Origin of the sequence: Paenibacillus sp. ACRSA (assembly GCF_022346845.1) — a bacterium.
Classification (GTDB): domain Bacteria; phylum Bacillota; class Bacilli; order Paenibacillales; family Paenibacillaceae; genus Paenibacillus.
On record NZ_JAKRNP010000006.1, the window covers coordinates 57,672 to 115,342 of the forward strand.

Here is a 57,671-nt window from a genome sequence, read left to right on the forward strand (position 1 = left end):
CAAATCTACGATGAATTCTTCCGCTCTTGATTCAATCGGCTCCGCCCATTCTGCGCTGGTCAACCAAGCCATCGGCATGGACACATAACCTTCGCGCAGTCCAGATATCAGATGAATCAATTGGCTAGGGGAAGCCTGCTTGGACAGCATTCCGCTTGCCCCGAGATTCATAAGATGACGGAATAACTTCACGTTATCCTCATCCGTGAGAATAACGATATGACTGTGCGCTGATACCGTTTTTATTTCGGAAATAAATTGATCTGCTTGACCTTCGGGAAGTCGATAATCCATCAGAACCAGATCAGGCTGATTGGCTTTCACCAATTCAAGTCCTTCTGTTCCTGTCGAAGTCATGCCACGTACCAGCAGATCCTGTTGCTCTTCCAAAATTAATTTCGTTCCCAGCATGCTGGTGGGGTGGATATCTACGATGACCACCTGCCATACTTTTTTCATTGTTGTTCCCCCTGGTTATGTATTGGACAAATTTGCTTTTCTATCCTTCGACTTCACTCTTCACCATCGCCTGCGACAGTCCACGTATAGAAGAAGCATGCGCTGCGCAATGTCGAAATTTGAAGAAAAATAAGTGATAAGGCTCTGATCAAGCCCTACATACGTTCTATATTGTGATAAAATCCCAATTTTTCCGTCAATTACGACCACAATATAGTATAATTCTCCTGTATTCCTAGCTAAAAAGGTCGAAAAACTTGCCCAAAGTTCCTACTTATTGCATCTATAAGAAATTGTATCCTAGGACTTCCTTCCGATGCAATCTCTTTTTATCCTATTACTGAAAGAATTTCATTTTTGCGTAATCAATAGGGGCGTGATAGAATGAGGATTGGAATTTTTTTAGTACCTATAAATAACCAGGAGTGATGATATGAAACCTTCTGCTCAACCTTCTGACACCCATCACACCCGGAGCACCAAAAGCAAGGCCGGTTCTTCAATTAAACTGTTTCTGGTCATGTGGATTGTGCTCATTGCACTCGGAGTAATCGGAACCTACTATTATAGTAACCATCTCCAGCGGCAGATGATTGATCAGCTTCAGACACATAATCAACAGCAGATTAACGCATTGAAATCAGAATATGAAAAGCAGCTAACAACGATATCGAAGGAAGTTTCTGACTTACAGGGACAAGTGCAATCCTTCAATGAATTGCTGAATTTCACCAAGGACAATGCAAGCGACAAAACGGACAACAGCAATAAATTGTATACCCAACTGAGCGAAGTCAAAAAACAACTGGAGACCCTCCAGAAAAAGATGGATCTGCTCAAATGATTACACCCGTCAAACAGGTTAATCGTTTTTTTATGCTTGCACTTGCTCCATTTGTTGGACTTATGCTCTGTCTGCTGTTGTTTCGTCCTTCGCTTGAGCCCGCTAATCTAGCGGAACTTGCGCCGCCGGAAGAGACGATTACGCCTCAAACCCAAGCTATTCGTCAGGATCTCTCGGGGGCTGAAGAAGCTGCCGTTCAAACATCTTCTTCTATTAAAAAGACAACGCAATTATACAAACAAACAACAAGTACAATGTCAGCTCTTGTACAAAAGGCAACGTCACAAGCCACTCGCCCAGAAACAATCTACAATCAACGGATCTCGTCTAAACTGGGCGTACCATTTGAACGGATCAACAGTGACCGTCTTACGATCGAGATGTACCGAGTTAATCCGGGCACCTATAAGGGCTATGCGATGAAGATCAAGCTTAAAGACCCTACAGCGATGCAGATGGCTCTCAATAGTGAAGCCGGAAAATCAGAGACAACCATGCAGGCTGTCAGACGCTCCGGAGCCATTGCCGGAATTAATGCGGGCGGCTTTGCTGATAGCGGGGGCAAACGTTATCCTCTAAGTACAACCGTCATGGACGGAAAGTATGTGAATGGATTTCAGGCTAGTTTTAAAGATTTATTTTTTGTAGGACTGAATGATGCAGGTAAGCTCGTCGGTGGCAAGTTTTTTGACAAAGGCTCCCTAGATCGCCTAAAGCCTCAGTTTGGAGCTACGTTTGTACCTGTATTGCTTCAAAATGGTCGTAAAACACCTATCCCTGCCAAGTGGAAGGTATCCCCTAAGCGGGCTCCACGTACTGTCATCGGCAATTACAAGGATGATCAGATACTGATTATCGTAGTGGATGGTTATAACGAGAAAGGCAGCTCCGGGGCAACCTTAGAAGAGCTACAAGGTCGTCTGTACAAGCTTGGCGTCGTTGACGCATATAATCTAGACGGTGGCGGATCTTCGTCACTGGTTCTGAACAATCGGGTGGTCAACAATCCATCAGATGGAAATCTTAGACCTGTACCTACTCACTTTTTATTTTATAAATAGATCTGGATAGGCATTCCTTTTCTTGCCATATTGGTTATAATAGAAGAAATTGAGATTTGTGCAGGAGGTGGCAAGTATATGTCGTTCTCATTGACATTCTGGATTATCGCAATCGTACTCGCTCTGTATATGGCAGGCATCCTGACTGCATCCTACAACAATGACAAAACAAAAGGTCTCTAATGGCCAAGCCTCTTCGCGAAGAGGCTTTTTTTCTTTGCCTATAACGAAGCCAAATCTAAATTTGCCCTTGATTCGATACAAGCGATACAACAAGAGACAAGGATTATAAAGAATGTAGTCATTCTTATAATTCTTGTCTCTTAGATCTTGCGTTCTAAACGTTATATACTCGCTACCTTTGGAGTACATCATCAATAGTACGCCGCCGAATTGTCGCCTACGGTTATAACAGGTGTATATTCAGCCTGATTGCGAACAGAGCCTCCTCCTACGAGTTTCACGTAGATCCGTTCATGCTCTACTGGTTCTCCAGCCATAAGTTTAATTAATTGCTCTGCTGCCAATGAACCCCATTTTCGTTTGGAATAATCAATGGTAACGAGCCTCGGACTAACATAACTGCTGAGTTCAATATTATCAAATCCAATGACGTGGATATCTTGTCCAACCTGCAGCTCACTGCTGGCAAGTCGATTACATAGCCCAATCGCCATCTCATCGTTCAAGCAGAACACGCCAACGGGGCTCGTATATTCTTGGATAATCTGATTCGCAGCCATTTCTCCGCTACTTTTCTCGAAGTCCCCCGTAATCACCATCCATTCCACATTGGGTTCACGCTCTGTAACCTGTCTCACCGCCTTCATACGCTGTACAGAGTCGAACGAGCCTTCCGGACCTGTCACTACATATATCTTGGTAAGGCCTTGTTCAATAAGGTGCTCCATCGCAAGCGTTGCTCCAGCCTTATTATCTAGCAGAACCTGATTGATGTTCGAATGATCTAACTCCCGATCCAGTACAACGATTTTGTGTCCACGATCAGCGTACTGCAGCAATTCCTCACTAGCAAAGGTGTGATCTAGAATGATGGCTCCGTCGATCATTCGTTCTGGAAGCATCCGATGAGACTGTCTACCACTGCATACTATTAAGTCATATCCTTGTGTGTTACAGACCGCCTTCATGCCAGTAAGCAAGTCTCCATAGACATCTCCGCTAAAATCGGTCAGAAATACACCTACAATTTTGGACTCCCTTTTCTTCAACGTCCGTGCAGCAGCATTCGGAACGTAGTTCAGCTCTTTGGCGATGGCCAAAATTTTGGAGCTCGTTTCATCTGTCACTTTGTTGCTGCCATTCAGTGCATACGACACGGTGGAGATCGAAACCCCCGCCTTCTTGGCGATATCCTTAATACTGACCACATTCTTCGCTCCTCTGTTATATGGATCAGGCTCCCCAGATCAGAGAACCCGACGTCTTCTATACTCTTTGAATGTTCAAAATGGAATTTTGTTGAAACGAGACCATTCCGTAGCCTCGTTTCAACATCTAACCGACTACACTAATTTGAAGTTACTCTCCTGAGTATCACGGCTATTCGGTCCCACATAGACGTGGAATGTGCCTTTGTCACTACGATAACTCAGATCTGAGTGGTGATAGCGAAGCTGTGCCTCGCATAGCGTAAATGTTGCAGTGCCTGTCTCACCTGGAGCCAGCTCCAGCTTGACGTAATCTTTTAATTCACGCATTGGTCGTACCACTTCACCCGTTACATCCCTCACATATAACTGAACTGTCTCCACGCCTGTACGTTCTCCAGTGTTCGTTACCTTCACCTTGATGGTCAGGGGAAGCTCACTGATCAGCTCTTGGCCTGAAATATCAAGCGAACCATACTCGAAAGTTGTATAAGATAGACCGTAACCAAACGGCAGCAACGGATCATTCGGGCTATCGATATATTTGGAAACATAGCGCTCCTCCGTCTTCTGAGGATTCAATGGCCGGCCTGTATTAAAATGATTGTAATAGACAGGAACTTGGCCTACCGATTGAGGGAAGGACATCGTCAATCGAGCAGACGGATTCACCACACCTGTCAGCACATCAGCGATGGCTGCCCCACCTTCACTGCCCGGGAACCACGCTTCAAGTACAGCATCCGATTCTTCCCATACGCCATGTAGATCAAGTGGGCGACCATTGAAGATGACAGTGGCCAACGGTTTACCTGTGGATCTCAAATGCTTGATAAGCTCTAATTGTGCTGCTGGCAAACAAATATCAGTGCGTGATCCACCCTCACCACTCATTTCTGAATCTTCACCCAGCGCAAGTACAATCAGATCTGCTTTGCTTGCAACTTCTAGCGCTTCTGCAATCTGCTCCGATGTGATCGTATGCACACCACTGCCTTGGGCAAGGTGGACGTGATCTGTGCCAAGACGTTCCTGCAATGCTGTTCCCAGCTTAACTGCATCCGCTTTTACCCCTTCACATGACCACCATCCTAGAATATCTTCACTTTCGGCAAATGGGCCTATAAGGGCAATATGGGCTTGTGGATTCAATGGAAGGATGTCATTCGCATTTTTCAGCAGCACTGCCGACTTGGTAGCCAGCTCATAGGACACCTGACGGTGTTCCTTCGAGAACACGATCTCGCGCTCTCGTTCTGGATTGGCTCCTCGGAACGGATTATCGAACAAGCCTAATTTTTCTTTGAGCTGCAATATACGAAGTACCGCTTCATCAATAAGTTTCTCGCTCACTTCACCACTCGCAATCAACGCAGGCAGATGATGAACATAGCAAGGTGTCATCATTTCGATGTCCACACCAGCACGAATCGCACGATATGCAGCTTCACGATCATCCTCCGCTGCCCCGTGGGCAATCATCTCACGAATGGAAGCCCAATCCGAGATAAGCACCCCTTCGAATCCCCATTCCTCACGCAAAATGTCACGCATCAACTTCTCATTGCCACTAGCGGGAATACCGTCCACTGTGTTGAATGATGCCATCACCATCTCTACACCCGCGTCAAGCGCAGCTTTATAAGCCGGTAAATAATACTCACGCAGATTGCGTTCCGACATATCCACTGTGTTGTAATCACGACCACCCTCTGCCGCACCATATGCAGCAAAGTGTTTGACACAGGCCGCGAGCCGGTCTGTCTCCTCCTGTAGATTGTCCCCTTGATATCCACGAACAAAGGCTGCAGCGAACAAGCTGTTCAGATAAGGGTCTTCTCCTGTCGTTTCCATAACACGACCCCAGCGCGGGTCACGAACCAAATCCACCATAGGGGCAAATGTAACATGTAAACCAGATACTGCGGATTCACGCGCTGCAATCTCAGCAGATTTCTCCGCTAACTGGGTATCCCATGAACAACCAATCGCCAGCGGGATGGGGAAAATCGTTTTGAAACCATGCACCACATCTGCCATGAACAGAAGTGGAATACCGAGTCGGCTTTTTTCCATATAAGCTTGCTGCACATCAATAATCGCCTGAGCTCCGGACAACCCCAGAATGGAGCCACTGGCCTCCACAGACTGTTGGGTGATTCCCATCTCTTCCATCGGGCCAGTAATCTGCCCCTGCGTATCCGTCCCTTCATAAAAGTTAGACGTTAATTGGAGCAGCTGGGCTGTCTTTTCCGTAAGCGTCATCTGTCCCACCAGATCGATCAATTGCTCATTATTCATCATGTATTCCTCCACACCTCATTGAATTGAAGAACCCGGCTGCATATTTAACTACGCACCGGGTTCGGGTAAATGAGACAGGTTACTTCCACCATGTCTCAACTACTTCCTGAATCTTCACTTAAAAATTCTCGTTCAGCTCATCCAGGTAAGGTTGAACCAGAGACATTTTACTGTTCACCCATTCTTTCCAGTTAGCCTCCAGATCTCCACTTTTGAGAATCAGGTTTGCATATTCGTTCTGGTAATCGAATGAAGCCTGACTTTTTGCTTTGGAGTCGTATAGGTTAACATCCCAGTCATAGGTTGCGAGCGATTGACCCTCTGTTCCGAGTTTTGCTTTTTCCTCGAACAATTTCACAGCACGATCGCGGTAATCTTTTTTGATCGCAGGGTTGACTACACTGAAATCGTCACCGAGCAGGTACAATCCTTCGAAACGAGCTGGGTATTTATCTTCCAGAACCGTTCCTTCTGGCAGCAAGCTCACCAATTCATTGTTCTCATCGTATTTCCAATCGGTTCCTTCAAAGCCCATGTTGATGAGCAATTGTCCCTCTTTAGTTGCGGAATAGTCAATCAGATCCATGATGCGTTCAAATTTCTCGTCGCTAATCTCCGGATTGAAGATCAATGCGGACCAGAAGTTGGCTTGCTCTAGGTTACGGTATTTACCGTCGTCACCAAGAACGATTGCCGTGTGAACCATCTCATCACTATCTACACCTAGATTTTTACGAATATCCGAATCTAGACCTTGTCTGTATGAAGCAAGTCCACCCAGACTTGTTACTGCTGCTGTACCTGTTACTTTAAAGTTGTTCTGACCTTCATTGTTTTTCCATGTGTAGAATTCAGGGTTAAGCAAACCATCTTTATATGCTTTTTGCATCAATTTCAGCCCTGTGAGTGTTTCAGGCTCTGCTGGTCCCCAGTGGAACTGACCGTCTTCACCTTTGAAGAATGGAGAATCTGTGATCGCATGCACACTGTTTGGCATAATGATGTTTGTCATCGCATCAGCGGCGTTATAGGACAGGGGTACAAGTTTGTTCCCCACTTTACCTGGATCTTTCTCTTTTACAAGTGCAGCATATTCATTCAATTCAGTTGTGGTATATGCATCCTTCAATTCGAAACCAACCGCTTCTGCCCAGTCCTTACGGAGAGCAATGACGCCGATTTGGTTCGTAAGTGGATCAGCAGGTTTGTTCTCATAATAAATCGGTCTAGGCAAGAGATACGTTCCACCTGTCAGTTCCTCCAACTTATCACCCAGCCCTGTCAAGTTATACGCTGCGGCAACATTCGGCCAGCGCTCTTTCCAATCATCCGGGAACTTGTAGAACAAGCCTTGATCAATGTTATTCAGCGCATCCCCGTGAACGTAGTTCCATACCGATACATCCGGCAAGTCACCCGAGTTGATCCACAGACGAAGCTTCTCGCCCCATGAATCCCAATCGATATAGTTGTAATCCCATGTTACATTGAATTTGTCTGTCCAGAACTTATGGAAGTCATTATCCAAATTTCCGTTTTTAATTTCCGTCAGGTTCGCTACAGAGATGGTCAGGTTATCTGTGTAATTGCCATCTGCGTCCTTTTCGTTACTACCTTCCGAGCCACCATTAGAACAAGCTGTCACCACCAGCATCAATAAACAAAGTGTGATAACAAAGATCGATCTAACTGACAACTTTTTGTTCGTGTTCATGCTCTTACCCCCATGTTTGTAGTTGAATTTCTAAACCTACTCGTGTTCAAAAAGGACGTTCCATGCCGATGATGCCAACAGGCATCTTGCGTAATCAAAAGCGTTTTTTTCGAACTACCATTATACGTATAATCAGGTTTTGATTGCCCCTGTTAATACCCCTTTAGCAAAGTGCTTTTGCAGCATTGGGAAGAAACACATAATCGGAACCATCGTTACGAATACGGCTGCCATCTTCATACCCATAGAGAAGTTACTTACTTGGGTTGCATCGACACTAGATGCATTGGATGCATTGGTCTGAGACGTGACAATGATCGTCCTGAGCACGTTCTGCAATGGTAACTGATCGGCTTTTCGCAAGAAGATCATCGCATCGTACCAACTGTTCCAGTAAGCTACCCCATAGAAAAGTGTGATGGTAGCTATGATCGGTGTCGCCAGTGGAAGAACGACAGAGAACAGGATTCTCCATTCACCCGCTCCATCCAATCTCGCAGACTCCATCAGTGACTCTGGCAAGGTATAGAAATAGTTCATCATCAGAATCATGTTGAAGGCACTGAAGCTTCCCGCGAGGATCACTGACCACAATGTACCTGTAAGGTGCAACGATTTCATGATGAGATACAGTGGTACAATTCCACCATTAAAGATCATAGTGAACAGTACTAGGAAAAACAGAAACTTTTTAAATGGAAAATTGTTACGGCTTAAGCCGTAAGCCATACTTGTTGTAAGGAACAAGCTGAGCGGCAATCCAATTACCAACAAAATAAGTGTGTTTTTGTACCCTGAAATGATACTTCCATCAGCGAATAATGCTCGGTACGAATCCAGTGTGAACTCTTTCGGGAACATCAGAAATGGATTTTCAGCATATTCCTTTTGTGTTGCAAATGAAATCATGATCACGTTCCAGAACGGAATTAGAATCATCAAGGCAAGCACAAGTAGAATGGCAAATATGATGTAATCGAGAAAGGTCATTTTTTCAGTGCCAATTCTCGGCTTCTTGTTCGCTTTCTTACTCATTCGTTACTCCTCCTCTCTTATCGGAACAATCCGTCTCCGCCAAGCCATTTCGCAAATCGGTCAGCGAGAAGCAACAAAATCATGTTCACGATGGAACGGAATAGGCTGACTGCTGTCGAGAATGAGAAATCGGTTGAAGACTGGAACGTGATTCGATAGATATATACATCGAGCACTTCTGATACATTTTTAGTTGCAGCGTTAGCTAAGTTGAAGATCTGGTCGAAACCGGAAGACATGAGTCCACCAACCGACAGAATAAACATAACCGTGATTGTTGGAAGAATGTTAGGCAGCGTGATACGGAACATCTGCTGCATACGCGAAGCTCCGTCAATCTGTGCTGATTCATACTGATCCTGGTCAATACCGGATATAGCCGCTAGGAAGATAATTGCGCCCCACCCGCTTGATTTCCAGATATCAGTCAATAACAGCATGGGTACGAAGTTCGATTCGGAACCTAAGAAGTTAATCGTTGGCAATCCGAGTAATCCAAGCGCACTATTTACCAGTCCGTCATAAGCCAACACGTTGATAACTACCCCGGATACAATGATCCAAGACAGGAAGTGTGGGAAGGTAAGGACGGTTTGGAACCATTTCTTCCCTCTGCGCATTCGCAATTCATTCAGCAACAATGCCAGAATGATCGGGAACGGGAACTGGATGATCAATTTCAAAATATTGATGTACAGCGTTCGCCATACGGCATCGATAAAGGTTGGGTCACGGAAAACATATTTAAAATTCTCAAATCCGCTCCATGGACTGCCCCAGATTCCCAAGTTTGCCTTGTAGTCTTTGAATGCCAGAGATAGACCTCCCATCGGCATGTAGGCAAATAGGATCAACCAGACAAGTCCCGGTATCAGTAGGGTATATGTCATTCGGTGCTTCCAGATTTCACTCCAGAGCGAATTGCCTTTCACGTGTCCCTTCAGCTTTTTGCTGGGTCCTTCGGCTGCAGGTTTCATTTGCATCTCCTCACTCTACTTTGGTCTTGTCGTTATACAGAAAATCAAACATCGTTCTTAGGTGCTGTTCCCAAAATCTCCATTCATGAGTGCCTGGTGTCTCCACATACCGAAATTCAAAAGCGGTATCCTGCATATATTGGGCAAATGCTCGATTCATCTCGACAAATGGATCATGATCACCGCAGCAACTCAGAATATCGGGTAAAGTTCCACCCAGCTGCAGCAAGTTGGCTGACAAGGTGTACAGATCCTGATTAGGCTTCACTACCAACTGTTCACCAAAAACCGCTTTCATTTCTTTGATCATGCCTGGAGGCATCATCGGATCTTGTAAACGTTTCTGAATATCTGTCACACCCGATAAGGAAACGACTTTGCGATATCGTTCTGGATAAGTCAGTGCACATTTCAGCGCACCATATCCACCCATAGATAAACCGGCAACATACGTCTTCGCTGGATCGGAATTCAGATTAAGCTGACGCTTGCATAAGTCAGGCAACTCCTGAGTGATGTAGTGGAAGTAATTCAGGCCGTATTCCATATCCGTGTAATAGCTTCGATTCGCTTCTGGCATAATGATGGTACAGCCATACTGCTGAGCGTACATTTCGATTGTGGTCAGACGCTGCCATGTACTTGCATTATCGCCTGCTCCATGCAGCAGATATAGCGTACCGCCTGAAGTCTCTCCAGAGTCACTGGACACAACATGTATGCTCGTATTCATGCATAACGTGGGTGATCCCGTTTCGATCGTTATATGCGCCATTTGTAACCCCTTTCATTATCGACTGCCGCCTTCACTCTACTCTTTTGCGCTGTTTGCCTGCAGCATGTCGTAGATTCCCCTGTTGTTTGCTGGGTTATCGAAACGATTCTCTCGAATCGTTTCAAATTCAATCAACTTTAATATATATGGACTTGGAAAAGCCATAATTCACTTGGAAGCGATTTCTTCGAATCGTTTCGAATAAATCATAATCCCGATCAGTAAATCCTGTCAATAACCTTTTTACATTTTTCGCGCTTTTTTTGTTAAAAAATAAGTTCCACAGCCAATAAATTGCGCCAAAAGGCACTTTTTCTGATGGGTAACTGCTTATGCGTAACCGTTTGCTCATCATTCATTGACATCAAACCCGGAATGTACTAACATAAACCCTAATTTTGCATTTGATTAAGGAAACGTTTCACCAACCTAGTTCACTAGGGTTTCATCCTGCGGAAGGTGGTTTATAAATGACTAACAAGCTAAATGGATTTGTTCATAAAATCATGAATGAACGTCTTAACGTGTTATCCGCTCGCGTATTACATAAAGGAGATCTCATTGCACAATGGGATCTCAATCAAGACACTCGACGATTACAACATTCCATTAGTAAATCCTTCACATGCATGGCTGTTGGTCTTGCGATCGAAGAAGGCTTACTTCACCTAAATTCAACACTTGGCGATTATTTCACATACGATAGTCCCACCTCCATCACCGAGACGATGTTTCCGCCACAGCAGTTAATGTTGGTGGATCTACTTCGTATGTCTTCTGGACATGACAATCCTCCACTACACGTAGAAGAACGCGCCTCTTTGGAAGAGAAGGATTGGGTCAAATATTACATGTCGCTACCCTTGGATCGAATGCCAGGGAAACAATTTACCTACAGTAGTGGGGATACCTTCATGATCTCGGCTCTGTTTCAAGCAGCAACTGGCCAAACCGTGAAAGACTATCTAACCCCACGCTTATTTGAACCACTGGGTATACATGATGTCGATTGGGAAACCTCTCCACTTGGCGTTACTTTGGGTTGTGCGGGTCTTTGGATTAGCAATGAGGAGTTAAGTCGATTCGGACAATTGCTTCTTCAAGAGGGCAACTGGAAGGGGCAGCAGCTTATACCTGCTGAGTGGATTCAATGTGCTACACGTAGACAGATGATCACATCTGGAGACGCTGATTGGGGTAAGGGTTACGGGTTTCAATTCTGGATGTGTTCGCATGATGCATACCGTGCTGACGGTGCTCACGGTCAACTGTGTATCATGTTGCCTACACAGCAAGCTGTCATCGCAATCAACAGTGAAGAAGATCAAATGCAGAAGATTCTTGATGCCGTATGGACTGAGATTCTCCCCATCCTAACTTAAGTAATGCTCAGGATCTCAGCTACATATATTTGGCTTCTCTCTCTCATATCCATCTGTTAGTCTGTCTAGCCTTCAAAAAGAAAAAACGCCATGGAGCGCTTCTCCATGACGTAATCTTATTACCCGTGCTGTGGAAGCTGGGTCATTTCATCTAAACATTGTGCGCATATGTAACGCTCTTTGAACTCATTGACTTCTTCCATTGATCCACAGAAAATACATTTCGGACGATATCTCTCCAAAATAATATGATCCCCTTGAACTAGGATCTCTACAGGATCTCCTTCATTCATTTGATACCTTTTACGCAAAGATTTAGGCAATACGATCCTACCCAATTGGTCAACTTTGCGAACGACTCCAGCTGGCTTCATAGCTACGGCACACCTCTCCTATCTCACTCTAAATTTCTAGGTACATTTGTACTAAGTTTATAGATTCGCCAACATTTTGTCGAATCCTGCTGGAAATAAACATTTTTTGTCCTTTTTTTTGAAAAATGTTTTTTTTGACCATTCGTAACCTAATTAGCAGGACGGAACCCGATCAATCTAGACCCGGGAATTCCAGTTGACGCAATGCCTCATATGCGATAATCGCTGCGGAGTTTGAGAGATTCAACGACCGTACGTCACCTGTCATTGGCATTCTCATGCACGTTTCTGGGTTAGCTGCAATAAGTTCCGGCGGAAGTCCTTTGGTTTCTTTACCAAAAACGAGGAAATCCCCATCACGGAATTCAAAATCGCTATACCGATTCTTCGCCTTCGTCGTTGCGTAGAAAAATCGTCCTTCAGGGTATTTCTCTTGAACTTCAGCAAAAGAATCATGATATTCGATGTGTACAGCATGCCAGTAATCCAAGCCTGCACGTTTCAGTGTAGCGTCATCCGTACGAAACCCCAGTGGGTGAACCAGATGTAGGTGGATGCCGGTAGCCGCGCATGTGCGGGATATATTGCCCGTATTCGCAGGAATCTCGGGCTCAACCAGAACAATGTGTAAAGCCATATAGGTTCGATCTCCTTTTTCATTCATGTTTAACGACAATCCCTTAATCTTAAAGAAAAGCCCTCCACACGTCAATGTGGAAGGCTCTGGAAAGGCACAGTTGCAACGTTTTAAGAGGTTATTCAACAAGTCCGCTTTTAATTACGAAGGATGACGACCTTTTTGAACACGCAATTTATTGCGCAATCTCTTGTTGATCCTGTGACTCTCTCCTCTTTACCCGTTCGTTTGTTGGAAGTGGTTCATAAAGTCCGTGAGTGCTTTCACACTCTCATATGGAGCTGCATTGTAGATAGATGCTCGCAGACCACCTACGCTACGGTGTCCTTTCAGACCTACAAATCCTTCTTGCTCAGAAGCCTTAATAAATTGTTTCTCCAGCTCCTCTGTCGCTAGACGGAATGTAACGTTCATCAAGGAACGGTCATTAACATCAACGCAACCACGATAGAAGTCACCGGAAGAATCAATTGTATTATAGAGCAATTCGGCTTTCTTCTTATTCTTTTGCTCGACACCTGCCAGGCCGCCCTGCTCTTCAATCCATCTCAATACTTCATTCACCATATATACCGAGAAAGAAGGAGGTGTGTTGTAGAGGGAGTTATTCTCCACATGTGTACTGTAACGGAACATCGTAGGGATTGTTTTAGGTGACTCACTCACTAGCTCTTCACGAGCAATGACAACCGTAATCCCCGATGGGCCCAAGTTCTTCTGCGCACCAGCGTAGATCATCCCGAATTGATTCAAGTCAAATGGTTTACAGAAGATATCACTGGACATATCTGCAATCAGAGGCACAGAGCCTGTATCTGGGAAGACCTTGAACTGTGTCCCTTCAATCGTTTCATTGGATGTTAAATGCACATATGCACTGTTTTCTGGCAGGCTTAGATTCGATACATCTGGAAGCTTCATGAATTTGTCTGCTTCGGAAGAAGCGATCACTTGAGCCTCACCAATTAATTTAGCCTCAGACAGTGCTTTTTTAGCCCAGCTGCCTGTATTCACATAACTGGCTGTCTGACCCGCACCGAGCAAGTTCATAGGCAACATGGCGAATTGCGTACTTGCACCGCCCTGTAGAAATAGCACCTTGTAGCCTTTCGGGCTGCCAAGCAAAGATAATAAACGATCTTGAGCTTCGTTATGTACCGATTCGTACACAGCTCCACGGTGGGACATCTCCATAATCGACATACCTGTATTACGAAAATCAACAAATTCCGCCTGAGCACGCTCCAAAACCTCAAGTGGCAGTGCCGCTGGTCCTGCATTAAAATTATACGCTCTCTTTGTCAAAATATCCCCCGCCCTTTCCATCCATAGCTTACATAAGAAGTAAATATTATCGCTATGATATCAGTATTCCCTATATGCTTCAAGTGAAATAAGCACTGAAAACATAATCTAAGCTATCAAATTCCTTTATCACCCTGCAAAGTTAAAGCACTACAACATTTCGATTCGAGGAAAAGCCTCCGAGAACGAATCCCGGAGGCTTTTTCTGAATGAGGAACAGTCCGTTCCGACTGGATTAGCAGTCGAAGTAGAGGCTGTACTCGTGCGGATGAATGCGAATCGCTACCGCTTTAGCTTCATCACGTTTGAGGTTGATATAGTTATCAATGAATTCTTTAGTGAATACGCCGCCTTCAGTCAAGAATTCGTTATCAGCTGCCAGTGCATCAAGCGCTTCTTCCAAAGAAGCTGGCACGCTGCGGATGTTTTCTTTATCTGCATCGGACAGATCATAGATATTTTTGTCCAGTGGACCATATCCAAGCTCTGTTGGGTTGATTTTACGTTTGATTCCGTCCAGACCCGCCATCAACATTGCGGAGAATGCCAGGTAAGGGTTAGCTGTGGAGTCAGGTGTACGGAACTCGATACGACAACCTTTAGGTGTCACTGCTGCAACTGGGATACGAACTGCTGCAGAACGGTTACCTTTGGAGTAAACCAAGTTAACTGGTGCTTCATAACCAGGTACGAGACGTTTAAATGAGTTCGTACTAGGGTTAGTCAAAGCGATCAGCGCTGGAGCATGGTACAGAATGCCTCCGATGTAGTGCAGAGCCATTTCACTCAAGTTAGCATATCCCGCTTTGTCATAGAACAATGGGGAATCGCCATCGAAGATGGATTGGTGTACGTGCATACCGCTACCGTTGTCACCAAACAATGGTTTTGGCATGAATGTAGCTACTTTGCCATATTGACGTGCAGTGTTGTGCACGATGTATTTGTATACAAGCAGGTTATCTGCTGTTTTCTTCAACGTATCAAAGCGGAAGTTGATTTCGGCTTGACCTGCTGTCGCCACTTCATGGTGATGACGCTCGATCGACAAACCTGCTTCTTCCAGGAGACGACACATTTCACTACGAATATCTTGTTGAGTATCAACTGGAGCTACTGGAACATATCCGCCTTTAGTGCGAACTTTGAAGCCCAAGTTACCGCCTTCTTCTTTGCGGTTTGTGTTCCAAGATGCTTCTTCGGAATCAACATAGTAAGAAGAACTGTTCGTACCGCTCTCGTAACGTACATCGTCGAAGATGAAGAACTCAGACTCAGGTGCGAAGAATGCTGCTGTACCAACGCCACTTTCTTTCAGGAAAGCTTCTGCTTTAACAGCGATGCTGCGTGGGTCACGCTCATAACGCTCACCATCAGGTGTGAAGATATCACACATAACATTCAATGTAGGGTGTGCTGTGAACGGATCGACATATGTCGCTTCAGGGTCTGGCATCATAACCATATCGGACTCTTCAATTCCACGGAAACCTTGGATAGAAGAACCGTCAAAAGCTACTCCATTTACGAATGTGTCTGCATCAACAGCCGAAGCTGGCAACGAGATGTGATGTGCACGACCAGCTAAATCTACAAAACGAAAATCTACCCACTCGATGTTGTTCTCTTGAATTGATTTCAATACGTTTTCAACCGACATGTATTCGTCCTCCCAAATATTCCGAACAATAAACAACCCCACTAATGAAAATGTCCATATTCGAATTTTTTTCTGTCGTCATTATAAAATCTCAAACATGACATCGTCAATACTTATGTAAGGTATTTTTTGCGAAGATGTTAGATATACTCACATTTTATAAATACACTAACTTCATATAACAACTTGTACAAGTTATATTTAATCGATTTAATGCGGTAAAGCAGGCGTATTTACACCTAAATTGTGGAAAAAACTTCACATCATAAATGTTTCTTATCACTATTGATTAATAAATCCATTCAATGCCCAAAAGAATGAAAAACCGGACATCCTTAAGCTGCATTCATGTTGAATGAACGGCCTGAAGATGTCCGGAATTATTGCACATATAGCTTACATATAAATTATACGCCGACTCTAGCTGGGAAGAACTCTGCTGGTTGTTTAGCTGTGTTGAATGTTTTACCTACGATCGGTGCCAACTTCTCAAGATCCTGCAATAGGTTGGCAAATTGATCAGGGAACAACGACTGTACACCGTCTCCTGTCATGGAGTTATCCGGATCCGTATGCATCTCAATGATCAGACCATTTGCGCCCGCTGCAACGGAAGCCTTCGTCATTGGCTCAACGAGCTCACGACGTCCAGTACCGTGACTTGGGTCTGAAATGACCGGCAGATGGCTCAGAGACTGCAATACAGGGATTGCTGACAGGTCGAGCGTGTTACGAGTGTATGATTCGAAAGTACGGATCCCACGCTCACAGAGCATTACATTGGGGTTACCGCCTGCTAGAATGTATTCTGCCGCATTTAATAGCTCATCATAAGTCGCACTGAATCCACGTTTCAACAGTACAGGTTTACCGCACTCGCCCAATTTACGCAACAGATCAAAATTCTGCATATTACGTGTACCTACTTGCAGAATATCAGCGTACTCTGCACAGATATCTACATATTCCGGTGTCATGACTTCTGTGATGGTTAACAGGTCATGCTTCTTACCTGCTTCAGCCATCATGATCAAACCTTCCACGCCTGTACCTTGGAAGCTGTATGGACCTGTACGTGGTTTAAACGCACCGCCACGAAGCACCTGTCCTCCTGCTGCTTTCACCAGACCAGCGATCTCATCGATCTGTGCAGCGGATTCAACCGCACATGGTCCACCCATGACAACAAGTTCCTTACCGCCAATGTCAACGCCCTTAATTGAGATCACTGTATCTTCTGGGTGGAAGTCACGACTTGCCAATTTGTAAGACTTCGAGATTTTGACTACATTCTCTACACCCTTCATTTGACGAAGATGCTCCTGCATTTTAGGTTCTACTTTGCCGATCAAGCCGATGATTGTACGATCTTCTCCCCGTGAAATATGAACTTGAAGACCTTCCTTTTCAATTACGGCTACAATATCCTGAATCTGTTCCTCCGGAGTAGCTTTGCCTGCAATAACGATCATAATATATTCCCATCCTTCCTTGTATGTGAGGTTGTTCAATATGTTCGTTTCTGATTACGAACAATAAAAGCACTAAATAAAGTGCATCTGATTATTAACTATTCTCTATCACGCTTAAACGCTTGTTCGCTTTTAAGCTTTTAATCACTAAAGTAAATATACCATAGTCAGCCTTCTTCGTCAAGGACCTCATACGTTTGCACATCATCCAAAAAAAAGAATCTTGCGAGCTAGGTTCCAAAGGCAATGGAAGACTAGCGCAAGATTCATTCTGGTTTTAGGTCGTACGTGTTTTCTCACGCACAGGTGGTAACAGTTTACTCATATTCACAGTACGTTTAATTTCCCACGTCTCTGGTTGATCATGCTCATACTGCTCCAGATAAGTAATAACTTCCTTCGTGATCGGTGTCGGCGTTGAAGCGCCCGAGGTAACCGCTACTTTGTTCACGCCCTTCAGCCACTCCTGCTGAATCTCAGCTACGTCAGACACACGGTAAGCTGTTACACCCGCGATTTCTTCGGATACCTGAGCTAGTCGGTTTGAGTTATTACTCCGCGGATCACCAACAACGATAACGAGATCCGATTGTCCTGCTTGTTCAGCTACAGCTTCCTGACGAACCTGTGTTGCGAGACATATTTCATTGTGGATTTCGGCACCTGGAAACTTCTCCAGAAGACGACTCATAATATGTTTGATGTCCCACTGGCTCATTGTAGTCTGATTGGTAATCAGAATCTTGCCATTTGGTACATTCAACTGATCGATCTCTTCTTCCTTTTCAATCAGATGAACCTGATCTGGAGCAACACCAATGGCGCCTTCAGGTTCTGGATGGTTCTTTTTGCCGATATAGATAATCTGATACCCTTCAGCCGTCTTCTCACGAATAAGGTCATGAGTTTTCGTAACATCTGGACAAGTTGCATCCACTGTAGTCAAGCCTTTATCACGTGCCAGCTTACGGACTTCTGGAGATACACCATGGGCTGTAAAAATAACAGTGCCACTCTCCACCTGACTCAAAATTTCCATCCGATTAGGTCCATCCAGTGTAACGATGCCTTCATCTTCAAAAGAATCTGTCACATGTTTGTTGTGAACAATCATTCCCAATATATATATAGGCCGGGGTAGATCTAGATTACGTGCAGCCTGACGTGCCAAAACCATGGCATCCACAACTCCGTAACAATATCCCCTTGGCGAAATTCGCAGTACTTCCACTTTGGTTGCCACCCGCTTTCTTTCTTCGGCAAGCTTGCCGATGTAATTGCAGTCCACTCTATTATACCTTTATTCGATAGGGGGAGCAAAGACAACAGGCAACCAGATAATAAATGTGGTACCTTCTCCACGTTTAGTGACGACTTCTACCGAGCCATGATGCTCTTCAATGATCCACTTGGCAATTGATAGCCCCAAGCCGATTCCTGGTGTCGCTCCGCGTGATTCATCTGCACGATAGAAACGGTCAAAGATAAACGGTACCTCGTCTCGCTCCATTCCAATGCCTGTATCACTAATACGCAGCCCTACCTGACCTTTGTACAATATAGCGTCAAGTGTGACTGACCCTTCCGGAGTGTATTTAAACGCATTCTCAATAAAAATAAACAGCATTTGCTGCAAATAATCTTTGCTGCCATTGACATAGATCCCGTTGAGGATCGATAGATCGCCCTGACGCCATTCGGATTGACGATCTAGGAATTGGGATCTGCGAGCCACTTCCTGCACTAGAATCTGCAATGGAATTGGATTCAGCTCAATCTTCTGACCGGTATCCGCTCTCGCCAGTGACAACATGTCACTAATCAGCCGGCTCATCCGTTTCCCCTCATCTGCCATATCCTCAATCGCCTCAAGCGACATCTCTTTAACCGTTTCTTCATCAAGATTCGGACGATCCGTACTTTCCTGATCCCACAGCTTCTTGAGGAAATCTACGTTACCACGTATTGTCGTAAGTGGCGTACGTAGCTCATGCGATGCATCAGATACGAAACGCCGTTGAGCTGTATTGGTCTCTTCCAAGCCCCGGAAGGATAGTTCTGTCCGTTCAAGCATGTTATTCACTGTTTCAATGAGCCGGCCAATCTCATCCTTCGGCCCTGTGTATTGAATACGGACACTTAGGTCATTTCCTGACTGAATCTGATTCGCAGCATCAATTACATTAACCAGCGGCCGCATGGATTTACGAGCCAAAATAAGCCCCGATGTAATGGCAAGAGCCATAGCCACAAGCCAGCCAAAGATCAATATATTACGCAGTGCTTCCAGAAGTCGCTCCTGGGAAGTAACATTGGCTCCCACTTGCAGAAGTCCCCTAATTTCATTCGTTCCTTGAAGGGACAACGGCTGTTGATTCACGAGAAAGGGAGTGCCATGCACATATATTTTGGATATGCCTCGCTGTTCCCGTATGTCCTTCAGCTCCACAACAGGAAAATCAATGCCAGCCTTCTCCATATTTCCTGAGATCTTGATCGATCTGCTCTGATAATCCACCAGTTGAATATAGATCTGTGCTTCTTGAAGCTGACTTTCTGTAAATGGATCTAGGTCGAGCGATTGAGAAAGCGGATTAACACCAATTTGTTCTGTAATGCGTTCGCTCTTAACCTTTAGTTGCTGTTCCACTTCCTGATAAGAGTTAAAATAGACAAAAGCATAAATCACGACGGCCCAGAAGATAAGCACGGCTGCCAAAATACCCGAATACCATGCGGTTAATCTTAACCGAATGGACATATCAGGAATCACCTCTTAGGATATAACCCGCTCCCCGAATGGTCTGGATCAAGCGTTTGCCTCCATACTCTTCAGTTTTTTGTCTTAACATCGCGATATATACTTCTAGAACATTAGATTCTCCGCTGTAATCATAGCCCCAGATTTTGTCCATAATGAGATCACGGGATAACACTCTTTTTGGATTTTGCATAAATAAATTCAGAAGTTCAAACTCCTTGGCAGTAAGTTCTAACCGTTGTCCATCACGCAACACTTCACGGGAATCATTATCGAGAATGATGTCCTCGTACACAAGTCGGTTGTCCTGTTTATCGACAATGTCCGCTTTACGGCGTAGCAGTGCACGAACACGAGCAAGCAGCTCTTCAAGGGCAAACGGTTTAACCAAATAATCATCCGCTCCCGTATCCAGTCCTGTTACCCGGCTCTGTACTTCGTCTTTGGCCGTTAGCATGAGAACTGGCACTTTACTGCCCGCTTCTCGTAATCTCCGGCACACCTCAAATCCGTCAATCTGGGGCATCATGACATCTAGAACGACAATATCCGGTTCCTTATCCATCAGTTTACTGAGACCCTCAGCTCCATTGGAAGCCGTCTGTACTTCATAACCTTCAAATGCCAGCCCCCGACGAAGCATGGACACGATTTTTTCATCATCATCAACAATCAGAATAGTTGAGCGCATGGTCTTTCTCCTTTATCCTACATTTTATTCCTATTGTAACAGGCAGAAGCACAATCTGCATCTTGAGGCAAAAAAAGCGAAAGGGCCCTCAAACCCTTCCGCTTATCTGTTTTTGCAACAACCGTCTTTCAACGATTAAGGTTGCGTTTGTTGTTGTTCATTTGAAGTTTGTGAAGTATCGTAATCGTTTTTGTTACCGATCTTAATCTTGATATCCATTTTCTTACCGTCACGAACGACGTTCAACGTTACTTCACTACCAATTTCCTGTTTCTTGATGAAATCGATCAAGTCTTGGCTTGTATTGTACGGCGTACCATTGGCACCTGTAATGATGTCATATGCCCGCAGGTCTGCTTGATAAGCCGGAGATTGATAGATCGTGCTTGCTACTACAGAACCTTCAGTAATGTCAGTTCCCATTTGTTTAGCAACTTCAGGTGTGAGTGCCATCAGAGATGCACCGATGAACGGTACTGGCTCTTTTGGAACTTCTTTGTTTTCTTTCAGGTATTTCACTGCTTCCGAAATTACACTCGAAGGAATAGCAAATCCAATTCCTTGCGCATCTGCACTCACGGCAACGTTCATACCGATTACTTCACCATTAAGGTTGAGCAATGGACCACCGGAGTTACCAGGGTTGATCGACGCATCTGTTTGCAGCAAGTGACTGTATTCACGTGTTTTGCCTGTTTCTTCGTCTGGAATGCTAATTGTACGTTCTTTCGCACTCAGAACACCTGCAGTAACAGTGTGCTCGAATCCTTCAGGGTTACCAATCGCCACAAGCCATTCACCGACCTGTGTGCTGTTGGAATCACCTAATGGAGCTACAGGGAAATCAGCATCGCCACTGTTTTTCTCAATTTTCAGTACAGCTAGGTCAAGATCAAAGCTACTTCCCAGCAGTTTAGCTTCATAAGGCTTACTATTGTTCTCTAAAGTTACCTGAATAACATCTGCACCTTGGACTACGTGCTGGTTCGTGAGGATATAGCCTTCTTTGTCAAAAATAAATCCAGAACCAATGCCCAGTGGGACAAGTTGATTGCTACTTTGCTGTTGCTGTTGTTGCTGCTGCTGCTGATTTTGGTCTTGGTTACCATTGGTTCCACCATTACCGAAGAAATATTGATATAGTGGGTCACTCATCGTAGAACCGCCTTGGTAACCACCACTACGAGTTGATTGCTTCGCCAATGTCTCAATCTTGACTACAGCCGGGCTAGTGTTCGTCACAACGGATGACACATCCGTTTTACCTGTAGGCAAGAGCGATGCCGTTACATTGTTGCCTCCACCCGTGTTTGTAGAAGACTCTTTGCTTGCGCTCTCGCTTTGGGCACTTGTCATTGATGCTTGCGGTGTGAACATGTTCGTTGTGTCCGCCACGTACATTAGAACAGTAATAACTAACATCCCTGCAATGAAGGAGAACATAAGGGATCTGACGGACGAGCGTGGGCGACGATTGTTATAGTTCCAATTCCCACCTTTGCCGTCGTTACCGCCATTTCCACCACCGTTTCCTGCCTTACCTCGACTAGCCTCTTCGGAAGATCCTTGACTGTAATATGAAGGTACCGGCTTCACAGGATCAGGTCTTGTAATCTGCACGTCACCTTCTGCACGCTGGTTCGTATCCCCTTGATGACTTGCTGTATCTTCCTGATTCACGGACTGAAAAGGTCCATAAGAATAATAATATGAGGAATCGTCCGATCCGGAAGAATTACGGTTCTCCGTTTGCTTTGTTTCATTTTCCTCGTCTTGACGGCTTGATCTATAATTACGTTCGTCCATGCCTCTCTACCTCCCAATCTCTTCTTCGTAAGAGATAATCTTTAACTGTCCTTATTTTGTACTTTAAACCTTAACTGTACCTTAAAAACAATTAAAAAGGAGATAAAAGCCTATCATAATAAGTTCATGTTCAAAAAGTACGATTTTCAGTACCGAAAAGATGGGATGAAACTAGAAATGGAGTAGCGGAGCGTAGGAGGGCTACGTGAGCAACTACATGTTTCCGAAGGAAACAAGCTGCGTAAGCATCCACTTATTTCGGTTGAATTCCATATTTGATGCTGATGATGCCATCAGGCATCCTTCGTAATCAAAAGCGGACTTTTTGAACAACCTCTATAAGTTCATTTTTCCCGTCCGACCAGCATTTTAATCCTTCGTCTTAACCCATCCTTGACGATGAGCATAGATTGCCAGTTGTGTTCGATCATCCATTTCACATTTCATCAATAGGTTACTGACATGTGTTTTGACGGTTTTGATACTAATATGTAATTCTTCGCCGATGTCCTTATTTGTCTTACCTTCTGCAATTAGCAGCAACACTTCTTTTTCTCGTTCGGTGAGACCGGACTCACTCTCCCGGGCGGTACGCTGTCTAATTCCACGCGTTAACGCCTGTGAAACATCTCCTGTCATGACTGGCATTCCACGGTAGGCACCTTGCAGGGCATAGATCAATTCCTCGGCAGATACAGTCTTCAACACATAACTCACAGCACCCGCTTCAATGGCCTGTACAACCAGATCATCTTCGAGAAAACTCGTCAACATTACAATTTTCATAGCCGGGAATTCCTTCATGATGGCCTGCGTTGCTTCTGCACCATTCATTACGGGCATCATCAGATCCATCAAGATTAGATCAGGCATCCCACTCTCATCCAGCTTACGCAAATGGTGCAGTGCCGCTTCCCCGTTACCCGCCTCTCCAATCACATGAAATGTCGGCTCCAGCATAAGATACGTCTTCAACCCCATGCGAACCATATCATGATCATCCACAATCATTACCTTCACTTTTCCGCTCATTCGGTCTCCCCCTCTGATTCATTCGGAAATTTCGGGATGAACACCCGTACCGTTGTTCCCGCTCCCGGCTTCGATATAATCTGTACCTGTCCTCCAAGCTTCTCTGCCCGCTCACGCATCGTGGATAACCCATAAGACCCCGGACGGTCGGCTTGTTGCAAGAAACCTTGCCCATCGTCACTAATGCTCATGCTGATCTGATGTTCACTTTCTCGGATCGACAAACTAACAAGCCCTGCTTCGGCATGCTTCACCACATTCGCAACAGCCTCCTGAATAACAAGAAATAGCTGGTGCTCAATGGCATCCGAAATTCCGCCATCCAGTTCCAGCTCTTTCACACCCTTGAGGCCATTCTGCCTGCAGTAATCAGGAAACCAGCTATCCAGTGCAGCAGATAGATCACGTCCCTCCAGCTCGACTGGTCGAAGTTGTGCAATAAGCCCTCGCATCTGCCGCTGTGCAATATGGGACATCTGAATGAGTTGATCCAGCACGTTACGTCCCTGTTCCGGATTTATCTCCAACAGACGCGGTAGTGATGAAGCCGACATATGCATCGCGAATAACTGCTGACTTACTGTATCATGTAGGTCTCTTGCCATTCGTTTGCGCTCTTCGATAACAGCTCGCTCTGAGGCCTGTTCCTTCTCAATGACTTCCTGCTCACCGAGGCGCTGAAGCAACCTCATTTTTTTCTCAATAGAATCCATCATCACATTGAATTCTTGGTATACCCGACCAAACGAAGCATCGTCTGCTTCAGGCATACGAACTGTCAGATTACCTTTAGATACTTTCAGCATGTTGAGATCCAACAGATCAATTTTGCGTTGTAGCCGCAGAGCGGCAATATATCCAGTAACAATGGTGGCTAACACAACTACACCAACATAGGTCCAAGCACGTTGACGGCTCTCACCGGAGAGCACTTCTCCATATAATAAGTAGAAGCCGCCAAGTGTAATCAGACCGGTTAGCGCAAAATACATCATCAGTTCCCATTTATTCGCTTTGAGAATCGTTCGAATCATGTGTTAACCCACCTTATTAACTTTGACATCACCAATAAATACGCTCACAATGATCCGCACCTTTTTGCCTGCTTCACGATAATGTGCAGTTTCAGCCTGAGCACTGCTCATGAAACCACCACGTTTCTGGTTGAGCAATGACATATCACCAATGAAGGAATTGGTTGTCACGGTTATACCAAGATCCATATCCTCGGGCACGAATACTTTGACATCCCCTATAAAGTTCGAGATCACAATCTTGGTCTCCCCATACGGGATCTGTGCTTTTGTCAAATCAATCACCGTGTCCCCGATAAATGCGGAGATGTTCATTGGCTTCAGCGTAAATACTTCTTGCCCCATGTCCAGATCGCCAATGAAGGCAGACTTATTAATCGTATCGCCATAGCCGTCGTAGTTCCCATAATCGTTGGAGTGCTGACCATATGGATCACTCGAATCGAATTTCCCATATTTTTTGTTCGCTGAACCATGTGTGCTGTGCTTTTTATATTGTTGATGCTCATAAGAATTTGAATGTTCTTGATCTGTATGGTAAGAACCATATGGATCATGCTTCTGTTCTTGCTTTGGTTTGCCAAATGTTTTCTCAAATTGTTCATCAAATGTAGACTGCATCTCTAGATCTTCTGGTGATAATGGCTGATAAGGCTGTTCAGGTGGTGGAGGTGACTGCATTTTGTCATGATGCTTTCGATCACGTCGCCGTGGCCCAACCAATACAAACAATCCTCCGCCGATCAGCATCACAGGAATCAAATAGCGGATAAACTCTCCCATTGAGTAGTCGATCCATCCCAGGTTGCGTGCCAAAAAGTAACCCCCAATCAACAATACGATAACAGGACCGATGAAAGCGTAGCCCCCATTGCGCCGGATTTCAGAAATTCCTTTGGCTCCCCACCAGATTAAAAACAACGGCCAGTAAGTTCTAAAAATGTATCCTATATCAATGTCATATCCCAATTGTCTGAACAAGATCATTGCACCAATAGCTATGAGGGGTATGCCCACCCACCAGCGGTCCCGCGTAGATCGTTTCATCGCTCATGTCTCCTTCGTCTGTATTCTGTATCCAGTGTACCTCAGACGAGGCTCTGATAACAGCGGCGGCAGATGGAACTCATCTCAGTCTCTAGACCGAGTCCACAGGATATTTATGGTTTTTTTATGTCGTTTCCCATATGTACTTGAAGTATATACACATAATAAAACACCTTGGAGAACATTCTCCAAGGTGTTTGTGTGCAGCTTACTTTTGTGTTTTGCCTGTGTTTTCTACGCCGAACTCAGCGTTATATTTTTCATCAGGTGTTTGAAAATTGTCCTTCACTTTGTTTTGCTCGGATTGTTTAATTTTGCTCGCTACGTTCTCTTGACCAAACTCCGCATTGTACTTCTCGTTTGGCGTTTTGTAACCTTGGGATTTCTTAGCCACAACAATCACCTCTCTCTTCATATTTACGTCTCATTGCTGAGTCGTGGGGTTCGTCCCCAGAGAGTATTATGTGAAGAGAGCCCCCCGCTTATTCATCGATTGAAACTTCCAAAATCATACCGCTTTATCAAGCCATGAATCAGGTACCGATTTATACACATCGATCGCTTGCGACAGCTCGTCCAACATTTGTTCCGTACATTTTCCGCCGCCCTGCTTGATTACCTGAACTTCTACATCCTTTTTGCCCCACTCCTTGTATACCTGCTTCGTTGTAGGGAAATAAAGATCAATTTTGTTGCCCTTAATGGCTGATCCTGTATCTGCCACAATCCCATAGCCATAACCAGGAATATAAAGGATAGAACCTAAAGGAAACAATTTGGGATCGGCAGCGATAGTGGAGACTGTCTCCTTATCTCGCCTTACCTTCACACCAGAATATGTAATCCCATATTGAGGGTGCTTAGGCCCTTTTCCCGTCGACTCAATTCCAGCGGTATAACCCGTTGCCGTTACCTTTTGTGTGCCAAGCACTTGCTCTGAACGAGGAGCCAAAACAGGCATGGACGGGTCCAGAACAACTTGTTTGCCAGGCATCACAGGTTTAGGGATGACAATCGGCTGCGGAGACCACAATAAACCCATGTAGACCATTGTAGTTAACTGAGCTTGATCACTATATTTCTCAGGCAACTTGATTTCTTGCTTTTCTACATGTACTACGTTTGGACTACTGCTGTAACGATTTTCAACATGCCTCACTTCATTTTCCTCTTCGAATGTATACGCCTCTGCCTGATTTATACCTAAGACTAATCCGGCGGCTATCACACACCATGAGATCAGTAATCTTAACCTGCACTGTTGTAATATAAATTGCTTTTTCATTATAAAACCTCCCCTCACTGCAAAGGTTTTCCAAAAAGCAAACACGTTATACAGGTATCTGGCAAAATAAAAAAAGTCTGGTACAGCAGACGAATCCACTGTACCAGACGGTGATAACCATATTTTTTTAGAACATTACACGAGACGTGTCGTAATTTCTTCCTTAAGCTGAGCTATAATTTCGTCGAGTGGCTTCATGCCGAGGTCGCCTTCTCCACGCTTACGCACAGAGACACTACCCGCATTACGCTCATTTTCCCCAACGACAAACATGTAAGGAAGTTTCTCAAGCTGAGCTTCACGGATTTTGTATCCCAACTTCTCATTCCGCAAGTCTGCTTCTGCCGAGATCCCCGCACGTTTCAGCTTCTCTTCAACCTCACGCGCATAATCTTCGAAGTTGCCCGATACCGGAATTACTTTTGCTTGCACTGGAGAGAGCCACAGCGGGAATGCTCCAGCAAAGTTCTCGAGCAAGAACGCTGTAAAGCGCTCCATTGTGCTGATTACGCCGCGGTGAATAACGACTGGACGATGCTTCTGTCCGTCATCTCCAACATATTCAAGCTCAAAGCGCTCTGGCAACAGGAAGTCCAGTTGTACGGTAGAGAGCGTTTCTTCTTTGCCCAGTGCCGTTTTGATCTGAACATCCAGCTTCGGACCATAGAATGCTGCTTCGCCTTCAGCCTCGTAGAATGGTAAATCCAGTTCTTCCACAACTTCACGCAACATACGTTGGGACATTTCCCACATTTCATCATTTTGGAAGTACTTCTCTGTATCTTGTGGATCACGATATGACAAACGGAAGCGGTATTCATGAATACCAAAGTCTTTATACACGGTTTGAATCAACTCGATTACACGAGCGAACTCTTCTTTAATTTGATCTGGACGTGCAAAGATGTGAGAGTCATTCAATGTCATCGCGCGTACACGGTGAAGCCCTGTAAGTGCTCCTGACATTTCATAACGATGCATCATACCAAGCTCAGCAATCCGGATCGGAAGATCACGGTAGCTATGCATACTGGACTTGTACACCATCATATGGTGAGGACAGTTCATTGGACGAAGAACCAGTTCCTCATTGTCCATAACCATTTTGGGGAACATATCCTCTTGGTAGTGCTCCCAGTGACCAGACGTTTTATACAACTCCACATTACCAAGAACTGGTGTGTATACGTGCTGGTATCCCAGACTTTCTTCCAAATCTACAATATAACGTTCCAATGTACGACGCAATTTGGCACCGTTAGGCAACCAGATTGGCAGACCTTGTCCCACCAATTGAGAGAATGTGAACATTTCCAGCTCTTTACCCAATTTGCGGTGGTCACGTTTGCGAGCTTCTTCAAGCAAGTGCAGATGTTCATCTAACTGTGCTTTCTTCACAAACGCAGTACCGTAGATCCGTTGCAACATTTTGTTTTTGCTGTCTCCGCGCCAGTATGCACCAGCAACATTCATCAGCTTAAACACTTTAATTTTGCTTGTAGACGGTACGTGTGGTCCACGGCACAAGTCAAAAAATTCACCTTGCTCGTAGATCGTAATTACGCTATCTTCGGGTAGAGCACGAATCAATTCAAGTTTGTAAGGATCGCCCACTTCTTCAAACGTTTTGATTGCATCAGCGCGGCTAACTTCCTTACGAACAATCGGCAAATTCTCATTAACGATCCGTTCCATTTCCTTCTCAATCTTCTGCAAGTCTTCAGGATTGAGTGGTTGTTCCAGATCCATATCATAATAGAAGCCATCTTCAATAACAGGACCTACACCCAGATGAACCTCTTTGTTACCGTATAGACGCTTCACTGCTTGGGCCATCAAGTGAGCTGTACTATGACGCATCACTTCCAGACCTTCCGGAGAATCCAACGTTACGATCTCTACCAGCGCACCTTCATGAAGCGTTGTGGACAAGTCCACCACGATGCCATCCAATTTACCTGCTACAGCATTTTTGCGCAGGCCACTACTAATCGAAGCCGCTACATCTTCAATCGTGCTTCCCTCGGCGTACTCACGTACGGAACCATCAGGGAGTTTAATGTTAACTGCCATTTGTCTCATTCCTCCTGTAAATGTAACCTTTGTCCATTCAATAATGGACTGATTATCTATTGCGATCTTTCGCACGAAGGCAAAAAACGCAAAAAACACCCGTCCCGGTAAAGGGACGAGTGTAATATACTCGTGGTTCCACCCTAATTCAGCTGACTTATCCGATCTGGATATACAGCCCTCATTGGCATGACGATAACGGGCATGACCCGGCAGATCCTTACTCACGGCTAAGTTCCATTTGATCGTTCCATTGGCTCTCTACATTCCGCTTTCAAAACCGCAACTACAAAGGGGTAAACCAAACGTGGAATCTGGAGGAAATTTCAGCCAAAGTTCCCTCTCTCTGCACCGACCATTCGAGTGGCTCATATCTTTGTCAACGCTTTTAGTTCATTAATCATTATAAGTAACTCGACCCATAATTCGTGGATCAACAGTTATTATAATTGCCGAGATCGCTTGCGTCAAGACCAGTCAATAAACCCGCACGCAGTACCTCGCATTCCGGGCAATGATGGCATAACTGCACCTTGTCCTCAAAGATCTGACGAATGGTAGTAATAATGGGCATATCCACTGTGCTGGTATGCAGCATCACTTTCTCAGGCGAGATCGATATAAGCGTACTCACGATCATATCTTCTATATCCATCTCCAGTTCCAGTCCAGGCATCTCCACCACAACCTGCTCATCTTTTTGCACAGGCAACAGATTAAGCGCAGCATCATATACTTGGAATTCATGCTTTCCTTTATGAACGAGATGAATTAGAGGCACTTTCGCTTCCTGAAAGAAAACAAAATATTTAAGCAATCCCATAAATTCTTCGTACTGTCGATCCATCCAAAACTCATCTAGAGCATACTCCACCAGCTCATGTAGCTCTTGTTTGTATTGCTTCATTCGAAAGTTCACAATGCCATCTAGATGAAAAAAATGAACATCCTCCAAATCCCTCTTCAATCCACTTGCGAGTGTTGAGCGTCGACGATCACGGAGCCCTGGCTGATCCAGATCACCATTGATCAAAAGCGGCATACAAATTCGGTTTACCTTCTCTACTTCGTGCTCATCCATGACGGAGCATGCTTTGGAGATCATGTCTTCCACCATATGTCGTTCGCGGGTAAGCATAATAAAATCAGCCAAGCCATTAGCAAATAATTCACTAATTTGTGGTAGCCATTGCTGGAAGTCATTGTGATTCTCATTGCCTCTGCATACCCAGACTGCCCTTCCATCATTATGTTTGAAGGTGAGCCTGAAGCCTCTTTTACTTATATGTAAACCTTTGGTTTTTTCCTTGATACAGTGATGAAATTGATCCGCTTCCTCTTGCCCGGATACATCTGTCCACACGGTAAACAGTTCCACAAGAATCACTCCTTTCCGTCCTGTTCAAAGTATATGGCAAGGTGTATGGGGATATACGAAGCGGATTGATGGAAAGCATGTCATGATTTCTCAGTATATTTCAGCATTTTGCCACATTCACTCTTAATCGTTCTAAAGTACAAGATCTAGCGGCTTTTTTCCTAGTTTTATACTACATGTTGCTGATCATATGGAGTCTTTATTCACAAAAAATTGCATTGTATTTTCGAAAGTGGTTTGGAGATCAGCCAAAAATGTGTTATTATTTTTATAACAGTATGTTTCACGGAAAAGGGGGGAAGCCAGAATGAGAACACAACCAAGAATTGTTCGCAGCGTTTTGATTATCATTTTGTGCGTATTCCAAGCCCTGTGTTTCCCTATTCCGATGCAGACAGAATCCGCTGTCGGTGTATCTGTTGATTCGAACTCTAACAAGGAAATAATGGTTCAGATTCCAGAGTCTCAACAGAAGCCCGTCATCCGTAGATACCCACAAGTGATGGCTAAACTCCTTGCGGTAATGCATAAGAAACCTGTCTTTCTTGTGCTTGCATTACTATTGATTCTGCGGATTCCAACACCACGTCTGCCCTTTAAACCGTTGATTTGTCTGTTTAAGCGCAGATTAATTCTGCTACCTATTAAATACACCAGTATGTATGTTTCCCCCACTCCTATAGCACCAAAATACGTGTACACTCTTCGCTAGTCGTTGCAGCGTATTTAAGGTTGCTTTGCATAGAGGCTCCTCTTCGTTTATTTAAAAGACGGAATACTTGTGCATAACTCATTACCCTTTTAGCTAAGTTAGATAATAATACCCTATTGGCTTGGATGCCAATCTTTGTAGCACTCTTTTGTCATACCCATATTTAAGAATTGAATTCAAAACATTACGGCTGTGTGTCAGGAGTTCCTGGCTCTGTTTACCCGCATATTTAATGTTTCTTTCCAATCGTTAGATCATTCTATTTACGGGAAATAAGCCTTTCTTCTGTGGCCAGCCCTCATTTTAAGGAGGCAACTATCCATGGATGTACGCGAAACGGATCTACCAGGTATCGGTAAGAAATTCCAGATTGAAACGAGTAGTGGCGATAAAATTGTAATTATTATTCACGATGATGGACGTCGTGAAATGTATCACTTTGAGTATGATGATCCAGACCAAAGCATCTCCATGATTACACTGGATGATTATGAAGCAAGACAGATTGCTGCTATTGTCGGCGGCTTGACCTATAAGCCAAAACAGCTTGAGAATATTGAAGTTACTTTTGATGACCTGATCATTGAATGGTACAAAATTGAGGCTTCCTACGGATGTATCGGTAAATCCATCGGTGAACTAGATGTACGTCAAAACTCTGGAGCAACGGTTATTGCCGTTGTTGAGAAAAACCACAAAAAACATATTAGCCCCGGTCCGGAGGTCGTGATCACTGCAGAATCGACGGTTGTCGCTGTCGGCGAACGTAACCAGCAGAAACTGTTCAAATCCCTCCTCCTGAGCGGGAGGGGGTGAGTGAATGGACCATTTGATATTCGAAGTGGGTCTGGCGCTGGTGCTCATTGCAGCAGCCGGACTCCTATCTGCTAAACTACGTTTTTCCGTTGTTCCTTTTTATATTTTGATCGGTATGGCTGTTGGTCCACATGCTATGAAAATCTGGCATCTAGACTTCCGATTCATCGAGAGTCAGCCTTTTATCGACTTCATGGGTCGGATCGGTATTCTATTCCTACTCTTCTATCTCGGACTTGAATTTTCGGTAGGACGGTTGGTGAAATCGGGTCGCTCTATTGCAGTAGGTGGCTCGATCTACATCGGTATTAACTTTACGCTGGGATTAATATTCGGTTTTGTTTCCGGTTTCCCAGTTGCAGAAGCATTGGTTATTGCGGGTATCACCACCATTTCATCAAGTGCCATTGTAGCCAAGGTACTCGTCGATCTGAAACGTACAGCTAATCCGGAGACTGAAATGATACTGGGAATCATCATGTTTGAAGATGTGTTTCTCGCCGTGTACATCTCGATCTTGTCCGGATTGGTACTCAGTGATTCATCCTCCGTCGGAGGCGTCATTATGTCCGCGCTTATTGCCCTTGGGTTCATGTTAATTGTGATTATTCTTGGACGCAAAGCAACACCACTGCTTAACAAGGTGCTCAAAATCCGCTCCAACGAACTCTTCTCTCTAGTCGTATTTGGAGCATTGTTCCTTGTAGCTGGATTTTCCGAAACGATCCATGTCGCTGAAGCCATTGGAGCCTTGTTAGTCGGACTCGTTCTGGCTGAAACGGAACACGCTAAACGGATTGAGCACTTGATTCTGCCGTTCCGTGACTTCTTTGGAGCCATTTTCTTCTTCAGCTTCGGGCTCTCCATTGATCCGTTGTCTCTGGGTGGCGATGCCGTGTGGCTAGCTCTGATTGCAGTAGCTCTTACATTGTTTGGTAATTTCCTTGCAGGCATGCTGGCTGGACGTAGCGCAGGGTTATCTCCAAAAGCATCGGCTAATATTGGATTAACCATTGTGTCACGTGGTGAATTTTCCATTATCTTGGCCAACATGGGTAAAGCCGGGGGACTGATGGCAATGATTCAACCGTTTGCTGCGTTGTATGTACTCATTCTGGCAATCCTTGGACCATTGTTGACCAAAGAGTCCAAACATGTGTTTAGAATTTTGGATAAAATATTTAAGTTCAAGGACACACGCAAGAAAAAAGAAGAACCTAAAGTTTTGCAAAAAGAAGGATGACATGTCTATGTGGAATAGACATTATATAGCAACTCGCGGCTCTACGCCGATCTTTCTGTGATTCACCCAGGGAGAAGGGCTCGGAACCGCACAAAGGAGGATGACGTATGAAAGCACCTCTGATATCGGCTAATCCGGCGCCACACACCGCCAAGACCAGAATCTCATCAAGTCGTCGCCTGTTAAACCTTTTACTTGTGATAGCAGGTGGTATTCTGGCCTCCGTGGGACTTGAATTGTTCCTTCACCCCAATAAGATTATTATTGGAGGCATTACGGGCATTTCATCGTTATTTGCCCATTGGACTGAGATGAGAATTGGATTATTCCTCTTCTTATTCAACGTTCCATTTATATTTATTTCCTACAAGATCGTGCAGAAAAAGTTTGTACTCGTTACTGTGTTGGGTCTGGTTGTCTTTTCGATCGGTGCCATCGTGCTTCATCCCATGCCACCACTAGTAGAACATCCACTTGCCGCAGCGATGTTCGGCGGGTTATGTCTGGGAATAGGAATTGGACTAGTGGTGCGTTATGGCGGGACACTGGATACGCTGGAAATCGGTGATCCGTCTTCTCGACCACCCGAACGTTTATTTAGCGGGAAACGGATGCTTATCGAAAAAATAATCATGCTGTTTAACTTGCTGATTCTAACGGCTGCAGGTGTTGTATTTGGTTGGGATCAGGCCATGTACTCTGTCATTGCATATCTAATTGCTTATGAAATGGTGTATGTCGCTTTTCGCGGATTCTCTGCGAAACGCAAGGTGTATATCTTAACCGCGCAGAGGGATCAAGTCACGCAGGCTTTGCGGAAACGATTACGCCGCGAACCTGTAACACCTAACCCATCAAGTCATTCTCTCCAATCCGCTGCAAGCGATGGATGGGTTCAACACTTTCCAGGCACACTCTATTACGAGGTTCACTTTCTTGAACTGATCTGGCTCAAATCAATCGTGCGACACATTGATCCACATGCGGGTCTTGTCACGAATCCAGAGAAGTGATCTTGACTTCTATACACGGTCATTACGATATAGCGAAATACACCAAAGACTCTCTCTACCTTCTGGATACTTGTTATCCTGAGGATCTGAGAGAGTTTTTGGTATTTATGTTGTTAGAGACTGATTGACCTCTATAAGTCAACGATCGCTTTAACGACCTTAGACTCTGGAAGTAGCCACTGCTCGATAGCCGAAGGTAACAGATCAAAAGACGTTCGATGCGTAATGTAGGCATCCAAATTCAGTCTTTTCGCTTGCAAAACTTGCATGACCTGTTCAAAGTCCTCTCGCGTCGCGTTCCGACTTCCCAGTATACTCATCTCCCGTTTATGAAACTCCGGGTCATGGAAGGTAATATCCGCTTTGACCAAACCTACATATATTAGCTGCCCACCATGAGCAACATAACGAATGGCTTCATTCATCGAATTGACGTTACCTGTTGCATCGAAGACCGCGGTAGCGTAATCTCCTTCCGTAACTTCTCTGACTTGTTCCACTGCTTGTCCTGTTGCTTGTACCAAGATGTCTGCCCCTGCCAAAGAGCGGCTAAGTTCCAATCGTTCCTGATTTCGATCCACGGCAATAACTCTAGCTCCCGCTTGTTTGGCGAATGCCATTACCCCAAGACCAATCGGTCCTGCACCGATGACAACAACCTGTTCTCCTGGCCGTATTCTAGCTCTTCTTACGGCATGAGCTCCAATACTCAGGGGTTCCACCATCGCAGTTTCATCCAACGTCAGCCCTTCCGCTCGCAATAGATGAGATACAGGTACCGCTATTCTTTCTCGCATGCCGCCATCTACATGTACACCCATCACCTGCATGGAGACACAGCAATTGGTTTTACCTGAACGACACGCGATACATCGTCCACAGTGCAAATATGGAATAATACTAACCGTATCCCCGATTTGTAAACCTGCTTCATTCTGCCCGATATCCTCTATGACACCTGCCAACTCATGTCCTAACACACGAGGATATGTAAAAAATGGCTGATTGCCCTTATACGCATGAAGGTCTGTACCACAGATACCAATGCGTTTAATTGAAACGATCGCCTCATGCTCGGTTCTTTCAGGCTCAGGTATGTCCTGTAAGGTTAGATGTTCAACTTCTTCACATACGACAGCTCTCATCTCTACTCCCCCTTAGATGCTTCCTACATGATTTTAATTATATTCTGAAAGACCACTTGGCCAGGTCTCATTATGAATTGGTGCAAGTATACGGAGCACTGCTGAGAGCAATTCCTGATCTAACTCCTCATCTAGCCAGTCAGCATTATTGCGGATATTCTCAACACTCGCACTACTCACCAAAGTGGTTGGGATCTGCTCATTGGCGGTTGCATACTGCACAGCAAGCTTCGCGATGTTACTGCCTTGCTCGGCACAGAATTGCGCAGCCTCCAGGCAAACCTGCTTCACTCTTTTAGTCGCAGGGTGCCAAGCTGGCGCACCTCTAGTACTTAATAAACCCATGGCGAGTGGCGAAGCATTCACAAGACCAACATTGTTTTTTTCCAGTAGCGGCAGCAGAGATAATAACGATGTATCATTTAAGGTGTAATGACAATACGAGATGATCGCATCGGCTTCGATCTGTGGCAATACTTTCTCGAACAAGGTTAACGGCAGTCCACATATGCCCGCGAATCGAATGACTCCTTGCTCTTTGAGGTCTAACAAGGTTGGAAAGGCTTCTTCAATAATGATATCAGCTGGTACAAACTCAATATCATGAAGAAACAACATATCAATATAGTCTGTGTGAAGCCTTGTTAAACTCTGCTGCACACTTTCCTGAATGCGCTTACGTGAAAAATCAAACTCATGCTCACCATATCGCCCCACCTTCGTTGATAACGTATAGGATTGACGTGGCACAGTACGAATCGCATGACCTAACACGGTCTCGGCTTTCGTTAATCCATAATAAGGAGACACATCGATGTAGTTCATTCCTGCATCTAGTGCAGCATGTACAGTACGAATACCTTCGTTAGGATCAATATTACGAAATACCGAACCCAATGAAGATGCACCGAAGCTTAGTACGGGGACGTGTAGTCCTGTCCTTCCAAGTATTCTTTGCTTCATCATCCTACCCCTTTCCTATATATCATTTGAGAACATCTGAGGTCATGTAAAATTCATTGCTTTTTCATTGTACCAGTTCAATAAGAATATAAAATACCTTCATATGTGGATTATATACTGTTTCATGATCTGATTAGGCTCTCCATTTCTCTAAATAGAAGATATTAGTTGATAATACAAATAGCCGCGAAGTCCTTCTACATGAAGGAACATCGCGGCATTATGGCTTCGTTAAGAATCAATAAGCTTATGTTGAATTAATTACTAGTTCTGCATAACGAAGTCTTGCTCAAGGGTATTCTCTTCCTCATCAAACATACGCAGAATTTCGTATCTGGTATTGCGTTGGGCTGGAATGTAACCTGCTTCACGAATCAGTTGAAGAATTGAACCAATGTTTACTTTGTAGGTTGCACCTGCCGCAGATACGACGTTCTCCTCGATCATTGTGCTACCGAAGTCATTACAACCAAACTCAAGAGATTTCTTACCAATCTCAGGTCCCATTGTAACCCATGAAGATTGAATGTTTTTGATGTTATCCAATACCAGACGGCTGATTGCCACCGTTTTTAGATACTCTTGAGGTGTCTGACGCTCTAATTTGAGGTTGGTATTATCCGGCTGGAATGTCCATGGAATAAATGCCAAGAACCCTTCAGAGTCATATTTATTAGCGATACATTCATCCTGAGCTTCACGAACACGCATCAGATGCAATGCACGCTCTTCCATGGATTCACCAAGACCAATGACCATCGTTGCTGTCGTGTTCATCCCAATCCGGTGAGCCGTTTGCATAACGTCCATCCAATCGCGCCATGAGCCTTTTAGACGGCTGATTTTGCGACGTGTACGGTCGTCTAGAATCTCAGCACCACCACCTGGGAGGGAATCCAATCCTGCTTCGTGAATCGCACGTACAACCTCTTCCAGTGTAAGACCATCCGAAACTTCAACCATTTTCATAATTTCAGCCGGAGAGAAGGAGTGCATTGTGATATTCGGGAAACGCGCTTTAATCTCTCTGAGGATGTCTGTGTAATAGCTGAATGGCAAATTCGGGTTCGTACCGCCCTGCATAAGAATTTCGGTACCGTTAACGTCTTCCGTTTCCTGAATCTTCTGGAAGATCAGCTCATCAGGCAATACGTAACCTTCATCAGAACCAGGTCTGCGATAGAAAGCACAAAAACGGCAGTATACATCACACACGTTTGTGTAGTTGATGTTACGCCCAATTACAAATGTTCTGTATGGTTCAGGGTGCATGCGTTTCATAATAACATTAGCTGCCGCCCCAATTTTGTCCACTTCGTCCGATTCAAATAGTTGAATCGTATCTTCTAAATCTAAACGCTCGCCCCGAAGGGCTTTATCTAAGATACGGTCTACCGTACTCATTATAAAAAAGCCTCCCTCATGAAGTGAAAATATGATAACGATCATCCTAGCTTGTGGATTAGATACACAAGTTCCGGTGAAAACATCGTATTTCTGTACTCCAACTATCGTAACACAGGTTACATGTGAAAAAAAGCACCTTATGAGCAGGTGCTTTAAAAATAAGTGAAAATGTAGACATATAGAATTTGTTCAAATAACCCGATTTATAATACGAAGGATGCCTAACAGCATCTCAGCATCGAAAATGGAATTCAGCCGCTATAACCGTTGCTCACGTAGCTTAATCTACGCTCCGCTTTCCTAGGATTCCTGCAGTGCTTGCTCCAAATCTGCAATCAAATCATCAATGTCCTCAAGACCGACTGAGAAGCGAAGCAATCCATCTGTGATTCCGCGATCACGGCGAACCGCTGCAGGCATTGCGGCATGAGACATCATTGCAGGGTAAGACAATATACTCTCTACTGCTCCCAAACTCACAGCAACGATTGGCAGCTTCACACGATTAAGCACTGCCTTGGCACGATCCCCAGAACCTACATCAAAGGATACGACAGCACCATAGCCCGTTGACTGGCGTTCGTGCACTTCGCGACCTGGATGATCCTGTAACCCTGGATAATAAACAGCTGAAACATCACTTCGTTCATTCAACCATGCCGCAAGCTTGGCTGTGCTCAGTTCACTGTGTGCCATACGAGCGCCAAGTGTCTTCATTCCACGCATGAGTAACCAAGACTCTTGCGCTCCAAGCACAGTACCCAACCCGTTCTGCAACTGCTTGAGCTGTTTACCCAGAGCTTCTGTACGAGCTACAGCAAGTCCTGCTAACACATCGCTGTGACCACCCAGGAACTTAGTTGCACTATGTACAACGATATCTACACCTAGCTCTATTGGACGCTGGTAGTAAGGTGTCATAAATGTGTTATCCAGAATTGTAACTAACTCATGCTCCTGAGCCCATGATGTTACTGCAGCAATATCCGTAATCTTCAGCGTTGGATTAGAAGGTGTCTCCATATAAACAGCCTTCGTATTTGGTTGAATCGCTGCTTTTACTTCTTCAATATCTGTCATATCGACAAATGTCGTTTCAATCTGCATCCGGTTTAAAATCGAGGTCAGTAAGCGATACGTTCCGCCGTACACGTCCTCTGTCACGATGATATGATCCCCCGCCGAGAACATCATGAAGACACTGGAGATTGCTGCCATCCCTGAAGAATACGCAAAACCACGTACCCCGCCTTCTAGCAGGGTGATGTAATCCTCCAAAGCCTGACGCGTAGGATTCCCTGAACGACTGTAATCATGTTGTGGTGGATTGAAGATATCAAAATGATGGAAGGTAGACGCCTGATAGATCGGCACACTGGAAGCTCCCGTCGTTTTGTCTACCTCATCCCCAAAATGCAGCAGTTTTGTATCGAATTTCAATTTAGAAGAATCAGAAGAACCGGAATTTTTGTTCTGTTCACTCATGATGTGCTCCTCCTTCAATTTCGAGTTTTGCTGCTGCTAGGGCATTCGCCAGATCTGCGATAAGATCCTCTGCGTGCTCAATACCAACGGAGAAGCGCAACAAACGATCATCCACACCGACAGCGTCACGGATTTCAATCGGAATATCGGCATGAGTTTGAACTGCTGGATATGTCATTAATGATTCAACGCCGCCTAAGCTTTCAGCAAATGCGATGAGTTTAATATGACGCAGCAATGGCTCTACGTAACGAGCATCCTTCACTTTGAAAGAGAAGATCCCCGTGTTACCGCTGGATTGCTTGTTCTGCACCTCATATCCAGGATGATCCGTCAATCCAGGGTGATAGACTTCACCAACAGCTGGGTGCTCCAAAAGATATTTAGCGATTGTCAATGCGTTATATTCATGGCGCTCCATCCGAAGAGCCAATGTTTTCATACCCTTCATCAACTGGTAGGAATCTGTTGGAGATAACACTGCTCCAATAGAGTTGTGTAAGAACGCCATCTCTGCTGACAGTTCCTCTCCTTTGGTCACAATCAATCCAGCAAGTACATCGTTATGTCCACCAAGGTACTTCGTTGCACTATGAATAACGATATCCGCTCCCAGCTCGATTGGCCGTTGGAAGAATGGAGTCAACAACGTATTGTCCACGATAGTCAACAGGTTATGGCTATTCGCCCATGTGCTTACCGCTTCGACATCTGTTATCATCATCAGCGGGTTGGTTGGTGTCTCAATAAAGACCGCTTTGGTATTCGGCTGGAGAACTTTCTCTAATGCAACCAGATCATTGGTATCTACATAGCTTGCTGTTACACCAAAACGAGATAGAATACGTTCAAGCAGACGATATGTGCCCCCATACAGATCGAGAGATACAATCAGATGGTCTCCTTGACTAAACAATGCGAAAATCGTTTGCAGTGCTGCCATGCCTGAGCTACAGGCAAAACCTGCATCACCAGACTCCAGTGCTGCTGCTGCCTCCTCCAACACTTTACGTGTTGGATTCGTTGTGCGAATATAGTCAAATCCCGTGCTCTGTCCAAGCTTCGGATGACGAAACGCTGTTGCTTGATAGATTGGAAAGTTAATCGCACCTGTTACAGGTTCATTAATAGAACCAATTTGAGCTAAGCGGCTTTCGATTTTCAACTTGTTATCTTCCATTGCAGAAATCCCCCTGTTATCTCGATTAAATTTGCGGGCCAATATCGTAAGGTGTTTCTTGATACACATAGTAATTGAGCCAATTAGAGAATAATAAGTTAGCATGCGCCCGCCATGTCGCTGGAGGAACACGAGAAGGATCATCTTTCGGGAAATAATTTTTAGGTAGCGCTACATTTAATCCTTTGGCTGCATCGCGATCATATTCCCACTTGAGGGATAACGGATCGTACTCAGCATGTCCGGTAACGAAAATCTGTTTACCGTCTTTGGTTGCAACTAGGAAAATACCTGCATCCTCAGATTCAGCCAAAATTTCAAGACGCTCGTCCTTCTCAATATCTTCATGACGCACTTCAGTGTGACGTGAATGAGGAACATTAAACACTTCATCGAAACCACGCAGAAGTGGGACGTGAGATTTGTTAATCGTGTGTGGAAATACGCCAAAGCACTTTTCGTCCAGCGAAACTTTAGGAACACCGAAGTGATGGTATAAGCCTGCTTGTGAGGCCCAACATATATGCATGGTTGAAGTTACATTGGTTTTGGTCCATTCGAAAATTTCCTGGATTTCCTTCCAATAGTTCACGTCCTCGAAATCCATCTGTTCTACGGGTGCACCTGTAATGATCATGCCATCGAAGCGGCGGTGCTCGATTTCATCAAATGTTTTGTAGAATTCATCCAGGTACTCCTGGGAAGTGTTCTTAGACGTATGAGATTTCGGATGCACCAGAACGATGTCAACCTGTATAGGTGTATTCCCAACCAAACGTAAGAGCTGGGTCTCGGTCGTTTCTTTCGTTGGCATAAGGTTTAATATAGCGATACGAAGCGGACGAATATCCTGTTGATATGCGGATGTCTCGTCCATGACAAAGATGTTTTCTCCTGCAAGCACTTCCTTCGCAGGTAAAGTGTCCGGTATTTTAATTGGCATGGTGTCAAACTCCTCCTTGAGCATAAATAGATTGCAGCATACGCTGCCATGAGCTTGCTCTACAAGCATAGAATCCTATGTCTAATGCCGTGAGACAGGCTCAAGTTCCTTAGCGAAAATCAGTGCTGAGAAGTCGGGGCATATAACAAAGACCTTCCTCGGATTCCGAGAAAGGTCATATGTAAATAGATATGCGCCTCTCTCATCTCTCAGTTACAACAGTACCTCTTGGGCACATAGTCGCTGCAAGAATTAGCACCGTGCGGTATACCGCCGGTTGCCGGGTTTCATCGGGCCAGTCCCTCCACCTACTCTTGATAAGATTTCGCTGTATTTAATTTTTGAAATTTAATTGCTTTCCGTTTACTTTAAAACATTAATTCGTTCACGTCAAGCTACAGTTCATCCTAAGTTTCTACATCTCGGAACTGTTTTTCACCTCCTGTCATACACTGCCTCAGGGCGCGAAATAGACACATTTTTGCGCTTGAAAGCACCTTGGACCAGCGGTATACTAAACAGGTGTTGTAAACCCTTATGTGAGAGGTGACATAATCAATGGATGGCGACCCGAGGCCTGACTGGCAGCCGAATTCCGACAAACAGCATAGAGAATTGACATCAGCATGCCGGCAGCGGGACGTTACTTCCGTTTGCATATAGAGCGAACGCAGACCTGATCACCAGGCTCCGCTGCCGACCGGCTGATCTATTCTTTTTGCGCCCATAATGATGAAGATCCGCCAACCCGGCGGGTGCAGAAGGAGTCGATAACGATGAAAATCCGGTTGGTAAACAACGGTGTATTTATCCCAGTGGAGGACATTCAGCAAGCGCTGACTCCACCAGCGGAGGGCTTTTACTGGATTGATGCAGATGTGGATGATTTAGCCGTGCTTCAGCCGCTATTTATGATGCATGACCTGGCGGTCGAAGACTGCTTAAGTGACGAGGAACAGCGTCCGAAGATCGAAATTTATGAAAGTCATTATTTTATTGTCATTAACAGCATTCGTTTTGATGATGAAGAGATATTTTTACGTGCCGTCAACCTGTTCTTGGGCAGACATTTCATTATCAGTGTGACCAAACAGAAAGTCAGTGAGCTGCGAACTTTAAAACCTATTCTATGGGAACAGGAAATCAGCACTCCGGATCGTCTGTTATACTTGCTGGTTGACTTAATTGTCGACAATTACTTTACTGTCGGTGATCGAATTGAGGCACGGATCGAGAAGCTTGAGGAAGATATTCTAATGCACACCAAAAAATCTCACCTTAACGAAATAATCGGGCTTCGTAGTGAGATTCTATGGCTCAAAAAAGTGCTTGGTCCTCAAAAAGAGGTCATTAATACTCTTAACAAAAAAGACTTGCGTCTCATTGATGATCAATTGCAAAAATACTTCAGTGATATTTATGAGAATGCGGTAAAGATATCCGAGACGTTCGAAACCTATCGGGATCTGATGGGCAACTTACGTGAGGCTTATCAATCCAGTATCGCTAACCGAGCGAATGAGATCATGCGTGTGTTTACCGCCATCACCACAGTATTCATGCCCTTGACCGTTATTACCGGTATCTACGGGATGAACTTCGAATTTATGCCAGAATTGCACTGGAAGTATTCATACTTTGTGGTCATTGGACTTATGGTGACACTTGGCCTGAGTATGTTCTTCATTTTCCGCAAAAAAGACTGGATTTGATTAGACTCGGAATGAACATATAAATGAGAATAGAAGACGAAGCCTCCCTATTGGGGTTATGGCCTCGTCTTTTTTGGGTCTAATCGCACATTAACTGACGTTCTGCTCTGTCTCTATATGACGACGATAACGAATCCGGATCATACGAAGCTTCTCATATACCTGTTCTAGGCTACCTCCACCTGGTTTCTCTTCCCCATATACTTTATGTAGCACAGGCTTCAGAAACGTGTCTCCTAGTTCCTCATAGGCGCTCCAAACGGCTTCTTGTTCTTGTTCAGGCATGATAGCAAGCTCTGCATCAAGAAGACAATCCGTATCATAACCCTCTAGATCTAAGATCTCCAGTAATTCGATTAACTCTCGACGTGACAATCCCGAACGGTGAACAATTTCCTCTAACGTGTGCCCTTCCTTCATGCCTTCCAGTACTTGTTTGCGTGTCTTGAATTTATCTAGTTCCTGCTTATACTTTTGTTCCTTCTGTCGATAAAGCCAGTTCTCATACTCCTCTTCTTTCAATGCAGAGTATACCCAGTCGAGTGGAAATACGGTGGAACGCTCCACTCCGTTCGTTAGCTCCAGCCATGCCTGACCATACTCGGTAGCCTTGCTCTCTCCAACTCCTGGCAATTGCATCAGCTCATCCATCGTCAGCGGCACATACGAACTAATCATGCGAAGCAAACGGTTCGTTGCAATAAAATAAGGTGCCTTTCGGTCAGAAGCGGCTCTCTTTCTACGCCATGTGCATAAATCTGCGTACAATGTTTCATTGGCATATAACTCGCTATAACATTGAAGCCGTTGTCCACCATAATTTCGTGATCGCAAATCTTCAATCTCATGAAATAAACCTTGTAGTAACGGTCGGAACCCTTCACTCATCTGTAGTGCTAGTTGATGACGATAAATATGCATGAGTTCTTCCCACGAACTGCCCTCATACCAAACCGTATCCTCTCGATCCCCTTCCTCATACAAACTCCAACCCAGATGCCATGCTCCTTCTTCTTCGCCAATCCACACTTGTGCAAGCTCTTCATTCTGATCTGTAAATCTTGCTAATCTGTTCATAAAAATGACTTCCATTGGTCATTCCCTCCTTCGAGTTTCAGCCACACGCTTGTAAGGCTTCCCTTCGCCACCTTAAAAAGGCACAAAAAAACACCTCTCCTGCAAAATGAATGCAAGAGAGGTGCTTCCTCAACAAACCGTGCTATGCTGTTGCTCATATCATACCATATTGGAAAAATTCGTCAATCATTTCATGCGGTATACCTTACTTATCTAGCGCAAGCTTCGCAAGCGCCAAGGAACCGCACAGTCCTGCATTATCTCCAAGACCCGGTGAAACCACATATTGATCAATATCGGCCTGAAGTGCTGGATGCTGTACATAGCCGTTAAGCAATTCCTGTAATTTTTTGCGTACCAGCGGGAAGAGCTGTTCCTGCTTCATCACACCGCCGCCCATCACAATTTTCTGTGGGGAGAGAATCAGAACATAGTTCATTAGTGCGTGCGCCAAGTAATGGGCTTCGATCTCCCACGCTTTGTGATCCGATGATAACTCATAAGCTGGTTGTTCCCATCGTTTGTTAATCGCTGGACCCGCAGCAAGCCCTTCTAGGCAATCGCTATGATAAGGGCAGAAGCCTTCAAAGGTATCTTCCGGATGTCTACGTACGATGATGTGTCCCATCTCTGGATGAGACAATCCATGCACCATTTGACCAGAAACTACAGCACCTGCACCAATTCCTGTACCCACCGTAATATACAAGCAACTGTCTAAGCCTTTGGCTGCGCCCCAAGTCGCTTCACCAAGTGCAGCTCCATTGACATCGGTATCAAACGTCATTGGCACATCATAATGTTCCTTCAATTTGCCAATAAGGTTATATTGCCCCCAATGCGGTTTGGGTGTAGTTGTAATGTATCCGTACGTTGGACTACCTTCAATCGGATCGATTGGACCAAAAGAACCCACACCTAGTGCTTCAATATTTTTGCCTTCAAAGAAAGCAATGACTTGTGTCATCGTTTCTTCGGGGGTTGTAGTAGGGAAGCTAGCTCGTTCCAACACTTCTCCCTTTTCATTTCCAATACCACATACAAACTTCGTGCCTCCAGCTTCAATTGCGCCTAAGATCGTCATGTTCGTCACACTCCTCAATTAATATAAAAGGAATTCCATTCTGTTATCGATCACTCTACTTGTTCAATCCAACGACTCGGCTTCCAGCTTGTTCAAACGTTTTAACAATGTCTGTCTCCAGCTGTCCGAGAGCGTTGTAATCGCCAGCAAAGCACGAATGCCTTCCGCGTTCTGCTTACCCTGATGCATCACCCGGTTCGCTTCCAGAATTGTCATGGAGGTTAAATCCGTGCTGATTCGTCTGAACTCAGAACCTGGCTTCACTTCTCCTTCTTGTAACACACGAAAATAAAAGCCGGTATGCCCACTTTCCTGAAAATATACAGGCAAACCCTTGTAGTCATATCGAGCTGCCAACTTGAAGCAAGGCTGTCTGGGCTGACTAACCTGAACCATAGCGGCGCCTAATTGATACACATCGCCAATTCGCACCAGATCCTCTGCACAGCCCTCGACTGTCAAATTTTCGCCACAAGCTCCCCATTCCAGCTTGCGATTCATCAATTGCTCCAGCAATGGATAACGACTATGGTCATAAACACAAACCGCCTTATCAGGTCCCCCGTGATGCTCTAGATCAGCCTGTGCATCCCCAGTCATGCCGGTGAATGATAAGAACACAGGACTAGAAACGGGAGTCTTCACAATTCCGCTCAGCACTTCACGTTTCTGACCAGGCAAGGGTTTAGGTTGACCCACATTTATGGCTAGGACAGCCGTCGGGATGTCGCCCGATTCGGATTGTTGTGTGAGTTTCATTTGTGCATTCCTCCCTTTCATTGTTCACGGTTTATTTAACGGAGCCACCAAAAACGAGTGTATTGCTCAACAATCGACCAGGCGAAGTGAGCATTTTACCACCAGCATACATACCTGATGATGCACCACCATCCAGATTCATCGCTTGCTTCGCTCCGAGCTTCTGCATCACAGCAGCCCATTCCTTCATCGTTGCTCCGGAAACGGTCGCCAGAAGAACCGAACCATCGGCCATGATAGCGATCCCGCTTCTTGCACCAGAGGCATTCAGGATTTTCGGATCCTTGAAGCCTTCACTTGCTGGATTAATCGAAATCTTTCCATCCTTAACGAGACGCGGGCCAGCTCCTACAGCAGTAACGACTTCATCCCAAGGAATTTCCTTGCCTGCTGCATTCGTGTACTTATAATTCATCTCAACCGTGGAGCCAACCACGAAACGATCGGCGTTCGATTTATGACTGCCTGTGAAGACCAGAACTGAGCTATTCTTAGGAATGGCAATATTGGTATTCGGTACTTTTTTGGTAACGATCCCTTTCTCGATCACTACTGCTGTACCACCTTTGAACCCAACCGTTGAACCACGCTCAGGCGTGTACAGCATCGTAATGCTTGCATTTGCTGAAGGGGTTCTGTTAATAAAGGTAGCGTACCAACTGCGAGATTTACCTTCTGGCGTCGTTACCATACCTGTTAAGTTCACACGAAGTGAATCCATAATAGCTGTGCCATCTTCTTTAAAACCAATGCTTGTACCGTATCTTCCTATATGTATTACTTTACCATTAGCTATTAACATACCATATGGATCTGGAGCACCATTATAAGCCTCAAAGAAAGCTCCGTTAATCGCTGCTTGCGCCCCATACGCTTTGACAATGGAAGGCAATGTTGCTGTCTGACCTACCTGCTTCTTCGCTAATCCTACTGTCACTGGTGTGCCTTTTGGAATACTAACCGTTTGCACGGTGAAACTACGTCCTGCTGCTTTTACTTTCTGCACTTTTGTGCTGATTGCTGCTTTTGCTTCGACTGTCTGCGGAGCACTTACTGCCCCTGACAATAATACCGGTAAAGCCAGGACAAGAGCCATAGCCCCTGTCCACCATCTCTTACTTGATCTTCGTGTTTGAATACTGCTCACCCTATTGCCACTCCCATCCAAGAGCCAAGGCTCTTCATCTCAAGTTGTTCAAACTTGTCCATCACCGTTTCCGGATCCAGACGTAATTCACACATATCCAGTGCACATGCAACTGGAACAGCGCAGTGAATCTCTGCCAATTTGCGGGACAGATGAAGCATGTCCAGATCATTCTCAATTTTTTTGCGTACCGAAGGTGTAAGCTTATCCAAGTTGTCCAGAATCCCTTCGATTGAATCATACTCCTGAACAAGCTTCAGCGCCGTCTTCTCACCAATGCCTCGAACCCCTGGATAATTGTCACTCGCATCCCCCATCAAGCCCTTCATATCAATGACCTGGCGCGGTGTAAGTTGTTTCTCCGCCATTAGCGACTCTGGTGTGTACACCATGTAGTTGCCATGACCTTTTTTCATAATAATAATGCTTGTACGATCATTAATCAGTTGCAACATGTCATGATCACCCGTCAGTACCATTACATTCATGTCTGTCTGCTCTGTGTAATATTTCGCTAACGTGCCAATGCAATCGTCAGCCTCATATCCAGCTGCTCCAATGTTCGGAATATTCAGACTATCCATGACTTCACGAATTAACTCAAACTGCGGAATTAGATCATTTGGAGCTTCGGGACGATTGCCTTTGTAAGCGGCGTACTCTTCGCCACGAAACGTCTTTCCACCCATATCCCAACAACAGATGACATGACTTGGCTCAAAGGTCTGAACCGCATCCCAGAAATAACGGATAAATCCGTAAACTGCATTGGTGGGCAAGCCTGCCTTTGTACGTCTAATATATCCGCTTGCAGATGTTGCGTAAAATGCCCGGAACAACACTGCCATACCGTCTACTAGCAACAAAGTAGGTTCATTACGTTGATTCACTTGTGTTTACTCTCTCCTATCTTGTGTGTAACCAATAAAATATAATTGCTTTGCAAAATAACTCTATCATTATAGCATAGTTCTACCACTTATCGGACAGCCAAAAAAGCCCTGAATTATTAATATTCAGGGCACCGATTACACTACCTTTTCAGTTACGGTAGAATCCAAGTTATCCGTAGTTCTTAGCGATTATTCCACTCCTGCTCATACGTATCTTCCTTGAATCCCACGGTGACCTTATCCCCATCCGTTACAATGGGACGTTTGATAAGACGACCATTCGAAGCCAGCAAACGAATCTGCTCTTCTACCGACATCCCAGGCAACTTATCCTTCAGCTGCTGCTCTTTGTAAACCTCTCCGCTGGTATTGAAAAATTTCTTAACCTCAAGTCCGCTCTTCTGGATCAAATCTGTAAGCTCAGCTTCAGTAGGCGGGTTATCAAAAATAGGAATTAACTCTAGCTGATACTCTTGTGCCTCCAGCCACTTCACTGCTTTGCGGCATGTTCCGCATTTGGCGTACTGATATACTTTTAATTGACTCATCGTGTTGTTCCTCCTTCGCTCCGGTTTTGTGATGCTCCGGTTTTGTTTTCTCGCTTCCCTTGGTTTGCTTTGCAAATCCAAAAGTCGCTCGAAAACAATACCATCGCATTGCAGTTTTACTTCACAAGCAATCCATTTCATATGGATCACTCAAATACTCAGCATGGTTGCGCTCTTCAGATGCGTTCCTCTCTGGGTTGCGCTTCGGCATCAAGTCGTTTCTCCAAAGCTGCCAGATCTGGAGGCAGTGGTGCCTGGAATGTCATCCGCTGCTTCAGAATAGGATGTTCGAATGATAGCTCGTAAGCATGTAACGCTTGACGATCAATCCACCCATCTCGCTCGTTTCGCATCGCCTCTGTCTCAGCATCGATTCTATCGCTTGGCAAGGTCTTATACATTCGATCACCAACTAGCGGACAACCAATTGAAGTCATATGTACACGAATTTGATGGGTTCGGCCACTCTCCAATTTCAGATGCACCACACTAGCACTGTCATTTCCCCACGTAGTTACCACTCTGTACAAGGTTCGGGCGGCATAACCATCAGGTGATACGATTCGACGATGAGGCTCTTCTGGGTCACGGTCAATCGGACCATTCACCGCACCTTCTACTTCAGCGGGGCAACCATGCACAATAGCCATATACTTTTTATCAACCGTTCCCGCAATCATCTGCTCCGACACGTGCTGGTGCACATAAGGGTTTTTGGCTATCGCCAGCACACCTGATGTCTCCTGATCCAGACGATGAATTGGGCGGAAGCGGAAGCGCTCTGCTTTGGACTTCCAATAATGGACAACGCCATTGGCTAGCGTACCTGTATAATGCCCATGCGTGGGATGTACGATAATGCCGGAGTCCTTGTTTACAATAAGCAGATGCTCATCTTCATATAAAATGTTAAAAGGTAGCTCTTCTGGCAAAATGTCATCTGATTCTTCTTGTTCCATTCGAACTTCGAGTCGATCCCCCGCGGATACCTTCACGCTGATATACACACGCTCTCCGTTCAACATGATTCCTTGTTCCGTGAGCTTCAATCTCGACAAAAGTTTACGGGATACTTGCAGCCGCCGCTGTAGCACGGTCTTCAGCAGCCAGCCATCCTCCTGCTCAGGAATCGTATAGACAAGCGGCGAATAATACAGGCTCATTCTTTGCGGCGGAAAACTTTTTTGCTCCGCACATATTCAATATCAGCTACCTGTTGTCTCGCATTGGCTGTCCGTGCAACCACGAAGAAATAATCCGATAAACGGTTTAAATAACGTCTTACCGATGGATTAATATCGGTATGTTGGCCAAGAGTAACTGCACGGCGTTCCGCACGACGACATACAGTACGGCATACATGCAGTGTAGATGATAGCAGACTTCCCCCAGGCAAAATGAAACGTTCTACCTTTGGATTCTCCGCATCATACATGTCAATCCATTGTTCCAATCTAGTAACCATCTCATCACGCACTTTATATTTTGTCTCACTAATTCTTACAAAAGCGAGATCTGATCCACAGTCAAACAACTCCTGTTGTACTTCAAGCAAATGCTCTCGGAGATCCTCGAATTGCCCTGTTGCATGATCAATTAAACTGATTGCTTGTCCCACAAAACAATTCAGTTCATCAATTGTTCCATATGCCTCTACTCGATCATCATCCTTGATGACCCGTCCACCAATCACTGATGTTTGACCTTCGTCACCTGTTCGTGTGTATATGCCCATGCTAATCCCTCCAATTGTTATTGATTCGCGCGGTAGAATATTCGGGTTATTAGTAATGCGAACATTCCTTAACTTCAACTTAACCAGTATACTTGACCACCATAAGATACGGAAATGCATTTTTTTCAGAAACCGCTTGGAAGCTTGCCACGTATATTGAATTGAGTTGTAATGCTGAGTATACATGAAATTGATAAACCCCCATAAAAAAGGAGACGATGATGCAGAATTGGATAACCGATTTCATGGAACAGTATGGATACATAGGAATCGCGCTGATAATTGCCCTTGAGAATGTATTTCCGCCCATTCCTTCTGAGATTATTTTGCCATTCGGCGGATTTATGACCACGTATACTAGCCTCACACTGCCTGGCGTTATTATTGCTGCAACGATCGGATCTGTACTTGGAGCTATCATTTTATATGCCATTGGACTGTTAATTGATGTGAATCGATTAGAGAAAATAGTAGACCGTTGGGGTCATATTTTACGTATCAAAAAAGAGGACATTTATCGTGTAGATGCATGGTTTGATAAATACGGAATGTGGACTGTCTTGTTCTGCCGTATGATTCCTCTTGTTCGCAGCTTAATTTCCATCCCTGCCGGTATGTCCAATATGAAGTTTGGATTATTCGTGCTTTTTACCACAATCGGTACATTCGTATGGAATATTATTCTTGTTTCTGTTGGAGCCGCACTTGGAGCATCATGGGAAAGTATTCTGAGCTTTATGGATGTGTACTCCCTTGTGATTTACATCATTCTCGCAATCCTTATTGTAGGATTCATAATTTGGTGGATCAAACGGAGTAGAGCTCGGAATTAAGCTGTGTTTTTAGAACTCCGAGAGCCGTAAGTGAATTTTAAGATACACCCTAATGTAAGTCACGTAAAGGATGGGTATGATTAACTCTTTCCTCAGTTACTCTCACTAGTGCCCCTATAAAGAAAGACGTGCCGTCTCCTATAGACCGCACGTCTTTCTTTATTAAACGTCCATTATGTAGCCTTTGCCATGACTCGTATGATATAAGACGATTTATTCATAACGTACTGAACGTGCCTTAAGCTCCATCGCTAGACCAGATACGAGCATGTAGACTTGTTCAGAGTGCGCCTGAAGTGCACGATTCACAGATGCCATTCTTGCAGCGAAGATACGCTCTTCTTCCGTTGGGTTCAGTGAACCATGCATTTCATTGGTGATAACAAGCATCTTCCCTTGATAAGACAACATGGCATCCAGCAATCGCTGCGTTTCTACACGTTGTTCATCCAAATCGTCATTCGCTCTAAAACCAGCAACCATCCACGAGGTTAAACTATCTACGATTACAATCCGACGATCTGCCAGAAATAAATTAGATTCTCGATTAATCTGATGAATAACTTCCGTCAGTTGTTGACCATTCCCAGCTTCAATGACACGATAGTGAGCGGATGGAAATTCCGGAATGATCGCTTCATGATCGCCAGTTGATAAATAGATGCCTTCCCGGCTGATCTCCGCCGCATAACCAAGGGCAAACTTCGTTTTACCACTACCTATACCCCCAGTGACCGTAATCAACAATCCGCTCCCCTCCTTCCATAGCTAGGCTTCACACCTATTACTCTGTTAATGCCTTCAGTACTTTCTTCGATTCTTCAATATTTGAAGCGGATACTGGAATGGTTGCAAATAAATTTTTCGCAGCATACTGCACTTCTTGGAACATCTTCATATCTTCAAGCGGAATTCCATAGAGATGTGTTTCTTTTTTGATATCAGATCCATCATCTCCTGTGCCATCTTCAACAAAAACTCCACCTTCAAATACTCCTCGCTCGTATTTCTCTTGATCGAATGTATCATCTAAAGACACGTTTGAGCCATTGTTTCCATATTGCTTCATGTCTGCTTCAGGCAGTATAAAAATATCATGCCCACCTGCGGCATATTCTACCAAGATTTTCTGTACATCATACATCGCACTAGTGACAACCTCTACTTTAGGCTCTTCACCTAGTTTTTGCTGCAAATTCGCCTGTAGTTGTTCTGAAATAACGGACGGATCACCCTGGTTATCAATAATAAAAATCGTGAATCCACTCTTTCCTCCACAACCAGTAAGCACCAAAATTATGGAGATGATTGCCATTAGACCCCAAACTCTTTTCATTCCAGCTCCCCCTTTTGTCTCCTATGTCCAATATATCACAATTGTTCCACGCAAAAAAATAAGCACGCCTTCTAAGACTATGATTCGACTCATGCCACAAAAAAAGAGACCCCTCTGGGTCTCTCTACAGCCAAAATACGTAACGTTTCGATAGCCTGCAACAACAGCAATCTATATTACATACTTGGCAAGATATCATTTGCTTTTGATCGCATTAGCTTTCATGTACTCGTTAATCTTCAGATCAAGCAGACTACTGATCTCAATAACGATGTCAGAAGTGAACGATTTTTCTTCAAGGAAGATCTGCTCCATCTTCAGACGCAGCAGATGAATTTCATCTTCCAAGGAAATGTCATGCAATGATGCGTGATCTCGTTTCACCGACCATCGGTCGCCATGATCGCCTTCAGCCAGATATTGTCCACGATTAGTCGGTAACTCATATTCAACACAAAACAAGCTAACCCCTCCTTGGAAAATGTTCTTCCGAATGTTAAATGCTAGAAAAAGTTATTTCAAATTGAAATTATATCACAATAATTTGTAAAAGAAAGTCATTTTTTCTAATATAACAAATTGTATCATTCGGGTATCCTTTTCTAACCATACAAACGAATCCTTTTACTTATTAACCCTCTTTCTGTATCTTGTAAACAAAATTTCCGATTCGTTCCAGCGCTTCATTCAATTGAGTCACTGAAGTTGCATAAGAACAACGAAGGAAACCTTCACCTTGTGGGCCAAACACATTACCAGGCACAGCAGCAACCTTATTTTCTGTGAGCAATCGTTCAGCAAAAACATCAGAAGTAAGGCCTGTCTTTTGAATACTTGGGAATGCGTAAAATGCACCCTGGGGTTCATGACAGTCTAATCCAATATCACGGAATCCCTGTACGATCAGCCTTCTGCGCTGATTATAGGACTCCACCATTCTGTCCTTCTCACCTAATCCGTTCGTTAAAGCTTCAAGTGCAGCAACTTGCCCCATCGCAGGAGCACACATAACCGTATACTGATGGATTTTGAGCATTGCCGCAATAAGCTCTGGATGTCCGCACATGTATCCGATCCGCCAACCAGTCATAGCAAATGCTTTGGAGAATCCACTGACTAGAATTGTGCGTTCCTTCATATCAGGAATTGAAGCGAAGCTAACGTGTTTTTGCGTATACGTCAACTCAGCATATATCTCATCAGCAATGACGATAAGATCATGCTTTTTGATCACTTCAGCAATCGGAAGCCATTCTTCATACGTCATAATTGCTCCGGTTGGATTGCTTGGATAACACAAAATCACAACTTTGGATTTGGGCGTAATGCTTGCCTCGAGTGCCTCCGCTGTCACTTTGAATTGATCTTTGGCATAGGTCTCAACACCAACAGGCACACCCCCACCAATTGAAGCAATGGGTGAATATGCTACATAAGACGGTTCTGGAATTAGTATTTCGTCTCCCGGTACGATCAAGGCCCGTAAGGCGAGGTCAATCGCTTCACTGCCGCCAACCGTTACGATAATTTCATCCTTCGGATCATACTTTGTATCGAATTGGGTATGCAAATAATCGCTGATGGCTTCTCTCAGCTTCGGCATACCGGCATTTGACGTATAACTAGTCATGCCTCTTTCCAATGAATACACACAAGCTTCTCTCATGTGCCATGGCGTAACAAAGTCCGGTTCCCCGACGCCAAGTGTAATGATGTCTTTGTTATCACCAACCAGATCAAAAAACTTACGAATTCCGGATGGCGGTATCTGCTGAACCAATGGTGCCAGATACGAAGTCATTTTCTTGTTATTCCCTGTTGTCTGTTCATTCACTATCATGACACATCTTCCTTTACGGCGAGATCATGAGACGGTTGTCTTCCTGATGGTCTTCAAAAATAATCCCGTCCTGCTTATATTTTTTTAGAATAAAATTCGTTTTGGTGGAGAGTACTGAATCGATTGGAGACAGTTTCTCGGATACAAAATTAGCAACTTCACGAAGGTTGCCACCTTCAACTTCAACGAGCAAATCATATGCTCCCGACATGAGATAAACCGATTTTACTTGAGGATACAAGTAGATTCGTTCAGCAATACCTTCGAATCCCCGACCACGCTCTGGCGTAATCTGAACTTCGATCAGTGCTGTGACTTTCTCGTCATCAATTTTGCTCCAGTTAACGACCGTTGCGTATTTGACGATGACATGCTCTTGCTCCAGCTGTGCGACGACATTCTTAATCTTATCTTCCGACTCTCCGAGCAGCGTAGACAGCAGCGCGGGAGTCCTTCTCGCGTCTTCCTTCAACAAATTCAGAACTTTCAATTGCAGGTCGTTCAAATCCTTCATGTGTTTACCTCCAGCGTCATCCAAGTTCCTTAACGTACGTGTTCGAGCTATCTCTTCAATGAATTAATACTTATATTACATGAATTTAACGTTGATGCAAAGACAAAAACCGCCTGCCTTGAATTCAGGCAAGCGGTGGTATGGTCTTCATACAGGCTTGTGCTTCAAACCCCTTTTCCAGAGGTTACATGTAATAAGGATTACCGTAACTAGGCTGATGCTGAGGCACATTAGGTGCCTGGCTGTATGGACTGCTTTGCGTATTCTTCTCCTGAATGAATTGCTGACATTTCTGCTGTGTCTGCTGTGCAGACTGGAGCTGCTTATCAACATCTGAACGTAGGGCTTTGGACGATGCAGAATACATGTTGTTTTGTTGCATCAGATTGAACAGTTCACCCTGTAAACGCAGAGTATCATTCGTCAGATCATTGAACATTTTACGAACTGTAGGACAGGAAGCTTCCGTAGTTGCTGTCGTATATTCCCGAGAAGTTCGTCTCAAATCTGCAAGAATCGACTTCAACAAGTCCTGTTCTTGCATAAAATTCCCACTGGATGACAAAGATTGTGTGTACACGTATTTTCCTCCTATGCATTAAAATCACTTGCTAACGGTTTGAGGTTTATTGCGACTGGGAAGGTGCAAGAGATTGATGTTGGTGCAGAGCCTGGATCAGCGTGTTCAAATGTTGTTCATGGGCACGAACATATTGGTTTAATGCCTGCCCAATCTGTGGTTGGTGTGAGATGGATGCTGTGGCAGCACACTGTTTAATCAGCATTTCTTCATTGGAGATTGAATCCGCAATGTAGTTCAGTTCCTTTGGGCTCAGTGCTTGCATTTGTGAATATTGCATGTATGTCTGACCTCCTTAACCTAAAGTTTATGCGAATTTATTGTTACCTTGTCCTGAAAAAGTATACTTCATCAAATGAACAGAGGTGGTCTATTGTGGAACTCATTAACGGAAAAACGTACTGGCCAACCACGTTCCAACCGACACGCAATTATCCAGTTTTAGAAGAGAACCTTACCTGTGATTGCCTGATTGTTGGCGGTGGGATGGCTGGAGCATTGTCTGCCAAGCTTCTAACCGATCATGGAATTCAAACCATCCTCATTGACAAAAGAGAGATCGGGCATGGCAGTAGTATGGCAAACACGGGTTTACTCCAATATACGAATGATAAGACACTTACCTCCTGTATCCAAACATTTGGAGAACAGACAGGAGTACGATTTTATGAGTTGTGTCGAGATGCAATGCAGCAGCTAGCCGAGATTGCACAAAAGCTTGAAATTGATCCTTGGTTTGTGCCTCGCACAAGTCTATATTGCGCAAGTGATGAGGATGATGTAGTTATGCTTGAGGAGGAATATCGCAATCTGAAGCATTACGGATTCGATGTAGAGCTCTGGAATGAAGACAAGATTCGTTCCGTGTTCCCTTTCAGCAAACGAGCTGCATTGTATACAAGTGGTGATGCGGAGGTTAATCCGTATCGCTTGGTTCACTCACTCATCGACTCGGCCTCAAATCAGGGAGCCAAAGTCTTCGCTCATACCACCATGACCCATTGCGATTACAATGAGGATGGAGTGGTATGTTATACACCACAAGGAACAATTCGTGCCAAGCATGTTATTTTCTCTACAGGATATGAAACGCAAGAGATTAAGAATGATCGCGGGGCATATCTAAAGAGCACTTACGCCATTGCTACCAAACCTCTGAAGGATCTTAGCAGCTGGTATGAACAGTGCATGATATGGGAAACTGCCAGACCGTATCTGTACATGCGTACAACACCAGATGGACGAATTATTGCAGGTGGACTTGATGAGGAACGCCCGCGTAAGGATCAACGATCGATTAAAGCAGCTCATAAAGGTGACATTCTACTTCAACAGATTGCAGAATATTTCCCTTTATCCGAACTTGAAGTGGATTATGCTTGGGAAGCGGTGTTTGGTAGCACGCATGATGGGCTCCCCCTAATTGGACCCCATCCAGATTATCCACATTCATATTTTGTAGAAGGGTATGGTGGCAACGGGACAGTGTACAGCATGATTGGCGCAAGGCTAATTACGGAGCTCATTGCTACGGGTACAAAGAATCCCGACTTGGATCTATTTTCCCTCACAAGAACCAGCAAACCTTCTCCCGTTTAACCGGAGTAAGCATATAAGTATAGTGATGTCGATAAGGTCTAGACAATAACAGCAGTTGAAGCAGCTACATTTAAAACTGAAACACAAAAAAGGTACATTCACAGGAGTTACATCCTTGAATGTACCTTTTTATTTTTACCATACATATAGTAACCATTGGCACTCTCATACTGTCAGCACCACACTATGAAGAGGCATAATCTAAGCCAACATATGTTCTTAGATTTATGACGATGTTGTACCTTTTCCTTCAGTGTGTCTTAACATCTTACGCATAAAGACCCAACCAATTAGCGGAAAGGCTCCTAAGATGATAATTAACCAAGTTAGCGTTCGCAGCGAAGGTTCATTCATGACGGTTAGAATAAAGACCCCCAATCCAAACAGCCGACCAATCATCAGGGAAAGCTCTCTTAATACGACAAGTTCTACCCTTTTCTCGACATTTTCACCACTCGTGCCCATCATATCAAACCCCGCTGAGATCATCGGCAGAATGTACAAAGGCATCGCAAAGGCACTCCCGATTCCCATGATCAACAGCGTACCATAGGTCACTTTCCAGAGAAGCGGCATTAACACAACCAGCAGCAATATGGCTCCAATGAGC

The 57,671-nt window shown here is 44.6% G+C and carries 55 protein-coding genes and 1 riboswitch (2 of these 56 cut by a window edge); of the genes, 10 read left to right on the plus strand and 45 right to left on the minus strand.

The genetic code is table 11. The annotated features are described in order from the left end of the window. Positions 1-459: the 5' portion of a response regulator transcription factor gene (locus tag MH215_RS18025; protein WP_239292271.1), read on the minus strand. 198 nt of this gene lie to the left of the window's left edge; 459 of the gene's 657 nt are visible here — the first part of the coding sequence; the start codon lies at positions 457-459; its stop codon lies beyond the left edge, outside the window. 433 nt (positions 460-892) lie between these two features. On the opposite strand from MH215_RS18025, the gene MH215_RS18030 reads away from it, so the two are divergent. Together MH215_RS18030 and MH215_RS18035 are read left to right on the plus strand one after the other, a co-directional pair. Next, positions 893-1,303: a uroporphyrinogen-III C-methyltransferase gene (locus MH215_RS18030; RefSeq protein ID WP_128101110.1), complete on the plus strand. Its 411-nt coding sequence runs from the start codon at positions 893-895 to the stop codon at positions 1,301-1,303. After that, positions 1,300-2,364 carry a phosphodiester glycosidase family protein gene (locus MH215_RS18035; protein ID WP_239292273.1) on the plus strand — a complete coding sequence of 355 codons (1,065 nt, stop codon included), beginning with the start codon at positions 1,300-1,302 and terminating at the stop codon, positions 2,362-2,364. Before MH215_RS18030 ends, MH215_RS18035 begins: the two co-directional genes overlap by 4 nt. A 374-nt stretch (positions 2,365-2,738) precedes the next feature. Here the strand turns inward: MH215_RS18035 and MH215_RS18040 are convergent, their stop codons facing one another. From MH215_RS18040 to MH215_RS18065, 6 genes are all read right to left on the minus strand, one after another. Further along, a complete protein-coding gene (locus MH215_RS18040) occupies positions 2,739-3,755 on the minus strand; it encodes a LacI family DNA-binding transcriptional regulator (RefSeq protein WP_239292275.1) in 1,017 nt (338 codons plus the stop codon). Positions 3,756-3,890: 135 nt separating this feature from the next. Next, positions 3,891-6,056 carry a glycoside hydrolase family 3 N-terminal domain-containing protein gene (locus tag MH215_RS18045; protein ID WP_239292844.1) on the minus strand — a complete coding sequence of 722 codons (2,166 nt, stop codon included), beginning with the start codon at positions 6,054-6,056 and terminating at the stop codon, positions 3,891-3,893. Positions 6,057-6,177: 121 nt separating this feature from the next. Next, complete coding sequence (locus MH215_RS18050; protein ID WP_056698469.1) at positions 6,178-7,773, minus strand: type 2 periplasmic-binding domain-containing protein; 1,596 nt, start codon at positions 7,771-7,773, stop codon at positions 6,178-6,180. A 132-nt stretch (positions 7,774-7,905) separates the two neighbouring features. Beyond that, entirely contained in the window at positions 7,906-8,808 is a 903-nt protein-coding gene (locus tag MH215_RS18055) for a carbohydrate ABC transporter permease (RefSeq protein WP_056698472.1), read from the minus strand. A 17-nt stretch (positions 8,809-8,825) separates the two neighbouring features. Beyond that, positions 8,826-9,785 (minus strand): ABC transporter permease, encoded by a 960-nt coding sequence (locus MH215_RS18060; RefSeq protein WP_128101106.1) that lies wholly within the window; start codon positions 9,783-9,785, stop codon positions 8,826-8,828. Between the two features lie 10 nt (positions 9,786-9,795). Then, positions 9,796-10,560, minus strand: coding sequence for an alpha/beta hydrolase (locus MH215_RS18065; RefSeq protein ID WP_239292277.1), 765 nt, complete (start codon positions 10,558-10,560; stop codon positions 9,796-9,798). A 470-nt stretch (positions 10,561-11,030) separates the two neighbouring features. Here MH215_RS18065 and MH215_RS18070 point away from each other — a divergent pair, with 470 nt between their 5' ends. After that, positions 11,031-11,942 (plus strand): serine hydrolase domain-containing protein, encoded by a 912-nt coding sequence (locus MH215_RS18070; RefSeq protein ID WP_239292279.1) that lies wholly within the window; start codon positions 11,031-11,033, stop codon positions 11,940-11,942. Between the two features lie 119 nt (positions 11,943-12,061). On the opposite strand, the gene MH215_RS18075 is transcribed toward MH215_RS18070, so the two are convergent. The 16 genes from MH215_RS18075 to MH215_RS18150 all read right to left on the minus strand — a co-directional run bounded on the left by MH215_RS18075 (position 12,062) and on the right by MH215_RS18150 (position 30,497). Beyond that, the gene (locus tag MH215_RS18075) at positions 12,062-12,316 is read right to left on the minus strand and encodes an AbrB/MazE/SpoVT family DNA-binding domain-containing protein (protein ID WP_024629045.1); all 255 of its coding nucleotides are present in this window, start codon (positions 12,314-12,316) and stop codon (positions 12,062-12,064) included. A gap of 172 nt (positions 12,317-12,488) precedes the next feature. Then, the gene (gene trmL, locus MH215_RS18080) at positions 12,489-12,953 is read right to left on the minus strand and encodes a tRNA (uridine(34)/cytosine(34)/5-carboxymethylaminomethyluridine(34)-2'-O)-methyltransferase TrmL (RefSeq protein WP_239292290.1); all 465 of its coding nucleotides are present in this window, start codon (positions 12,951-12,953) and stop codon (positions 12,489-12,491) included. Positions 12,954-13,169: 216 nt separating this feature from the next. Beyond that, on the minus strand, positions 13,170-14,261 hold the full coding sequence (gene serC, locus MH215_RS18085) for a 3-phosphoserine/phosphohydroxythreonine transaminase (protein WP_239292846.1): 1,092 nt from the start codon (positions 14,259-14,261) through the stop codon (positions 13,170-13,172). 232 nt (positions 14,262-14,493) lie between these two features. Continuing rightward, on the minus strand, positions 14,494-15,918 hold the full coding sequence (gene glnA / locus MH215_RS18090) for a type I glutamate--ammonia ligase (RefSeq protein ID WP_145047954.1): 1,425 nt from the start codon (positions 15,916-15,918) through the stop codon (positions 14,494-14,496). A 407-nt stretch (positions 15,919-16,325) separates the two neighbouring features. Further along, entirely contained in the window at positions 16,326-17,390 is a 1,065-nt protein-coding gene (aroF, locus tag MH215_RS18095) for a 3-deoxy-7-phosphoheptulonate synthase (protein ID WP_056698489.1), read from the minus strand. A 277-nt stretch (positions 17,391-17,667) separates the two neighbouring features. After that, positions 17,668-18,621: a 4-hydroxy-3-methylbut-2-enyl diphosphate reductase gene (locus MH215_RS18100; protein ID WP_239292848.1), complete on the minus strand. Its 954-nt coding sequence runs from the start codon at positions 18,619-18,621 to the stop codon at positions 17,668-17,670. 69 nt (positions 18,622-18,690) lie between these two features. Further along, complete coding sequence (locus tag MH215_RS18105) at positions 18,691-20,151, minus strand: sensor histidine kinase (RefSeq protein WP_056698496.1); 1,461 nt, start codon at positions 20,149-20,151, stop codon at positions 18,691-18,693. A 1-nt stretch (position 20,152) separates the two neighbouring features. Then, positions 20,153-20,842: a response regulator transcription factor gene (locus tag MH215_RS18110; RefSeq protein ID WP_056698500.1), complete on the minus strand. Its 690-nt coding sequence runs from the start codon at positions 20,840-20,842 to the stop codon at positions 20,153-20,155. Positions 20,843-20,977: 135 nt separating this feature from the next. Further along, entirely contained in the window at positions 20,978-22,648 is a 1,671-nt protein-coding gene (locus tag MH215_RS18115; protein WP_239292292.1) for a S1C family serine protease, read from the minus strand. A gap of 369 nt (positions 22,649-23,017) precedes the next feature. Next, entirely contained in the window at positions 23,018-23,680 is a 663-nt protein-coding gene (locus tag MH215_RS18120; RefSeq protein ID WP_239292294.1) for a response regulator, read from the minus strand. Further along, positions 23,677-24,714: a sensor histidine kinase gene (locus MH215_RS18125; protein WP_056698511.1), complete on the minus strand. Its 1,038-nt coding sequence runs from the start codon at positions 24,712-24,714 to the stop codon at positions 23,677-23,679. Before MH215_RS18125 ends, MH215_RS18120 begins: the two co-directional genes overlap by 4 nt. A 3-nt stretch (positions 24,715-24,717) precedes the next feature. Beyond that, positions 24,718-25,761, minus strand: a complete 1,044-nt coding sequence (gene liaF, locus MH215_RS18130; protein ID WP_239292305.1) for a cell wall-active antibiotics response protein LiaF — start codon at positions 25,759-25,761, stop codon at positions 24,718-24,720. Between the two features lie 208 nt (positions 25,762-25,969). Then, positions 25,970-26,176 (minus strand): hypothetical protein, encoded by a 207-nt coding sequence (locus MH215_RS18135; protein WP_235540651.1) that lies wholly within the window; start codon positions 26,174-26,176, stop codon positions 25,970-25,972. A 93-nt stretch (positions 26,177-26,269) separates the two neighbouring features. After that, on the minus strand, positions 26,270-26,812 hold the full coding sequence (locus MH215_RS18140; RefSeq protein ID WP_082560488.1) for a 3D domain-containing protein: 543 nt from the start codon (positions 26,810-26,812) through the stop codon (positions 26,270-26,272). Positions 26,813-27,181: 369 nt separating this feature from the next. Beyond that, entirely contained in the window at positions 27,182-29,119 is a 1,938-nt protein-coding gene (gene thrS, locus MH215_RS18145; protein WP_056698518.1) for a threonine--tRNA ligase, read from the minus strand. A gap of 433 nt (positions 29,120-29,552) precedes the next feature. Further along, positions 29,553-30,497: a putative sporulation protein YtxC gene (locus tag MH215_RS18150; protein ID WP_056698521.1), complete on the minus strand. Its 945-nt coding sequence runs from the start codon at positions 30,495-30,497 to the stop codon at positions 29,553-29,555. Positions 30,498-30,804: 307 nt separating this feature from the next. On the opposite strand from MH215_RS18150, the gene MH215_RS18155 reads away from it, so the two are divergent. The 4 genes from MH215_RS18155 (at position 30,805) to MH215_RS18170 (ending at position 34,281) form a co-directional block, all read left to right on the plus strand. Next, the gene (locus MH215_RS18155; protein WP_239292309.1) at positions 30,805-31,209 is read left to right on the plus strand and encodes a hypothetical protein; all 405 of its coding nucleotides are present in this window, start codon (positions 30,805-30,807) and stop codon (positions 31,207-31,209) included. Between the two features lie 321 nt (positions 31,210-31,530). Further along, a complete protein-coding gene (locus tag MH215_RS18160) occupies positions 31,531-32,025 on the plus strand; it encodes a cation:proton antiporter regulatory subunit (protein ID WP_056698525.1) in 495 nt (164 codons plus the stop codon). A gap of 4 nt (positions 32,026-32,029) precedes the next feature. Further along, positions 32,030-33,268 (plus strand): cation:proton antiporter, encoded by a 1,239-nt coding sequence (locus MH215_RS18165; protein ID WP_056698529.1) that lies wholly within the window; start codon positions 32,030-32,032, stop codon positions 33,266-33,268. 107 nt (positions 33,269-33,375) lie between these two features. Next, a complete protein-coding gene (locus MH215_RS18170) occupies positions 33,376-34,281 on the plus strand; it encodes a YitT family protein (RefSeq protein ID WP_239292311.1) in 906 nt (301 codons plus the stop codon). Between the two features lie 131 nt (positions 34,282-34,412). Here MH215_RS18170 and MH215_RS18175 read toward each other — a convergent pair whose 3' ends face one another. The 6 genes from MH215_RS18175 to metA all read right to left on the minus strand — a co-directional run bounded on the left by MH215_RS18175 (position 34,413) and on the right by metA (position 41,404). After that, positions 34,413-35,426, minus strand: a complete 1,014-nt coding sequence (locus MH215_RS18175) for a zinc-binding alcohol dehydrogenase family protein (protein WP_239292313.1) — start codon at positions 35,424-35,426, stop codon at positions 34,413-34,415. Between the two features lie 33 nt (positions 35,427-35,459). Further along, positions 35,460-36,389 carry an aldo/keto reductase gene (locus tag MH215_RS18180; RefSeq protein WP_239292858.1) on the minus strand — a complete coding sequence of 310 codons (930 nt, stop codon included), beginning with the start codon at positions 36,387-36,389 and terminating at the stop codon, positions 35,460-35,462. Between the two features lie 264 nt (positions 36,390-36,653). Continuing rightward, the gene (mqnC, locus tag MH215_RS18185; RefSeq protein ID WP_056698541.1) at positions 36,654-37,793 is read right to left on the minus strand and encodes a cyclic dehypoxanthinyl futalosine synthase; all 1,140 of its coding nucleotides are present in this window, start codon (positions 37,791-37,793) and stop codon (positions 36,654-36,656) included. Between the two features lie 303 nt (positions 37,794-38,096). Further along, the gene (locus MH215_RS18190; protein WP_239292326.1) at positions 38,097-39,281 is read right to left on the minus strand and encodes a trans-sulfuration enzyme family protein; all 1,185 of its coding nucleotides are present in this window, start codon (positions 39,279-39,281) and stop codon (positions 38,097-38,099) included. Further along, positions 39,274-40,461 carry an aminotransferase class I/II-fold pyridoxal phosphate-dependent enzyme gene (locus MH215_RS18195; RefSeq protein ID WP_239292336.1) on the minus strand — a complete coding sequence of 396 codons (1,188 nt, stop codon included), beginning with the start codon at positions 40,459-40,461 and terminating at the stop codon, positions 39,274-39,276. Before MH215_RS18195 ends, MH215_RS18190 begins: the two co-directional genes overlap by 8 nt. A 25-nt stretch (positions 40,462-40,486) precedes the next feature. After that, positions 40,487-41,404, minus strand: a complete 918-nt coding sequence (metA, locus tag MH215_RS18200) for a homoserine O-acetyltransferase MetA (RefSeq protein WP_056698550.1) — start codon at positions 41,402-41,404, stop codon at positions 40,487-40,489. A gap of 199 nt (positions 41,405-41,603) precedes the next feature. Further along, positions 41,604-41,728: riboswitch (SAM riboswitch) on the minus strand. A 452-nt stretch (positions 41,729-42,180) separates the two neighbouring features. Between metA and corA the strand changes: the two genes are divergently transcribed. Beyond that, positions 42,181-43,116, plus strand: coding sequence for a magnesium/cobalt transporter CorA (gene corA, locus MH215_RS18205; protein ID WP_056698553.1), 936 nt, complete (start codon positions 42,181-42,183; stop codon positions 43,114-43,116). Positions 43,117-43,206: 90 nt separating this feature from the next. On the opposite strand, the gene MH215_RS18210 is transcribed toward corA, so the two are convergent. From MH215_RS18210 to MH215_RS18245, 8 genes are all read right to left on the minus strand, one after another. Beyond that, entirely contained in the window at positions 43,207-44,208 is a 1,002-nt protein-coding gene (locus MH215_RS18210) for an HRDC domain-containing protein (protein ID WP_239292338.1), read from the minus strand. 190 nt (positions 44,209-44,398) lie between these two features. Beyond that, entirely contained in the window at positions 44,399-45,277 is an 879-nt protein-coding gene (locus MH215_RS18215) for an ROK family protein (RefSeq protein ID WP_239292340.1), read from the minus strand. Positions 45,278-45,340: 63 nt separating this feature from the next. Then, positions 45,341-46,036: an MOSC domain-containing protein gene (locus tag MH215_RS18220; RefSeq protein WP_239292342.1), complete on the minus strand. Its 696-nt coding sequence runs from the start codon at positions 46,034-46,036 to the stop codon at positions 45,341-45,343. 31 nt (positions 46,037-46,067) lie between these two features. After that, a complete protein-coding gene (locus MH215_RS18225) occupies positions 46,068-47,183 on the minus strand; it encodes a phosphodiester glycosidase family protein (protein ID WP_239292344.1) in 1,116 nt (371 codons plus the stop codon). Continuing rightward, positions 47,180-48,073, minus strand: a complete 894-nt coding sequence (locus MH215_RS18230; protein WP_239292346.1) for a 5'-3' exonuclease — start codon at positions 48,071-48,073, stop codon at positions 47,180-47,182. Before MH215_RS18230 ends, MH215_RS18225 begins: the two co-directional genes overlap by 4 nt. Before the next feature lie 185 nt (positions 48,074-48,258). Further along, on the minus strand, positions 48,259-48,624 hold the full coding sequence (locus MH215_RS18235) for an arsenate reductase family protein (RefSeq protein WP_239292348.1): 366 nt from the start codon (positions 48,622-48,624) through the stop codon (positions 48,259-48,261). A gap of 176 nt (positions 48,625-48,800) precedes the next feature. Then, on the minus strand, positions 48,801-49,787 hold the full coding sequence (locus MH215_RS18240; RefSeq protein ID WP_239292350.1) for an RluA family pseudouridine synthase: 987 nt from the start codon (positions 49,785-49,787) through the stop codon (positions 48,801-48,803). Continuing rightward, complete coding sequence (locus MH215_RS18245) at positions 49,784-50,359, minus strand: cob(I)yrinic acid a,c-diamide adenosyltransferase (RefSeq protein WP_056698573.1); 576 nt, start codon at positions 50,357-50,359, stop codon at positions 49,784-49,786. Before MH215_RS18245 ends, MH215_RS18240 begins: the two co-directional genes overlap by 4 nt. Positions 50,360-50,580: 221 nt before the next feature. Between MH215_RS18245 and MH215_RS18250 the strand changes: the two genes are divergently transcribed. Then, on the plus strand, positions 50,581-51,192 hold the full coding sequence (locus MH215_RS18250) for a DedA family protein (RefSeq protein WP_239292860.1): 612 nt from the start codon (positions 50,581-50,583) through the stop codon (positions 51,190-51,192). Positions 51,193-51,405: 213 nt separating this feature from the next. Here the strand turns inward: MH215_RS18250 and MH215_RS18255 are convergent, their stop codons facing one another. The 7 genes from MH215_RS18255 to MH215_RS18285 all read right to left on the minus strand — a co-directional run bounded on the left by MH215_RS18255 (position 51,406) and on the right by MH215_RS18285 (position 55,742). Continuing rightward, positions 51,406-51,939 carry a bifunctional adenosylcobinamide kinase/adenosylcobinamide-phosphate guanylyltransferase gene (locus MH215_RS18255; protein WP_239292361.1) on the minus strand — a complete coding sequence of 178 codons (534 nt, stop codon included), beginning with the start codon at positions 51,937-51,939 and terminating at the stop codon, positions 51,406-51,408. A 37-nt stretch (positions 51,940-51,976) separates the two neighbouring features. Further along, positions 51,977-52,528 carry a type 2 periplasmic-binding domain-containing protein gene (locus MH215_RS18260; RefSeq protein WP_056698582.1) on the minus strand — a complete coding sequence of 184 codons (552 nt, stop codon included), beginning with the start codon at positions 52,526-52,528 and terminating at the stop codon, positions 51,977-51,979. Between the two features lie 195 nt (positions 52,529-52,723). Continuing rightward, complete coding sequence (locus tag MH215_RS18265; protein ID WP_239292362.1) at positions 52,724-52,990, minus strand: aspartyl-phosphate phosphatase Spo0E family protein; 267 nt, start codon at positions 52,988-52,990, stop codon at positions 52,724-52,726. Between the two features lie 169 nt (positions 52,991-53,159). Continuing rightward, positions 53,160-54,368, minus strand: coding sequence for an aminotransferase class I/II-fold pyridoxal phosphate-dependent enzyme (locus tag MH215_RS18270; RefSeq protein ID WP_128101082.1), 1,209 nt, complete (start codon positions 54,366-54,368; stop codon positions 53,160-53,162). Positions 54,369-54,381: 13 nt separating this feature from the next. After that, the gene (locus MH215_RS18275) at positions 54,382-54,882 is read right to left on the minus strand and encodes an Lrp/AsnC family transcriptional regulator (protein ID WP_056698588.1); all 501 of its coding nucleotides are present in this window, start codon (positions 54,880-54,882) and stop codon (positions 54,382-54,384) included. 184 nt (positions 54,883-55,066) lie between these two features. Then, complete coding sequence (locus MH215_RS18280; protein ID WP_145047976.1) at positions 55,067-55,462, minus strand: spore coat protein; 396 nt, start codon at positions 55,460-55,462, stop codon at positions 55,067-55,069. Between the two features lie 46 nt (positions 55,463-55,508). Beyond that, a complete protein-coding gene (locus MH215_RS18285; protein WP_056698596.1) occupies positions 55,509-55,742 on the minus strand; it encodes a hypothetical protein in 234 nt (77 codons plus the stop codon). Positions 55,743-55,837: 95 nt separating this feature from the next. On the opposite strand from MH215_RS18285, the gene MH215_RS18290 reads away from it, so the two are divergent. Next, positions 55,838-57,061 carry an NAD(P)/FAD-dependent oxidoreductase gene (locus MH215_RS18290; protein WP_239292364.1) on the plus strand — a complete coding sequence of 408 codons (1,224 nt, stop codon included), beginning with the start codon at positions 55,838-55,840 and terminating at the stop codon, positions 57,059-57,061. Between the two features lie 225 nt (positions 57,062-57,286). On the opposite strand, the gene MH215_RS18295 is transcribed toward MH215_RS18290, so the two are convergent. Beyond that, positions 57,287-57,671, minus strand: the final stretch of a protein-coding gene (locus tag MH215_RS18295) for an MFS transporter (RefSeq protein WP_056698602.1). 833 nt of this gene lie beyond the right edge of the window; only the last 385 of its 1,218 coding nucleotides appear in the window; its start codon lies beyond the right edge, outside the window — the gene reads right to left on this strand; it ends in the stop codon at positions 57,287-57,289.

Bases quoted from the DNA above. Each gene is read 5' to 3' on its own strand.
- MH215_RS18110 (WP_056698500.1), bottom strand. From the start codon at position 20,842: ATGCGCTCAACTATTCTGATTGTTGATGATGATGAAAAAATCGTGTCC.
- liaF (WP_239292305.1), bottom strand. From the start codon at position 25,761: ATGAAACGATCTACGCGGGACCGCTGGTGGGTGGGCATACCCCTCATA.
- MH215_RS18120 (WP_239292294.1), bottom strand. From the start codon at position 23,680: ATGAGCGGAAAAGTGAAGGTAATGATTGTGGATGATCATGATATGGTT.
- MH215_RS18195 (WP_239292336.1), bottom strand. From the start codon at position 40,461: ATGGAAGATAACAAGTTGAAAATCGAAAGCCGCTTAGCTCAAATTGGT.
- thrS (WP_056698518.1), bottom strand. From the start codon at position 29,119: ATGGCAGTTAACATTAAACTCCCTGATGGTTCCGTACGTGAGTACGCC.
- MH215_RS18030 (WP_128101110.1), top strand. From the start codon at position 893: ATGAAACCTTCTGCTCAACCTTCTGACACCCATCACACCCGGAGCACC.
- MH215_RS18175 (WP_239292313.1), bottom strand. From the start codon at position 35,426: ATGAGAGCTGTCGTATGTGAAGAAGTTGAACATCTAACCTTACAGGAC.
- MH215_RS18155 (WP_239292309.1), top strand. From the start codon at position 30,805: ATGAGAACACAACCAAGAATTGTTCGCAGCGTTTTGATTATCATTTTG.
- corA (WP_056698553.1), top strand. From the start codon at position 42,181: ATGAAAATCCGGTTGGTAAACAACGGTGTATTTATCCCAGTGGAGGAC.
- MH215_RS18115 (WP_239292292.1), bottom strand. From the start codon at position 22,648: ATGGACGAACGTAATTATAGATCAAGCCGTCAAGACGAGGAAAATGAA.
- MH215_RS18170 (WP_239292311.1), top strand. From the start codon at position 33,376: ATGAAAGCACCTCTGATATCGGCTAATCCGGCGCCACACACCGCCAAG.
- MH215_RS18125 (WP_056698511.1), bottom strand. From the start codon at position 24,714: ATGATTCGAACGATTCTCAAAGCGAATAAATGGGAACTGATGATGTAT.
- MH215_RS18285 (WP_056698596.1), bottom strand. From the start codon at position 55,742: ATGCAATATTCACAAATGCAAGCACTGAGCCCAAAGGAACTGAACTAC.
- MH215_RS18215 (WP_239292340.1), bottom strand. From the start codon at position 45,277: ATGACGATCTTAGGCGCAATTGAAGCTGGAGGCACGAAGTTTGTATGT.
- MH215_RS18190 (WP_239292326.1), bottom strand. From the start codon at position 39,281: ATGAGTGAACAGAACAAAAATTCCGGTTCTTCTGATTCTTCTAAATTG.
- metA (WP_056698550.1), bottom strand. From the start codon at position 41,404: ATGCCAATTAAAATACCGGACACTTTACCTGCGAAGGAAGTGCTTGCA.
- MH215_RS18250 (WP_239292860.1), top strand. From the start codon at position 50,581: ATGCAGAATTGGATAACCGATTTCATGGAACAGTATGGATACATAGGA.
- MH215_RS18070 (WP_239292279.1), top strand. From the start codon at position 11,031: ATGACTAACAAGCTAAATGGATTTGTTCATAAAATCATGAATGAACGT.
- MH215_RS18140 (WP_082560488.1), bottom strand. From the start codon at position 26,812: ATGGTCTACATGGGTTTATTGTGGTCTCCGCAGCCGATTGTCATCCCT.
- MH215_RS18220 (WP_239292342.1), bottom strand. From the start codon at position 46,036: ATGAAACTCACACAACAATCCGAATCGGGCGACATCCCGACGGCTGTC.
- MH215_RS18260 (WP_056698582.1), bottom strand. From the start codon at position 52,528: ATGAAAAGAGTTTGGGGTCTAATGGCAATCATCTCCATAATTTTGGTG.
- MH215_RS18050 (WP_056698469.1), bottom strand. From the start codon at position 7,773: ATGAACACGAACAAAAAGTTGTCAGTTAGATCGATCTTTGTTATCACA.
- MH215_RS18160 (WP_056698525.1), top strand. From the start codon at position 31,531: ATGGATGTACGCGAAACGGATCTACCAGGTATCGGTAAGAAATTCCAG.
- trmL (WP_239292290.1), bottom strand. From the start codon at position 12,953: ATGGCTTTACACATTGTTCTGGTTGAGCCCGAGATTCCTGCGAATACG.
- MH215_RS18240 (WP_239292350.1), bottom strand. From the start codon at position 49,787: ATGAGCCTGTATTATTCGCCGCTTGTCTATACGATTCCTGAGCAGGAG.
- MH215_RS18270 (WP_128101082.1), bottom strand. From the start codon at position 54,368: ATGATAGTGAATGAACAGACAACAGGGAATAACAAGAAAATGACTTCG.
- MH215_RS18135 (WP_235540651.1), bottom strand. From the start codon at position 26,176: ATGAAGAGAGAGGTGATTGTTGTGGCTAAGAAATCCCAAGGTTACAAA.
- MH215_RS18275 (WP_056698588.1), bottom strand. From the start codon at position 54,882: ATGAAGGATTTGAACGACCTGCAATTGAAAGTTCTGAATTTGTTGAAG.
- MH215_RS18165 (WP_056698529.1), top strand. From the start codon at position 32,030: ATGGACCATTTGATATTCGAAGTGGGTCTGGCGCTGGTGCTCATTGCA.
- glnA (WP_145047954.1), bottom strand. From the start codon at position 15,918: ATGTCGGTTGAAAACGTATTGAAATCAATTCAAGAGAACAACATCGAG.
- MH215_RS18045 (WP_239292844.1), bottom strand. From the start codon at position 6,056: ATGAATAATGAGCAATTGATCGATCTGGTGGGACAGATGACGCTTACG.
- MH215_RS18065 (WP_239292277.1), bottom strand. From the start codon at position 10,560: ATGGCGCATATAACGATCGAAACGGGATCACCCACGTTATGCATGAAT.
- MH215_RS18105 (WP_056698496.1), bottom strand. From the start codon at position 20,151: ATGTCCATTCGGTTAAGATTAACCGCATGGTATTCGGGTATTTTGGCA.
- MH215_RS18245 (WP_056698573.1), bottom strand. From the start codon at position 50,359: ATGGGCATATACACACGAACAGGTGACGAAGGTCAAACATCAGTGATT.
- mqnC (WP_056698541.1), bottom strand. From the start codon at position 37,793: ATGAGTACGGTAGACCGTATCTTAGATAAAGCCCTTCGGGGCGAGCGT.
- MH215_RS18235 (WP_239292348.1), bottom strand. From the start codon at position 48,624: ATGAGTCAATTAAAAGTATATCAGTACGCCAAATGCGGAACATGCCGC.
- MH215_RS18035 (WP_239292273.1), top strand. From the start codon at position 1,300: ATGATTACACCCGTCAAACAGGTTAATCGTTTTTTTATGCTTGCACTT.
- MH215_RS18060 (WP_128101106.1), bottom strand. From the start codon at position 9,785: ATGAAACCTGCAGCCGAAGGACCCAGCAAAAAGCTGAAGGGACACGTG.
- aroF (WP_056698489.1), bottom strand. From the start codon at position 17,390: ATGATCGTTATTGCAGGCAAAGCTACTCCGGAGGAACAGATTCAGGAT.
- MH215_RS18075 (WP_024629045.1), bottom strand. From the start codon at position 12,316: ATGAAGCCAGCTGGAGTCGTTCGCAAAGTTGACCAATTGGGTAGGATC.
- MH215_RS18210 (WP_239292338.1), bottom strand. From the start codon at position 44,208: ATGGAAGTCATTTTTATGAACAGATTAGCAAGATTTACAGATCAGAAT.
- MH215_RS18180 (WP_239292858.1), bottom strand. From the start codon at position 36,389: ATGAAGCAAAGAATACTTGGAAGGACAGGACTACACGTCCCCGTACTA.
- MH215_RS18055 (WP_056698472.1), bottom strand. From the start codon at position 8,808: ATGAGTAAGAAAGCGAACAAGAAGCCGAGAATTGGCACTGAAAAAATG.